The 57,671-nt window shown below is 73.8% G+C and carries 50 protein-coding genes (2 of these 50 running past the window's edge); 25 read left to right on the forward strand and 25 right to left on the reverse strand.

Annotated elements, in window-relative coordinates:
- A protein-coding gene (locus ACN27D_RS28740; RefSeq protein WP_421500495.1) for a sensor histidine kinase crosses the window boundary here: on the forward strand, positions 1-50 show its final stretch. Its footprint begins 640 nt before the window's first position; the window shows 50 of its 690 coding nt (coding positions 641-690); the start codon falls outside the window, past its left edge; the stop codon is at positions 48-50.
- Here the strand turns inward: ACN27D_RS28740 and ACN27D_RS28745 are convergent.
- On the reverse strand, positions 10-1,116 hold the full coding sequence (locus ACN27D_RS28745) for a carboxypeptidase-like regulatory domain-containing protein (protein ID WP_421500496.1): 1,107 nt from the start codon (positions 1,114-1,116) through the stop codon (positions 10-12). The genes ACN27D_RS28740 and ACN27D_RS28745 overlap by 41 nt on opposite strands.
- A gap of 217 nt (positions 1,117-1,333) precedes the next feature.
- Between ACN27D_RS28745 and ACN27D_RS28750 the strand changes: the two genes are divergently transcribed.
- The 5 genes from ACN27D_RS28750 to ACN27D_RS28770 all read left to right on the forward strand — a co-directional run bounded on the left by ACN27D_RS28750 (position 1,334) and on the right by ACN27D_RS28770 (position 7,407).
- The gene (locus ACN27D_RS28750) at positions 1,334-2,155 is read left to right on the forward strand and encodes a TIGR02452 family protein (protein ID WP_421500497.1); all 822 of its coding nucleotides are present in this window, start codon (positions 1,334-1,336) and stop codon (positions 2,153-2,155) included.
- On the forward strand, positions 2,148-2,588 hold the full coding sequence (locus ACN27D_RS28755; RefSeq protein WP_358173627.1) for an OsmC family protein: 441 nt from the start codon (positions 2,148-2,150) through the stop codon (positions 2,586-2,588). The genes ACN27D_RS28750 and ACN27D_RS28755 overlap by 8 nt, the downstream gene beginning before the upstream one ends.
- A gap of 129 nt (positions 2,589-2,717) precedes the next feature.
- Positions 2,718-4,169, forward strand: coding sequence for a family 43 glycosylhydrolase (locus tag ACN27D_RS28760; protein ID WP_421500498.1), 1,452 nt, complete (start codon positions 2,718-2,720; stop codon positions 4,167-4,169).
- A gap of 24 nt (positions 4,170-4,193) precedes the next feature.
- Positions 4,194-5,687, forward strand: coding sequence for a family 43 glycosylhydrolase (locus ACN27D_RS28765; protein WP_421500499.1), 1,494 nt, complete (start codon positions 4,194-4,196; stop codon positions 5,685-5,687).
- 55 nt (positions 5,688-5,742) lie between these two features.
- Entirely contained in the window at positions 5,743-7,407 is a 1,665-nt protein-coding gene (locus ACN27D_RS28770; protein WP_421500500.1) for an RICIN domain-containing protein, read from the forward strand.
- A gap of 44 nt (positions 7,408-7,451) precedes the next feature.
- Here ACN27D_RS28770 and ACN27D_RS28775 read toward each other — a convergent pair whose 3' ends face one another.
- Complete coding sequence (locus tag ACN27D_RS28775) at positions 7,452-8,117, reverse strand: TetR/AcrR family transcriptional regulator (protein WP_421500501.1); 666 nt, start codon at positions 8,115-8,117, stop codon at positions 7,452-7,454.
- A gap of 104 nt (positions 8,118-8,221) precedes the next feature.
- Between ACN27D_RS28775 and ACN27D_RS28780 the strand changes: the two genes are divergently transcribed.
- Together ACN27D_RS28780 and ACN27D_RS28785 are read left to right on the forward strand one after the other, a co-directional pair.
- Positions 8,222-9,166 carry an SDR family NAD(P)-dependent oxidoreductase gene (locus ACN27D_RS28780; protein ID WP_120570391.1) on the forward strand — a complete coding sequence of 315 codons (945 nt, stop codon included), beginning with the start codon at positions 8,222-8,224 and terminating at the stop codon, positions 9,164-9,166.
- Positions 9,167-9,227: 61 nt separating this feature from the next.
- Positions 9,228-11,465, forward strand: coding sequence for a hypothetical protein (locus ACN27D_RS28785; protein WP_421500502.1), 2,238 nt, complete (start codon positions 9,228-9,230; stop codon positions 11,463-11,465).
- A 53-nt stretch (positions 11,466-11,518) separates the two neighbouring features.
- On the opposite strand, the gene ACN27D_RS28790 is transcribed toward ACN27D_RS28785, so the two are convergent.
- Positions 11,519-13,858 carry a lysylphosphatidylglycerol synthase domain-containing protein gene (locus ACN27D_RS28790; RefSeq protein ID WP_421500503.1) on the reverse strand — a complete coding sequence of 780 codons (2,340 nt, stop codon included), beginning with the start codon at positions 13,856-13,858 and terminating at the stop codon, positions 11,519-11,521.
- 122 nt (positions 13,859-13,980) lie between these two features.
- Here ACN27D_RS28790 and ACN27D_RS28795 point away from each other — a divergent pair, with 122 nt between their 5' ends.
- Entirely contained in the window at positions 13,981-14,595 is a 615-nt protein-coding gene (locus ACN27D_RS28795; protein WP_421500504.1) for a DedA family protein, read from the forward strand.
- A gap of 9 nt (positions 14,596-14,604) precedes the next feature.
- Here the strand turns inward: ACN27D_RS28795 and ACN27D_RS28800 are convergent, their stop codons facing one another.
- Positions 14,605-15,186, reverse strand: coding sequence for a TetR/AcrR family transcriptional regulator (locus ACN27D_RS28800; RefSeq protein WP_357896074.1), 582 nt, complete (start codon positions 15,184-15,186; stop codon positions 14,605-14,607).
- A 51-nt stretch (positions 15,187-15,237) separates the two neighbouring features.
- Here ACN27D_RS28800 and ACN27D_RS28805 point away from each other — a divergent pair, with 51 nt between their 5' ends.
- The 5 genes from ACN27D_RS28805 (at position 15,238) to ACN27D_RS28825 (ending at position 21,099) form a co-directional block, all read left to right on the forward strand.
- Positions 15,238-16,293 carry a hypothetical protein gene (locus ACN27D_RS28805; RefSeq protein WP_421500505.1) on the forward strand — a complete coding sequence of 352 codons (1,056 nt, stop codon included), beginning with the start codon at positions 15,238-15,240 and terminating at the stop codon, positions 16,291-16,293.
- Positions 16,294-16,400: 107 nt separating this feature from the next.
- A complete protein-coding gene (locus ACN27D_RS28810; protein WP_421500506.1) occupies positions 16,401-18,356 on the forward strand; it encodes a GTP-binding protein in 1,956 nt (651 codons plus the stop codon).
- 114 nt (positions 18,357-18,470) lie between these two features.
- Complete coding sequence (locus ACN27D_RS28815; RefSeq protein WP_421500507.1) at positions 18,471-19,289, forward strand: endonuclease/exonuclease/phosphatase family protein; 819 nt, start codon at positions 18,471-18,473, stop codon at positions 19,287-19,289.
- Between the two features lie 96 nt (positions 19,290-19,385).
- Positions 19,386-19,919 (forward strand): SigE family RNA polymerase sigma factor, encoded by a 534-nt coding sequence (locus tag ACN27D_RS28820; RefSeq protein WP_421500508.1) that lies wholly within the window; start codon positions 19,386-19,388, stop codon positions 19,917-19,919.
- Positions 19,906-21,099: a hypothetical protein gene (locus ACN27D_RS28825; RefSeq protein ID WP_421500509.1), complete on the forward strand. Its 1,194-nt coding sequence runs from the start codon at positions 19,906-19,908 to the stop codon at positions 21,097-21,099. The genes ACN27D_RS28820 and ACN27D_RS28825 overlap by 14 nt, the downstream gene beginning before the upstream one ends.
- A gap of 60 nt (positions 21,100-21,159) precedes the next feature.
- Here the strand turns inward: ACN27D_RS28825 and ACN27D_RS28830 are convergent, their stop codons facing one another.
- The 4 genes from ACN27D_RS28830 to ACN27D_RS28845 all read right to left on the reverse strand — a co-directional run bounded on the left by ACN27D_RS28830 (position 21,160) and on the right by ACN27D_RS28845 (position 26,930).
- Positions 21,160-23,913 carry a beta-L-arabinofuranosidase domain-containing protein gene (locus ACN27D_RS28830; protein WP_421500510.1) on the reverse strand — a complete coding sequence of 918 codons (2,754 nt, stop codon included), beginning with the start codon at positions 23,911-23,913 and terminating at the stop codon, positions 21,160-21,162.
- 50 nt (positions 23,914-23,963) lie between these two features.
- Positions 23,964-25,340 (reverse strand): glycoside hydrolase family 43 protein, encoded by a 1,377-nt coding sequence (locus ACN27D_RS28835; RefSeq protein WP_421500511.1) that lies wholly within the window; start codon positions 25,338-25,340, stop codon positions 23,964-23,966.
- 100 nt (positions 25,341-25,440) lie between these two features.
- A complete protein-coding gene (locus ACN27D_RS28840; protein WP_421500512.1) occupies positions 25,441-26,604 on the reverse strand; it encodes a low temperature requirement protein A in 1,164 nt (387 codons plus the stop codon).
- A 113-nt stretch (positions 26,605-26,717) separates the two neighbouring features.
- On the reverse strand, positions 26,718-26,930 hold the full coding sequence (locus ACN27D_RS28845; RefSeq protein ID WP_120570380.1) for a hypothetical protein: 213 nt from the start codon (positions 26,928-26,930) through the stop codon (positions 26,718-26,720).
- Between the two features lie 167 nt (positions 26,931-27,097).
- Between ACN27D_RS28845 and ACN27D_RS28850 the strand changes: the two genes are divergently transcribed.
- Positions 27,098-28,324 (forward strand): sensor histidine kinase, encoded by a 1,227-nt coding sequence (locus ACN27D_RS28850; RefSeq protein ID WP_421500513.1) that lies wholly within the window; start codon positions 27,098-27,100, stop codon positions 28,322-28,324.
- The gene (locus ACN27D_RS28855) at positions 28,312-28,965 is read left to right on the forward strand and encodes a response regulator transcription factor (protein WP_252448745.1); all 654 of its coding nucleotides are present in this window, start codon (positions 28,312-28,314) and stop codon (positions 28,963-28,965) included. The genes ACN27D_RS28850 and ACN27D_RS28855 overlap by 13 nt, the downstream gene beginning before the upstream one ends.
- 58 nt (positions 28,966-29,023) lie before the next feature.
- Here the strand turns inward: ACN27D_RS28855 and ACN27D_RS28860 are convergent, their stop codons facing one another.
- The gene (locus tag ACN27D_RS28860) at positions 29,024-30,190 is read right to left on the reverse strand and encodes a serine hydrolase domain-containing protein (protein ID WP_421500514.1); all 1,167 of its coding nucleotides are present in this window, start codon (positions 30,188-30,190) and stop codon (positions 29,024-29,026) included.
- A gap of 235 nt (positions 30,191-30,425) precedes the next feature.
- On the opposite strand from ACN27D_RS28860, the gene ACN27D_RS28865 reads away from it, so the two are divergent.
- A complete protein-coding gene (locus ACN27D_RS28865) occupies positions 30,426-30,896 on the forward strand; it encodes a hemerythrin domain-containing protein (protein WP_120570376.1) in 471 nt (156 codons plus the stop codon).
- A 52-nt stretch (positions 30,897-30,948) separates the two neighbouring features.
- Here the strand turns inward: ACN27D_RS28865 and ACN27D_RS28870 are convergent, their stop codons facing one another.
- Positions 30,949-31,860 (reverse strand): hypothetical protein, encoded by a 912-nt coding sequence (locus ACN27D_RS28870; RefSeq protein ID WP_421500515.1) that lies wholly within the window; start codon positions 31,858-31,860, stop codon positions 30,949-30,951.
- Between the two features lie 344 nt (positions 31,861-32,204).
- On the opposite strand from ACN27D_RS28870, the gene ACN27D_RS28875 reads away from it, so the two are divergent.
- The gene (locus ACN27D_RS28875) at positions 32,205-33,842 is read left to right on the forward strand and encodes a cellulose-binding domain-containing protein (protein ID WP_421500516.1); all 1,638 of its coding nucleotides are present in this window, start codon (positions 32,205-32,207) and stop codon (positions 33,840-33,842) included.
- A gap of 165 nt (positions 33,843-34,007) precedes the next feature.
- On the forward strand, positions 34,008-35,516 hold the full coding sequence (locus ACN27D_RS28880) for a PLP-dependent aminotransferase family protein (protein ID WP_121682922.1): 1,509 nt from the start codon (positions 34,008-34,010) through the stop codon (positions 35,514-35,516).
- Here the strand turns inward: ACN27D_RS28880 and ACN27D_RS28885 are convergent.
- The 14 genes from ACN27D_RS28885 to ACN27D_RS28950 all read right to left on the reverse strand — a co-directional run bounded on the left by ACN27D_RS28885 (position 35,461) and on the right by ACN27D_RS28950 (position 49,211).
- Positions 35,461-36,924: a UbiD family decarboxylase gene (locus ACN27D_RS28885; RefSeq protein WP_358173583.1), complete on the reverse strand. Its 1,464-nt coding sequence runs from the start codon at positions 36,922-36,924 to the stop codon at positions 35,461-35,463. The genes ACN27D_RS28880 and ACN27D_RS28885 overlap by 56 nt on opposite strands.
- Positions 36,921-37,277, reverse strand: coding sequence for a chorismate mutase (locus ACN27D_RS28890; RefSeq protein ID WP_358173580.1), 357 nt, complete (start codon positions 37,275-37,277; stop codon positions 36,921-36,923). Before ACN27D_RS28890 ends, ACN27D_RS28885 begins: the two co-directional genes overlap by 4 nt.
- A complete protein-coding gene (locus tag ACN27D_RS28895; protein WP_013477221.1) occupies positions 37,274-37,621 on the reverse strand; it encodes a cupin domain-containing protein in 348 nt (115 codons plus the stop codon). The genes ACN27D_RS28890 and ACN27D_RS28895 overlap by 4 nt, the downstream gene beginning before the upstream one ends.
- Positions 37,611-38,315, reverse strand: a complete 705-nt coding sequence (locus ACN27D_RS28900) for a flavodoxin family protein (protein ID WP_244933378.1) — start codon at positions 38,313-38,315, stop codon at positions 37,611-37,613. The genes ACN27D_RS28895 and ACN27D_RS28900 overlap by 11 nt, the downstream gene beginning before the upstream one ends.
- Positions 38,316-38,372: 57 nt before the next feature.
- Entirely contained in the window at positions 38,373-39,677 is a 1,305-nt protein-coding gene (locus ACN27D_RS28905) for a TrpB-like pyridoxal phosphate-dependent enzyme (RefSeq protein WP_358173578.1), read from the reverse strand.
- Positions 39,678-39,705: 28 nt separating this feature from the next.
- Positions 39,706-40,929: an MFS transporter gene (locus ACN27D_RS28910; protein ID WP_421500517.1), complete on the reverse strand. Its 1,224-nt coding sequence runs from the start codon at positions 40,927-40,929 to the stop codon at positions 39,706-39,708.
- Complete coding sequence (locus ACN27D_RS28915) at positions 40,920-42,155, reverse strand: ATP-grasp domain-containing protein (RefSeq protein WP_357896046.1); 1,236 nt, start codon at positions 42,153-42,155, stop codon at positions 40,920-40,922. The genes ACN27D_RS28910 and ACN27D_RS28915 overlap by 10 nt, the downstream gene beginning before the upstream one ends.
- Positions 42,152-42,937: a B3/4 domain-containing protein gene (locus ACN27D_RS28920; RefSeq protein ID WP_421500518.1), complete on the reverse strand. Its 786-nt coding sequence runs from the start codon at positions 42,935-42,937 to the stop codon at positions 42,152-42,154. Before ACN27D_RS28920 ends, ACN27D_RS28915 begins: the two co-directional genes overlap by 4 nt.
- A gap of 133 nt (positions 42,938-43,070) precedes the next feature.
- On the reverse strand, positions 43,071-44,369 hold the full coding sequence (locus tag ACN27D_RS28925; RefSeq protein WP_421500519.1) for an amidohydrolase family protein: 1,299 nt from the start codon (positions 44,367-44,369) through the stop codon (positions 43,071-43,073).
- On the reverse strand, positions 44,366-45,058 hold the full coding sequence (locus ACN27D_RS28930; RefSeq protein ID WP_233585619.1) for a prephenate dehydratase: 693 nt from the start codon (positions 45,056-45,058) through the stop codon (positions 44,366-44,368). Before ACN27D_RS28930 ends, ACN27D_RS28925 begins: the two co-directional genes overlap by 4 nt.
- Positions 45,042-46,463, reverse strand: a complete 1,422-nt coding sequence (locus tag ACN27D_RS28935) for a phenylacetate--CoA ligase family protein (protein ID WP_121684129.1) — start codon at positions 46,461-46,463, stop codon at positions 45,042-45,044. Before ACN27D_RS28935 ends, ACN27D_RS28930 begins: the two co-directional genes overlap by 17 nt.
- A gap of 24 nt (positions 46,464-46,487) precedes the next feature.
- Positions 46,488-47,198: an SDR family NAD(P)-dependent oxidoreductase gene (locus tag ACN27D_RS28940; protein WP_421500520.1), complete on the reverse strand. Its 711-nt coding sequence runs from the start codon at positions 47,196-47,198 to the stop codon at positions 46,488-46,490.
- A gap of 16 nt (positions 47,199-47,214) precedes the next feature.
- Positions 47,215-47,805: an anthranilate synthase component II gene (locus ACN27D_RS28945; RefSeq protein WP_350817184.1), complete on the reverse strand. Its 591-nt coding sequence runs from the start codon at positions 47,803-47,805 to the stop codon at positions 47,215-47,217.
- Positions 47,802-49,211 carry an anthranilate synthase component I family protein gene (locus ACN27D_RS28950; RefSeq protein WP_421500521.1) on the reverse strand — a complete coding sequence of 470 codons (1,410 nt, stop codon included), beginning with the start codon at positions 49,209-49,211 and terminating at the stop codon, positions 47,802-47,804. The genes ACN27D_RS28945 and ACN27D_RS28950 overlap by 4 nt, the downstream gene beginning before the upstream one ends.
- Positions 49,212-49,224: 13 nt before the next feature.
- Between ACN27D_RS28950 and ACN27D_RS28955 the strand changes: the two genes are divergently transcribed.
- The 6 genes from ACN27D_RS28955 (at position 49,225) to ACN27D_RS28980 (ending at position 55,944) form a co-directional block, all read left to right on the forward strand.
- Positions 49,225-49,422: a hypothetical protein gene (locus tag ACN27D_RS28955; RefSeq protein ID WP_421500522.1), complete on the forward strand. Its 198-nt coding sequence runs from the start codon at positions 49,225-49,227 to the stop codon at positions 49,420-49,422.
- Between the two features lie 187 nt (positions 49,423-49,609).
- A complete protein-coding gene (locus tag ACN27D_RS28960) occupies positions 49,610-51,019 on the forward strand; it encodes a PLP-dependent aminotransferase family protein (protein WP_235437362.1) in 1,410 nt (469 codons plus the stop codon).
- A gap of 41 nt (positions 51,020-51,060) precedes the next feature.
- On the forward strand, positions 51,061-51,870 hold the full coding sequence (locus tag ACN27D_RS28965) for an ABC transporter ATP-binding protein (RefSeq protein WP_421501211.1): 810 nt from the start codon (positions 51,061-51,063) through the stop codon (positions 51,868-51,870).
- Positions 51,871-51,898: 28 nt separating this feature from the next.
- Positions 51,899-52,888: an iron-siderophore ABC transporter substrate-binding protein gene (locus tag ACN27D_RS28970; RefSeq protein WP_047891049.1), complete on the forward strand. Its 990-nt coding sequence runs from the start codon at positions 51,899-51,901 to the stop codon at positions 52,886-52,888.
- A 5-nt stretch (positions 52,889-52,893) separates the two neighbouring features.
- A complete protein-coding gene (locus ACN27D_RS28975) occupies positions 52,894-54,996 on the forward strand; it encodes an iron ABC transporter permease (RefSeq protein WP_047891050.1) in 2,103 nt (700 codons plus the stop codon).
- A 45-nt stretch (positions 54,997-55,041) separates the two neighbouring features.
- Positions 55,042-55,944 carry a siderophore-interacting protein gene (locus ACN27D_RS28980; RefSeq protein ID WP_120570362.1) on the forward strand — a complete coding sequence of 301 codons (903 nt, stop codon included), beginning with the start codon at positions 55,042-55,044 and terminating at the stop codon, positions 55,942-55,944.
- Between the two features lie 62 nt (positions 55,945-56,006).
- Here the strand turns inward: ACN27D_RS28980 and ACN27D_RS28985 are convergent, their stop codons facing one another.
- Positions 56,007-57,671: the 3' portion of an IucA/IucC family protein gene (locus tag ACN27D_RS28985; RefSeq protein WP_358173563.1), read on the reverse strand. 120 nt of this gene lie beyond the right edge of the window; 1,665 of the gene's 1,785 nt are visible here — the last part of the coding sequence; its start codon lies off the right edge, out of view; the stop codon is at positions 56,007-56,009.

Below are 57,671 nucleotides of genomic sequence, written 5' to 3' on the forward strand. Positions count from 1 at the left end.
CCTCGCGGATCAGGAACCTTCGGATGTGGCAGCTCGGCGCCGGTACGTGAGCGCCGGATCGTGGAACGCGTCCCCCGGCCCGCCGCCGGGAGGCCCGAGGTGCAGGATCGCGGTCGGCGCGTCGGCCAGGTTCCCGCCGGCCGGCAGCCGGGTCGCCGGGGGAGTCACCTCCGCCGCCGCGCCCGGTGCGCTCCTGCGCCGGACCAGCACCAGTGCGAGCGCGCCCAGGCCCGCGGCGACCAGCAGGCCGCCCAGGAGGAACATCGACGTACTGCCGCTCTCCTCGCCGGTGGCCCTGAGCGTGGGCGGCGCGGCCGCGGGAAGGTCGTCGCCGGCTGCCGCGGCGGGAGGGCTCGCCTCCTCGGCGGGCGACGGTGACGCCGTGGCCGGCGTGGCCACCGCGGCAAGGGTCAGCCGTACGGTGGCGACGTCACCGGCCCGGCCCCGCACGGTCGCGCGGGCGGTGCGGTAGCCGTCCATGGACGCGCGGACCGTGATGGACCCCTCCGCGATCGTCCGGCCGGCCTTGGAGGTGATCGAGAACTGGCCGCTGCGGTTACTGGTCGTCCGGTACTCGTGACCGGCGCTGTCCCGGATGGTCAGATCGGCGCCGCCGATCGCCTTCCCGTCGGCGTCGCGGACCCGGCCGGAGACCCCGCTCACCCCGGCCGCCGGTGAGGCCCCGCCGGTGGGCGAGGCACCCGCCCCGTGGACGTAGACCATCTTGTAGGCGTAGCTGTTCTGCCCGGCGAGCCGCACGCCGATCGAGATGTTGAGGCCGGTGGTCTCGCCCGGCCGGGCATCCGGGGCGACGAGTGTCGCGTCGAAGGTCCGGCTCTCGCCGGGCCCGAGGTTCGGCTCCGCCCGGCATCCGGCGGTGCACCGCAGGCCGCCGCCGACCACCACCACGGCCTTCTCGGCCCGGCGTCCGTTGTTGGTGACGCGGAACTGCACGCGTACCGTCTCGCGGGGTTTCACGTTCTCCGCCGACACGCTCAGGATGCTCACCGTCTCCGGCGCGGCCGTCGCCGGTGCCGCCGCCACCGCGAGCGTCCCCCCGGCCAGCACGGCCAGTACGGCCGCCCGGACCCGTCGCACACGTGAGCGCGTCGTCACTTCCCACCACCTTCGCCGAGAGCGGGCAACATCGGTCGATGGAGCCGCGGGCCACTATGCCCTGTGGCGGACGGGTTGCGCGACCCGCCCCCGAGAGCAGCGACGGCTGCCCGGCGTCGATCGACGTCGACGCTCGCGAGGCCGCCGCCGGTGGCTAATCGGTTGCTGCCACGGTGCGGACTGCCTAGATTGCCGATCATGCACGACATCGACGGGTATGCCCGATGAGCGGCCGTCTCCGCGAGATCGCCCGGCAGACGGTCGCGATCGCCGAAGCCGGACGCTATCGCACGACGCCGGTGACGACGTCGAGATCGGGGCGGCGGTACGCGCCGCGGTCGCCGGCACCCGCGAGCACCTGCCCGACGAAGTCCTCCACCTCGATGGCGCGCAGCCGGGTGCCGGCGCCGTGGAGGTGACGTACGAGTCGACGTTGCAGGCCGCCCACCGGCTCGGGTCCGGCGCGGCGTGCCTGGTGTTCGCGTCGGCGAAGAACCCGGGTGGCGGGTTCCTGGGCGGGGCGCAGGCGCAGGAGGAGAGCATCGCCCGCTCGTCGGCGCTCTACCCGTGCCTGCTCGCGGCGCCGGACTTCTACGCCTTCCACCGGGCGCAGCGGGACCTGCGGTACAGCGACCGGGTCGTTTACTCCCCCGGCGTGCCGGTGTTCCGCGACGACAAGGGCAACCTGCTCGACCGGCCGTACACCACCTCCTTCCTGACCGCGGCGGCGCCGAACCTGGGCGCGATCCTGCGCAACCAGCCGGACCGCGCCGCCGATGTGCCGGCGGTGCTGGCACGGCGCGCCCGGCGGGTGCTGGAGGTCGCGGCCGCGCACGGGCACCGGACCGTGGTGCTGGGCGCGTGGGGGTGCGGGATGTTCCGGAACGACCCGGCCACTGTGGCGGGCGCGTTCGCCGACGCGCTCCGGGTGGTCGACCGGTTCGACCTCGTGGTGTTCGCCGTTCGCGACGGGCTGCCGGGCACTCCGGTGTACCGCACGTTCGCGGAACGCTTTTCGGTAGGTTCGTCGCATGAGTGACGACACCTTCCGGTCGGTGGAGATCGAGCGCACCAGCGTGGGCAGATACGTCGCGCGCAACGCCCGTGGCGGCGAGCTTGCGATGGGTACGGGGGAGGACGCGACCTTCACGCCGGTGGAACTGCTGCTGGCGGCCCTCGGCGGCTGCACCGCTGTGGACGTCGACCACGTGACCAGCCGGCGCGCCGAACCGACCCGGTTCGCCGTCACGGTGAGCGGCGACAAGATCCGCGACCCGGAGACCGGCAACCGGATGGAGAACCTCACCGTCACGTTCGCGGTGACGTTCCCGGGCGGTGCGGACGGCGACCGGGCCCGCGAGGTGCTGCCACGTTCCCTGCGGCAGTCGCACGACCGGCTCTGCACCGTGTCCCGGACGGTGGAGCTGGGCACGCCCGTCTCCATCGTGGACGCGACGGCCGCCCCGGAGTGAATACCTTGACACCCGTCTATGTTAACGAGAACATTGCCGTAACTTGAAGGTAATGCCGTTGCCACGAGCGTCACGGGTGAGGCGAGCCGCCACGGCCGGCCGGTGACGACCAGGCGCAGGAGGTTCTCGGTGACAGGGACCGCTCGGAGGACGCGGACGGCGGCGGTCGTGGTGTCGGCGGCGCTGGTCCTCGCCGCGGGGGTGGTGGCCGGGACGCCCCCGGCGTCGGCGGCGACGGTCGACACGTCCGCGTCGTACGTGGTCGTGAACCGGCACAGCGGCAAGGCGATGGACCTGTACGACTGGTCGACGGCGGAGAACGCGCCGGTGAACCAGTGGACGCGCAACGACCTCGCGGTGCAGCAGTGGCAGTTCGTGGACGCCGGCGGCGGGTTCTACAAGGTGCGGTCCCGGCACAGCGGGAAGGTGCTGGAGTTGCCGGCCGGCGGCGACGGCACCCAGCTCGTGCAGAGCACCGACCGCTCGTCGGCCACCCAGCAGTTCCGGTTGCAGGACTCCGCGGGCGGGTTCGTGCGGTTCGTCAACCGGCAGTGGAACAAGGTCGTCGACGTGTGGCAGTGGTCGACCGCCGACGGCGGCCGGCTGGCCGGCTACGCCGATCTCGACGGCGCCAACCAGCAGTGGCAGCTGATCCGGCTGGGCGGCGGCACGCCCACCCCGGCGCCCACCACCCCGACACCGGCCTACCCGCAGCCCGGCCGGGTGTCCGGCGACGTCGGCGTCCACGACCCGACCGTGGTCAAGCGGCCCGACGGCACCTACCTCGTCGCGCACACCGGTGACAACGTCGCGCTGAAGACCTCCGCCGACCGGGTCACCTTCCGCAACGCGGGCGCCGTCTTCCCTGGTGGCGCGCCGTGGACCAGCACGTACACCGGCGGCGCGCGCAACCTGTGGGCACCGGACCTGTCGTACCGCAACGGGCGTTACCACCTGTACTACTCGGCGTCGACGTTCGGTTCCAACCGCTCGGCGATCTTCCTGGCCACCAGCACCACCGGCGACTCCGGGAGCTGGGTCCACGAGGGACTGGTGGTCGAGTCGCGGACCACCGACGACTTCAACGCCATCGACCCGAACCTCACCGTCGACGACCAGGGCCGCTGGTGGCTCAGCTTCGGCTCGTTCTGGTCCGGCATCAAGATGATCCCGATCGACCCGGCCACCGGGCGCCGGCTCGGCAGCACCATGCACAGCGTGGCCGCCTACGGCCCCGGCATCGAGGCGCCGGTCCTGGTCAAGCGCGGCTCCTGGTACTACCTGTACGTCTCGTTCGACCGCTGCTGCCAGGGCGCCGCCAGCACGTACCGGATCATGGTCGGTCGTTCGGCGAGCCCCACCGGGCCGTTCGTGGACCGCGTGGGCCGGGACATGCTCGCCGGGGGCGGCACGCAGATCCTGGCCTCGCACGGCAACGTCCACGGCCCCGGCCACCAGGCCGTCCTCGCGGACACCGACGGCGACGTCCTCTTCTACCACTACTACGCCGACGACGGTGCGTCGCTGCTCGGCGTCAACCGCATCGGCTACGACGCCGCTGCCTGGCCCTACGTGTACTGAACCCGGCCACCTGGGAGGGCGCACATGTCGCCTCGGCACTTCCTCCACCCGGCCCGCCGCCGTACCGGCGAACCGGCCCGCCGCTGTCTGCGGCCGATCCTGGCCGCGGCGCTCGCGCTGCTCACCACCTCGGCCGGCCTCGCCGTGCCCGGCCCCGCGCGGGCGGCGCCGGCGGCGAACTACACCAACCCGCTGGTGAACCAGCGGGCCGACCCGCACATCGTCCGGCACACCGACGGCTACTACTACATGACCGCGACGGTGCCGCAGTACGACCGGATCGTGCTCCGGCGCGCCACCACCCTGCAGGGGCTGGCCACCGCCACCGAGACGACGATCTGGCGGCGGCACACCAGCGGCGAGATGGGCGCCCACATCTGGGCTCCGGAGATCCACTTCATCAACGGCAGGTGGTACGTCTACTTCGCCGCCGGGCGGACCGACGACGTGTGGCGGATCCGGATGTACGTGCTGGACAACGCGAGCGCCAACCCGCTGACCGGCTCGTGGACCGAACGCGGCCGGATCACCACGCCGTGGGACACGTTCAGCCTGGACGCCTCGACGTTCGTGGTGAACGGGGTGCGGTATCTGACCTGGGCCCAGCAGGAGCCGGGCATCTCCACCAACTCCAACGTCTACCTCGCCCGGATGGGCGCCGAACCGTGGCAGATCACCGGCCCGGTGGCCCGGCTGGTCGTGCCGGCGTACGACTGGGAGACCCGCGGCTACCGGGTGGCCGAGGGACCGGCGGTGATCCAGCGCAACGGCCGGGTCTTCCTCACGTACTCGGCCAGCGCCACCGACGCGAACTACTGCCTCGGCATGCTCACCGCGTCGGCCGGCGCGAACCTGCTCGACCCCGCCTCCTGGAGCAAGAGCCCCACTCCGGTGTTCGCCAGCAACGCCGCCACCGGCCAGTACGGCCCCGGCCACAACTCCTTCACCGTCTCCGAGGACGGGCAGAGCGACATCCTGGTCTACCACGACCGCAACTACCGGGACATCAGCGGCGACCCGCTCGACGACCCGAACCGGCGGACCAGGATCCAGAAGCTGTACTGGAACACCGACGGCACGCCGAACCTCGGCATCCCCGTGCCCGACGGGGCCACCCCGGTCCGGTTGCGCTCGCACGATCTCACCGGGAGCTACATCCGGCACTACGACTACCGGGCCCGGGTCGAGCCGAACGTCACGAACCTCGCCGACTCGCAGTTCCGCATCGTCCCCGGTCTCGCCGGCGCCGGATCGGTCTCGCTGGAGTCGACGAACTTCCCCGGCTTCTACCTGCGTCACCGGGCCTTCGCCCTCTACGTCGAACGCGACGACGGCTCGGCCCTGTTCGACGGCGACGCGAGCTTCCAGCGCCGGCCGGGGCTGGCCGCCGCCGAGGGTCTCTCACTGGAGTCGCAGAACTACCCCGGCCGGTACGTCCGCCATCGGGACGGACTGCTCCAGCTCGAAACGGTGGGCACCGGCGCGGACCGGGGCGCCGCCACCTTCCACCTGGAGTAGGCGCCCGACAACCGCTGCGCCGGACTCGGCGTACCCCTTTCCCGGAGGTCGAACGATGCTCAACCCCGCAGTGACGGCACCGCCCGGCGCCCCACGGGTCCGGCGCCGCGCCGGCCTGGCACTGGCCCTGGTGGCGGCGCTGGCCGCCGTGGCCGGCGCCGCCGTGGTGGCCGCGCCCTCGGCGCAGGCGGCCACCATCGACACCGGCGCCTGGTACGTGCTCGTCAACCGCAACAGCGGCAAGGTTCTCGACGTCCGGGACACCTCGACCAGCGACGGCGCGGCGATCCAGCAGTGGTCCCGCAACGACGGCGAGTGGCAGCAGTTCCAGTTCGTCTCCTCCGGCAGCGGCTACTACCGCCTGAAGGCCCGCCACAGCGGCAAGGTGGTCGACCTGTGGGAGTGGAACGTCGCCGACGGCGCGGAGTACCGGCAGTGGCCCGACCTCGACGCCGCCAACCAGCAGTTCCAGGTGCGCGACTCGGACAGCGGCTACATCCGGCTGATCAACCGGCACGCCGGGAAGGCCCTGGAGGTCTGGGAACGGTCGACCGCCGACGGTGCCCGGGTCAGCCAGTACGCCGACCTCAACGGCACCAACCAGCAGTGGCAGATGGTCCGGGTGGGCACCGGCGGCACACCGACCACCCCGCCGCCGTCCACCGGGTGCGGCAGCGGCTCCTACCAGGCCGAGGCGGTGCTCAACGGCGGCACCTGGACGGTCCGCAACGGGTCGTCGACGGTGTACTCGGGCGGGGACATGCTCGCCGCGATGCAGGCCGCGGTGAACTCGCTCTCGGCAGGACGGACCGCCAAGCAGCGGGTGGTGGTGCGCGGCTCCGGCTCGATGAGCGCCGGGTCGCGGTTGTCGCTGCCGTCGTACACGACGCTCGCGGTCTGCGGCACGATCAACGTGACCGGCTCGGGATCGGGCGACTACGCGCCCGTCTACTCGCGCGGGACCACCGACGTCGAGGTGCAGAACCTGACCCTCACCGGGGCGCCGCTGTACGGGATCTTCATGCGCAACGTGAACAACCTGACGCTCGGGCAGATCGACATGCGGCTGTCCGGCGGCCTGGGGGTGCGGATCGACAACCACGGCGGTGACCGGGCGGTCAAGGTGCGCAACGTGCGCATCGACACCGTGTACGTGTCCGGCACGGGCGCGCACGGCGTGGAGACGTACGGCGTGGACGGCCTGACCATCGGCACCGTCACCGCGCGCAACACCGGCTACTCCGGTCTGCTGCTCAACGACACGATCAACGCCACAGTGGGCACCGTCGACGCGCAGGGCGCCGGCACCGGAACCGGGTACGCGGCGTTCCGGATGGCCAACCGCAACGGCCGGATCGGCAGCTCGTACCCGACGAACATCCGGGTCGGCACCGTGATCGCGTCCGGTGGCGGGCGAGGGATCTTCTGCGTCTCGGAGTCCGGCGGCGCGGTCGTCGACCGGGTGACCATCTCGAACACCGGCAACAACTCGATCCTCGTGGAGAACTGCTACAACGTCACGATCGCCGGGGTGTCCGGCACGGTGACCGGCGGCGGCGAGGTGCGGATCGCCTCGCGGACCGAGTTCCCGATCTCCTCCGGTATCCGCTTCCAGAACCTGACGGTCACCAACACGAACATCACCCAGAGCCCGTGCGGCGGGGCGAACAACACGATCAGCAACGTCACACGGGTCAACTCGACGCTGACCTGGTGCTGACGATCCGGCTGCCCCGCAGCGCCGGTGGCGCGCGGGGCAGCCGGTCAGGCCCGGGGCAGCACGCCCAGCAGGGTCGCGGTCAGGGCCATCGTCAGCGAGCCCGCCATCTCCAGGTGCAGGCGGGCCAGTTCGGGCTCGGCCCGGTAGGCCGCCGCCAGGCTCGGCGGCGGTGTGCTGTACGCCGACAGCGCGCCGGCCAGCACCATGGTCTGGAGGCTGAACAGCGTCGCGTTCTCGCCCAGCTCCGGCAGGTGCTTGCGCACCAGGCCGGTCATGGTCGCGAGGCGGTCCAGGGAGGCGCGCTTGTAGCGCGCCACGACCTCGACGGAGACGTTGTGCTCCAGGACGCTGCCCTGCGCGCCGAACAGGTCGCACATCACCGACCGCCGGGCGAGCGAGCGGCTGAGGATCCCGGCCACGGCGGTCGCCCGCTCGGTCATCGGCAGGTTCGCGTCGACGCCGTCGGCCAGCTCGTCGGCCAGCTCGGTCAGCCACTCCCGCAGGTAGCGGTCCAGCAGCTCCAGCAGCACCGCCTCGCGGGACTCGAAGTAGCGCAGCACGTTCGGCTTCGCCAGGCCGACCCGGCGGCTGAGCTCGTTCAGGGTGACAGCGGCCACCGGCATCTCGTCGAGCATCGCCGACGCCGCGTCGAGGATCGCCTGCCGGCGAACCTCTCGCTGCTCCTCGGTCCGCGCCCGCTGGAATGTCACGCCGCCAGCCTAACTTAAGTACCTCCGGTACGTTGACAACGTACCGGAAGTATCTTAGCGTCGCCGATACAAGATACTTCCGGTACTTTAGTTGGAGGCGTGGCATGGGCGAGACGTGGACGACGGCGAACATCCCGAACCAGCGCGGGCGGGTGGCGGTGGTGACCGGGGCCAACACCGGACTGGGGTACGAGACCGCGAAGGCGCTCGCCGAGCGCGGGGCCTCGGTCGTGCTCGCCGTACGCGACGTGGAGAAGGGCGCGCGGGCCGCGTCCGGCATGCCCGGCGACGTGACGGTGCAGGCGCTGGATCTGACCTCGCTCGACTCCGTCCGTACCGCCGCGGCGGCGCTGCGGTCCCGGTTCGACCGGATCGACCTGCTGATCAACAACGCGGGCGTGATGTACACCCCGAAGCGGACCACCCGCGACGGCTTCGAACTCCAGTTCGGCACCAACCACCTCGGCCACTTCGCACTCACCGGGCTGCTGCTGGACCTGATGCTGCCGGCACCCGGCTCACGCGTGGTGACGGTCAGCAGCACCGGCCACCGCATCCGCGCCGCGATCCACTTCGACGACCTGCACTTCGAGCGCTCGTACGGCCGAGCCGCCGCCTACGGTCAGTCCAAGCTGGCCAACCTGATGTTCACGTACGAGTTGCAGCGCCGGCTCGCCCCGTACGGCACCACCGTCGCGGTGGCCGCGCATCCGGGCATGTCCAGCACCGAACTCGCCCGCAACACCCCCGCGGCCCTGCGGCTTCCGCTCACCTGGCTCGCGCCGCTGATCACCCAGACGCCCCCGATGGGCGCGTTGCCCACGCTGCGGGCCGCCACCGACCCCGCCGTGCTCGGCGGCCAGTACTACGGCCCCGGCGGACGGTACGAGGTGAAGGGTCACCCCCGGCTCGTCACCTCCAGCCCGCAGTCGTACGAGGTGGCCGTCCAGCAGCGGCTGTGGGCCGTGTCCGAGGACCTCACCGGCGTGCGGTTCCCCGTCCGGCCCGGGCAGCGCCCGGTTTCGGCGGGACCCTCCGGCGTGAAGTAGCCCCGGCTCTCTGTTCCGCATTCGGCAGCGCGGGACGGGACGTCTTTGTGACGCTTCGATCGTGGAGATACCCGGCGGCGACAGAGGCGTCGAGCTGCGCATCCACGGGGTGTCCGGCGCGTCGGCGGAGACGATCGTCGACCATCCGATAGTGGTACGCGTGGCCGGCGACGGGCACGCCGGGTTCTACCGGGTCCGGGAAGGGCTCGGCTCGGCCGGCGGCGCGACCGCCGGAGTGGTGGTGGAGGCGTACCGCTGGGGGACCCTGACCGCCGGGGTGGCGGTGCGGACGGCGTCGATGCTGGTGCTGCTGCCGTTCATGCTGAGCAACCTGGCGGTGTGGATGCGTTCCACGCCGGTGGACCGCTGCGGCCTGCTCGGCGGGCTGTGCCGCCTGCTGGCCGGATCGCTGACCGTGGCGTTCACGCTGGCACTGGTCGGGGTCACCATGAACCTGACCGGCTGGCAGTGCGTCCCGTACGCCGAGTGCCGGGAGGGGAGACCGTATCTGTCGTGGCTGGTGGCGCTGCCGATCGGCCCGCGCCTGGCCGTGCTGGCACTGGTTCCGCTGCTGGCGCTGCGGGTGTTCTGGGCCGTCGGGAAGCGGTCGGCCGCCGCTTTCGAGGGCTTCGGATCGGCCCCGCCGCGCGGGCGGTTCCTGGAGTCGACCGGGAGTCTCGCCGCCCCCGGGGTCTGGCACGACGAGCAGATGACCTCGTGGCTGCGTCAGATCCACGTCGGTCTCGGTGCCGGCACCGTCGGCGTCAGCCTCGTCGTCGCGGTGTCGCACGGCCGGTGGAGCGCCGTCGCCGTCGGGCTGCTCGGCCTCGCCGCCGGGCTCGTGGTCCTCTGCGCCGTGCTGCTGACCGTGGCCGTCCCCGCTGGGTGGGCCGGGCCGTTGCGCCGCGTGGTCTGGAGCCTGGTCGTGGTGGCCACCGTGTCGAGCCTGGGGTACGCCGTGTCCCGGCGGGAGGTTCCCGTGCCGGCCGGGCAGATGCCGGGCTACGAGGGTGCCGTCGCCGGTCTGGTCGCGGCGCAGGGGCTGATGCTGGTCCTGATCGCCGCGGTGACGCTCGTGCGCCGGCGCGCCCGGCCGGCCGGCTCCCGCGCCCTGCTCCGTGGGCTCGGCACACCGCTGGTCGCGGCCATGTCGGTCACCGTCGCCTCCGCCTACACGGCCACGCTCGTGTTCCGGACGGCGGACCAGCTCGACCGGGGTCGCATCCCCGACCCGATCCGGAACAACCCACCCGCCCTGGGACCGCTGGAACCACCCGTCGCGTACTGGTGGGCGGCGCTGGCCGGGCTCGCCGCTCTGCTCGTCGTCAGCGCGGCGATCGCCGTCACCCTGCCGGTGGCCCGGCGCCGGCGGCGGGCGTACGCGCGACGCGTGGTCGAGCACGACTATCCCGACGCGCCCGCCGAGGCGACGCCACGCCTCGACGCGGTCCGCTCGACGATCGCCCGGTCCTTCGTGACCGACGAGCTCGGACCGACATTCGTGGCGTTCTTCGTGATCTCGTCGGTCGGGCTCGCCACCGTCGCGCTCGACCTGATCGGGATCGGCCCCACCCAGCTCGTCGCCCGCCTCGGCCGCCGGCACGACATGCTCGCCGTGCTGACCGCGTACGTGACAGACGTCGGCATCTGGGTCATCAGTCTGCTCGTCATCGGGCTGCTGATCCTGGGCTACCGGGCGTACCGGTCGCCGGAGACCCGCCGGCTCGTCGGCGTCCTGTGGGACCTGGGCACGTTCTGGCCGCGTACGGTGCACCCGTTCGCGCCGCCGTGCTACGCCGCCCGCGCCGTACCGGAGCTGGCCCGGCGGGTCACCGCGCTCGCCGCACAGGGCCCGGTGGTGATCTCGGGACACAGCCACGGCTCCGTCCTGGCCGCCGCCACAGTCCTGCAGCTGCCGGCGGAGGCCCTGCCCCACGTCGCGTTGCTGACCCACGGCAGCCCGCTGCACCGCATCTACGCCCGCCTCTACCCGGTGTATCTCGGTGAGCAGGCGCTGCGCGACCTCGGCGACCGGATCGGCTGGCGCTGGCGCAACCTGTGGCGCGACACCGATCCGATCGGCGGCCCGATCTTCGCCGACCCGGGTCTGCGGGCCCACCTGCCCCCGGCCGCCGGGGCGGTCGACGTCCGGCTGCGGGATCCGCGCAGCGTCGTCGTGGAGACGCCGGACACCGTGCCGCCGCCGGTCGAACGCCACTGGCACTACCACACCGAGCCGGAGTACCGGGAGGCCGTGCGGGAACTCGTCGACGACATCCGGGTCGGCACCCCCGGCTGAGGCCGCCCCGCGTACCGCCGCCGGCCACCGCGACGACCGGCGGCCGCCGCCGCTCACAGCAGCCGTCGGCGGGTCAGGAGCCGGAAGGCCAGATACCCCGGCGGTACCGGGAGCCAGAACGTCGCGAGGCGGTAGATCAGGGTGCCCGCGACGGCGGCGTCCAGTGGCACTCCGTAGAGCAGCAGCCCGGAGACGAGCGCGGCCTCGGTGGCGCCGAGCCCGCCGGGGGTGGGTGCGGCGGACGAGACACCCTCGCCGACGAGGCAGACCAGGATCACCGGGGGCAGGTGCGCGAGGGGGAGCGGGCCGGTGGCGAGGAGCGCGAGGTAGAGACAGAGGCCGTAGGTGAGGGTGAGCGCCGTGGACGCGACGACGAGCCACCGCAGGCCGTGCTGACGGGTCAGGGCGCGCAGGGCGGTGACGACCTGGCCGGCCGCGTCGCGTCCGCGCCGGCGCAGCCGTGGCGCGGCGAGGACGGCCGCCAGGACGAGCAGCACAGCCAGGGCGCCCAACAGCAGCGGTATCGCTCTGGTCGCGTCGTGGGCGAGGACGCGGGCGGGCCGGCGGGCGAACGGCAGCAGCACCGGCAGGAGCAGCACGACCGACACCGCACCGGCGGCGCGGGAGACGCCGACGGCAGTGGCCGCTTCGGCGGTGGCGAGTTGCTTCTGGTGCAGGTAACGCAGGCTGAGCGCGGCGCCGCCGAGGCTGCCGGGAGCCAGCCGGTTGGCGAACGACGCGGCCACCTGCACCAGGGTGGCCTCGCCCAGCGGGATCCGCTTGGCCGCGGCGAGCCGGAGCACGAGGCCGCTGAGCAGGTAGGTCAGGGCGGAGCCGAGCAGCGTCGCGGCGACCGCGAGCGGGTCGGCGTGCAGGATGAGACGCGCCGCGGTGCGTATCTCGCCGAGCTGCGGGAGCAGCAGGTGCACGATCAGCCCCAGGATCAGCAGCTCCAGGACGGTGCGGCGGTTGATCCGGACCACCTTCGCCGCCGGGCGGTCGCGGCCGGGGCAGCGGCGCACGATCTCCTGGCGGAGGCTGTCGAGCACGCCGGGACGGCCGCGCAGGGCGCTGCGGCCGGCGCGGGACAGCACCGCGGGCTGCAGGAACGGCACGCTGTCCGCGACCGCCGCGGCGCCCAGACGGTCGACCGCGGCGGCGACCACAGCGGCGGGCGCCACCCGCGCGGAGAGGGCGACCATCAGCTCGACGACGTCGCGGGCCTGCTGGTCGGCCGGCGCGTCGTCGGTGGCGAAGCCCAGGTCCACCAGGTAGGCGTGGTCCCGGCCGACGAGCACGTTCGCGGCACGCAGGTCGCGGTGTGCGATGCCGGCCCGGTGCAGGCGAGCCACCTGGTCCCACGCGTCGCGCACGGCGGCGAGCGGAACCGGTCCGACGACGGCGTGCAGCGGGGCGGCGTCGACGAACTCCTGCACCAGCACGGCGTCGCCGCCGGACATGGCGGCGGTCGTGACGACCGCCGGGATCCGCACGCCGGCGCGCTCGGCCAGCAGGGTCATACAGGTTTCGTGTTCGCTCTGCTGGCGGGCGCTCAGATACGGGGGCGCGTCGGCCACGTGCCGGTACCGCGCCCTGCGGTAGAGCTTGTAGGCCCAGTCCGCGTCGCGTTGCTCGCCGCCGGTCACCTTGACGAACAACTGCCGCCCACCGGTGGTGACCGCCCGCCACGGCTGCGACCCGCGGGCGTCGCCGTGGATCGGCGTCAGCCCGGCCGCGTCGATCCCGCGCCGCCGCAGCGCCGCCCGCAGGGCGGGCGCCGACCGCTGCGGCCCGACCTCGCCGACCACGAGCCGTGTCACGCAGACCGCGAGCCAGCCGACGAGAAACCCGCCGACCACGTCGACCGGCAGGTGCGCTCCGACGTGGATCCGGGCCACGGCCACCAGGGCGATCGCCGCCCAGGCCGCCCGGCGCCACCGGGTGCCCCCGGCCCGCGCCGCGACGAGCGCCAGGGCGGTGGCGACCGCGACGTGTCCGGAGGGGTATCCGTACCGCCCGGTGATCGTCTCGCGCAGGACCACGTCGGTGAGCAACGCCGACGGCCGCTGCCGGGCGACCACGGCCTTGGCGGCGACCGCGAGCCAGTACGCCAGGTTCCCGGCCAGCAGCAGGCTCCACGCCGTGCCGATCCGGCGGGCGAGGGCGGCTGCGGTGGCGGCGACGAACACCGCCGGGTAGGAGCCGAGCTGCATGACCAGAACCAGGACCGGAGTCAGCCCGGCGGGAAGGTGGTTGAGAAGGGAGAACAGGTCCCGTTCCCAGGGCGGCACCCGGGGGCTCCGCACGGCCGCGCTCAGCGCTGCCAGCAGACCGGTCGAGGCGGCCAGGCTGACCAGCAGGGCGGGCGACGGGCGATGCGTGCGCGCTACCACCGGTCCTCGGCCGCCCCTCAATCGGCGCAGATGCCTGCTGTCGACCCGAACCCTACGGATCGCCGACCCGCCGGATGGTCCTGTTCGCCACCGGCCAACCCGTCGGGGGCGACAATCAGCGGGTGGTGGACAAGGCGGTGGAGGCGCTCGCCGCGCTGCCGCCAGTCCTCGTCCTGACCCTGGTGATCGTCCTGCCGGCTCTGGAGTCCTCGACGCTGCTCGGGCTCGTCGTACCGGGTGAGGCGGCGATCCTGATCGGAGGGCTGGTGGCCCACGACGGCGGGCTGCCGCTGTGGGCGGTGGCCGCCGCCGGGACCGTCGGGGCGTGCCTCGGGGACCAGGCCGGGTACGCCCTGGGCCGCCGGTACGGCCCGGGAGTGCTCGCCCGCGCCCCGCGGGTGCTGCGCCGGCGCCTCGACCTCGCGCGGGCCCGGCGCCTGGTCGCCCGCCGCGGGGCGTGGGCGGTGGTGATCGGACGCTGGGTGGCGGTCCTGCGGGCCGTGGTCCCAGTACTCGCGGGCACCGCCGGGATGCGCTGGCCGGTGTTCCTCCGGGCCAACCTGGCCGGTGGGCTGGTGTGGGCGACAGCCGTGGCGGTGCTGGGCTATCTGGGCGCCGCCTCCTACCGGTATCTGGAGCGGGAACTGGGTATCGGGGAGTGGGTTCTGCTGACCTTGATCGCCGCCGCTGTGGCGTCGCGGGTCTGGTGGGTCCGGCGGAGGGCGGCCCGCCGGTGAACGGTGGCGTCAGCCGCGACCGCGCACCAGGGGCAGGAACACCTCGTCCACGATCTCGACCAGCACCTCGTCGGGGACGGAGGGGACGCCGCGCATGGCGTACTCGGCGCGCAGCAGCATCATCGGTACCGTCGCCACCCGGTGACGGACGGCCGCCGCCGGCGCCTCGCCCCGGGCCGCGGCCCGTTCCAGCATCCCGATCCAGGCGCGGTCCATGGTGTCGGCGCCGGACCGTTCGCGCATGAGCGTGAGCAGTTCCGGGTCGTCGGCGGCGGCGGCGAGCAGGCCGCGCAGGACGGCCCCGTGCGGGGACGACCACGTCTCGTTTGCCAGCCGGAGCATCTCGAGCGCGTCGCCCCGCAGCGTGCCCGTGTCCGGGTCCGGCATGGCCGCGTCGGACAGGTGGCGGTACGCCGCGACGCCCAGCGCCGCCCGGTGCGGCCACCGGCGGTAGATGGCGTTCTTGTTGGTCCCGGCGCGGGCGGCGACCCGGTCCATCGTCATCCCCGCGTATCCGGACTCGCGCAGTTCCTCCGCCGCGGCCCGCAGGATCGCCTGTTCCAGTTCCTCGCCCCGTCGCCTCCTGCTCATGCCTTGCAGGGTACGCGGCGTACCTTATAGGGTACGGCGCGTACCCTGAGAGTGGAGTTCTCGATGCGCGTCTTCGGCATGAACTACGACACCGGCTTCGTCAGCGCCGGATCCACCACCCACGAGCCGTTCGACCCCGACGTCGTGCGCAGCGACCTGCGTGTCATCCGCGACGAGCTGCGTTGCGACGCGGTCCGCGTCACCGGCGGCGTGCAGGACCGGCTGGAGCTGACCGCGCGGATGGCGGCCGAGGCGGGGCTCGAGGTGTGGTACTGCCCGTTCACCAACGGCCTGGACCGCGACGGTCTCATGGCGTTCCTGCTCGACGGCGCCGAGCGGGCCGAGCGGCTGCGGCGTGACGGCGCCCCGGTCGTCTACCTCACCGGTTCCGAGATCTCCCTGTTCACCGACGGCTTCCTGCCCGGCCGTGACCTGACCGAGCGCATGGCGGTGTTCACCGACCCGATGCGGATGCGGGAGGCGGTCCCGGCCGCGCGGGCCGCGGTGCGGGACTTCCTCGCGGAAGCGGTACCCGCGGTGCGGGAGCGCTTCGGCGGCCCCGTCGGGTACGCCTCTATCCCGCTCGAAGACGTCGACTGGACGGCCTTCGACATCGTCGCCAGCGACGCCGGCTACCGCGACGCGACCAACTCCGCGGTGTTCCCGCAGTCCCTGGCGGCGGCCGTGGGACAGGGCAAGCCGTACGCGGCGACCGAGTTCGGCTGCTGCACGTTCCGCGGCGCGGCCGACGTCGCGGGCGCGACGGAGCCGGTGGCCTACGACGAGCACGGCCGTGCGGCGAAGCTCACCGCGGAACTGGAGCGCGACGAGGACGGCCAGGCACGCTACCTCGTCGACCTGCTGCGCGACTACGAGGCCGGCGGGGCGGAGGCGGCGTTCGTGTACACGTTCGCGAACCGGCACCTGCCGACCACCGGCGACCCCGGGCACGACTACGACCTGGCGTCACGGGGGATCGTGCGCGTGCTGCCGGACGGCTCGTGGACGCCCAAGGCCGCCTTCCACGCCCTGGCCGAATACGGCCGCGCCCGTGCGCTGAGCCGGACCGAATTCGGTGGTGGCGATCGCGGCGGGCGGGCAAGGTAGGACTGCACACCGGCGGCGAGCGCCGCCACGACGACGATCACCAGGAGAGACGATGCGAGCAGCTTCCACGCTTCGGACCCTTGCCCGTCCTACCGTGGAGCTCCGCCTTGGCCCTGTTGAACCTCGGAATCGTCGCGCATGTTGACGCCGGAAAGACCAGCCTGACCGAACGCCTGCTCTACGAGGCGGGCGCCGTGTCCGAGCCGGGCAGCGTCGACGCCGGCACCACCCGGACCGACTCGATGGACCTGGAACGCCGCCGCGGCATCACCATCCGCGCGGCCGTCACGTCGATCACCATCGGCGACCTGAGCATCAACCTGCTCGACACCCCCGGCCACCCCGACTTCATCGCGGAGGTCGAGCGGTCCCTGGCCGTCCTCGACGCCGCCGTGCTCGTGGTGTCCAGCGTGGAGGGCGTCCAGCCGCAGACCGTCGCGATCTGGCGGGCGCTGCGCCGCATCGGCGTGCCGACCGTGTTCTTCTTCAACAAGGTCGACCGTGGCGGCGCCGACGTGGACCGGGTGACGGCCCAGGTGCGGCACCGGCTCGGAGCGCGGCCGGTGCTTCTCGGCACGGTCACCGGCCAGGGCCGCCGCGAGGCCCGGGTGCAGGCCGTGGACCTCGACGCCGAACCCGTGGTGGCGGAGGTGGCCGAGGTCGACGACGCGGTGGCGGCGCGCTGGCTGACCGATCGGCCGGTGCGCGTCCGCGACGTCCGGCGGGCGCTCCGCCGCGCGGTCGGCCGCGCCGAGCTGGTCCCCGCGGTGTGTGGTTCGGCGATCACCGGCGCCGGGGTACGCCAGTTGTGCGACGTCCTGGCCGACCTGCTGCCGCACGGCGAGACGCGGGACGGCCCGCCGGCGGGCACCGTCTTCGCCGTCGACCGGGACGGGCGCGGCCGGCGCGTCTGGCTGCGGCTGTGGTCCGGGCGGCTGCGGGTGCGGGACCGGGTGCGGCTCACCGGCGGCCGTCCGGAACCGGTGACCGAGATCGCCGTCATCGAGCCCGAGGGCATGCTGGTGCGCGGGTCGGTCTGCGCCGGGCAGATCGCGGCGGTACGCGGGGTGTCGGCCCGGATCGGCCAGCACATCGGCGACCCGCCGCGGCGGCACGCCTACCGGTTCCCGCCGCCGACCCGGCAGGCGGTCGTCGAGCCGGTCGACCCGGCGCAGCGCCTGGCGATGTTCGCCGGCCTGGCCGAGCTGGCCGACGAGGACCCGCTCGTGCACCTGCGCCTCGACGAGCAGCAGGCCGAGGCGGTGATCCGCCTGCACGGCGAGGTCCAGAAGGAGGTCCTCGCAGCCCTGATGGAGGACCGGTACGGCGTCCGGGTGCGGTTCTCCGGCACGCTCACCGCCTGCATCGAACGGGTCGCCGGCACCGGCGGCGCCGAGGAGCGGGTACGGGAGCGCGGCAACCCGTACCTGGCCGGGCTGGGGTTGCGCATCGAGGCCGCCCCGGCCGGGCACGGCATCGAGTTCCGTCCCGGGATCGAGCCGGGCCGGCTGCCGCCGGCGTTCGTCGCCGCCACCGAGGAGGGCGTGCGGGCGGCGCTGCGCCAGGGCCGGCACGGGTGGCCGGTCACCGACTGCACCGTCACCATGACGGCGTCCCGGTACTGGCCCCGGCAGAGCCGGCCGCACCAGAAGTTCGACAAGTCGATCTCGACGGTGGCGGCGGACTTCCGCAACCTCGCCCCGGTCGTGGTCGCCGCCGCGCTGCGGCAGGCCGGTACGCGGGTGTGCCAGCCGATCGAGCGGTTCGACGTCAACCTCCCCCGGCACACGGTGGAGACGGTGCTGGCGCTGCTCGGCCGGCTCGGAGCGGTCGTCCACGACACCGCCGTCGCGGGCGGATACCTGGAGGTGAGCGGCACCCTGCCGTCCGCCCGGGTGCCGCGGGTCGTCGCCGCCCTGCCCGACCTCACCGGCGGCGAGGCGGTCCTGACCACCACCTTCGACCACTACGCGCCGGTCAGCGGCGAGGAACCGCCGAGGCTGCCCCGGCGCGGGCCCGACCCGGACGACCGGGAGGCGTGGTTCCGGGCCGTACCGAGGTAGGCGGCGACGGGAGCGCTGCGGCGATAGGATCACCGGCGCCCGCCGCCGCCCGTACCCGTTGGAGCCCCGCTGTCAGCGCAGCCGGCCACCCGCCCCGCCCGGCGTGTCCGCCGGGTGCTGGCCGCGGTGTGCCTGCTCGTCGTGGCCGGGCTGCCCGCCGGGTCGTCGGGCGCCGGCGCCACCGGCACGGGAACGCTGCGGGTGCTCCAGATGAACCTGTGCAACAGCGGCCGGGCCGGCTGCTACACCGGCCGGGCCGTCCGCCAGGCCGCCGACGTGATCGCCGCCGAGACGCCCGACGTGGTCACGCTCAACGAGATCTGCCGCGACGACGTGGTGACGCTGGAGCGGACGCTGCGGGCCGCCCGTGCCGGCGGGACGGTGATGTCCGCGTTCCAGGCCGCCGGTGACCGCCCCTCCCGCGGTCCCACCCGGTGCAACAACGGCGAGCCGTACGGGATCGGGCTGCTGACCCGCCTCGACGACCGTGACGCCCGGCCCTCGGTGCACCGGGGGACCTACCCGGCGCAGGACCTCGCCGACCCGGAGGAACGGGTCTGGCTGTGCGTCCGGGCCGCCGGACTCCACGCCTGCACCACGCACCTGGCGAACACCAGCGCCCAGGTCGCGCTGGCCCAGTGCGGACATCTGCTCGGCGCGGTGGTGCCGGACGTCCGGGGCGACGCCGGGAGCGCGCCGGCCGTCGTCGGGGGTGACCTCAACCTCCGTGCCGGTGGCACGCCGGACGTGCGCTCCTGCGTGCCGGCCGGCTACCGGCGGATCGACGACGGCGCCCGGCAGCAGATCGTGACGTCGAGCGGCGTGACGATCTGCTGCCGCCGCGCGGTGGACATGCGCGGCACGACCGACCATCCGGCGCTGCTGGCGACCATGATCCGCTCGTGGTCCGTGCCGCCACCGGGACGGTACTGACCGGGGTCTCCGTAAGCGCGGTGGAATTGGTCCGCCGCCCGTGCAACGTCCCGGGCGGGTCCGGCCGTTCTACCTCCGTCACGAGGAGGCAGTCGATTGAAAGCCGAAGACGAGCAAGCGTTCCGCGAGTTCGTGACGTCACAGATGGCGTCCCTGCGCAAGCTGGCGTACATGACCTGCGGCGACTGGCACGCCGCGGAGGACGCCGTGGCCAACGCGCTGGTCAAGCTCTATCCGCGCTGGCGGAAGCTGGAACGGCCCGATCTCTACGTCAAGACCATGGTGTACCGGGCCGCGATCGACGAGACGCGCCGGCCCTGGCGGCGCGAACGGTCGGCCGGCGACGCCATGCCGGACGTCACGGTGCGGGACACGGCGGCGACGACCGACGAGCGGATGCGCCTGCGGGCGGCGCTCGAGACCGTGCCGGCGCGGCAGCGGGCCGCCGTGGTGCTGCGGCACTACCTGGACCTGAGCCTGGAGGACACGGCCGCCGTGCTCGGCTGCACGGTGGGCACGGCCAAGAGCCAGGTCTCCCGCGGGCTGGCGAAGCTGCGCGAGTCACTCGGCGGCGAACACCTCAATCTCACCGGCATGCCGATAGGGGAGTGGACCAATGCAGTTGCGTGAACTGGTGGACGCCGTGACCGGCGACGAGCCGCCGATGGGCCGTACCGTCGACGACATCGTCGCGGCTGGGCGGCGCGCCGAACGGCGCCGCCGGACCCGGTTCGCCACAGCCGGCGCGGCGGGCCTCGTCGCGGTGGCGGTCGCCGCCGCGATCACGGTGCCGACCCTGGACGCGAGGCGCACCTCCTCGGCGCTGTCCGGGGCGCCGCGTCCGGGCGTCAGCCCCTGGCCGGACGCCTCGCCGTTCACCTTCACCTTCACCGGATACGACGCCGGCACGCTGCACGTGCAGGACCCGATCGTCGTGTCGACCGCGTACCAGATCGCTCCCGTCTACTCCGACCGGCACACCTCGAACGACAGGCCCGTCGGCCCGGACGAGGCCGAGGCGATCGAGCAGGAGAAGACGGCCGCCGGGGCGAAGCCGAGCCTGTGGGCGTACCTGACCGTCTACCGGCCCGGCGCCTTCGATCCGGCCGCGGTCAAGGACGGCCGGAGCGTCCGGGTGGCCGGGCGCAGGGCGGTGCAGGCGACGCTGCCGTTCGGCTTCGAACCACGCAACCCGGTGGATCCGGGCAACAAGCTGTTCGCCTGGGAGTACGCCCACAACGCCTGGGCGGCCGTCACGTCGATCTCCCGCGACGCGGCGACGCCGAGTTTCGAAGACCTGGGCGGCCTGGTCGCGGGCCTCAAGCCGGCCGGGCCGACGCCGGCTCCGCTGCCGTTCACGGTGGGCTACCTGCCGCGGGGTTACGTGCCGCTCCAGGTGGGCACGCACGCCATGCCCGGCCTGAGCGGCATCGCCACCGCCCGCGCCGGTGACTACGGCGGCGCGACGTACACCAGGCCGCCCCTGCGCACCTCGGGCCTGACCGCGCCGTTCGACTCGGTCGAGGGCGGGATCAGGGACGGGTTCCACATCTTCGTCACGCCGAGCACCAGCTCCAACCAGTCACCGGAGCCCGGCGCGACGAGGTGCTATCCGGGTGCGGCCCGCAGAGGCGGGTTCTGCAACGTCTGGAGCGCCGACGGCAGTGTCGTGGTCCAGGTCAGCTCCGAGGGCGTCGGCGGCCAGCTGCCCCAGGCCGAGCTGCTGCGGATCGCCGAGGGGATCACCGTCGCCGACGACGTGCGGGACGAGTCGACTTGGACGCCCGCCGGGGACGCCCTGACACCCTGACCCGAGAACGCCCCGGTGACGGTGGGAGCGGCCGGACCGCTCCCACCGTCACCGCCTGATCTACAGGAACCGCCAGCGCTGGTGCGCGGCCCCGGTGTCGTCGGCGAGGACCGCCTGCGCGCCCTGGGCGCCGGAGCCGCCGCTGAGCCCGAGCACCCGGCCCCCGTTCGCGCACTGGATCCGGAACCAGCCGCCTCCGCCGTGCCGTAGCCGCCACCTGTGGTCGGCGGTGCCGTTGTCGGCCCACTGGACGATCCGGGCGCCGGCCGCTGTCGACCCGCCCTCGACGCCCAGCACCTTGCCGCTGTTGCCGTTGCGCAGCCGCAGGTAGCCACCGGTGTCCACGAGCGCGGTCCAGAGGTGGTCGGCGGTGCCGGTGTCGCCCCACTGGATGACCAGGCCACCGTCGGCGGTGGACATGTTCTGCACGCCGAGCACCAGCCCGCTGCCGAGGTTCTGGATCCGCCGCGCCCCGTTGGGCAGGAACCGCCACTGGTTGTCCAGGCTCCCGTTGTCCGGGTCCTGCACGGCGAACGCGCCCTGGGCTGTCGAGCCGCCGGAGATGCCGAGCAGCTTGCCGGTGTGCACGTTGCGCAGCTTGTGGCTGCCGTCGCCGACGTCGACGACGGTCCACAGGTGGTCGGCGGTGCCGTTGTCCGCCCACTGCAGGATCCGGGCGCCGTCGGCGGTGGACATGTTCTCCACCCCCAGCACCTTGCCGCTGTTGACGTTGCGCAGCCGCAGCGCCGACCCGTCGACGACGAGCTGCCAGTCGTGGTCGGCGGTGCCGGTGTCGCCCCACTGGAGCGCGAGCCCGCCGTCGGCGGTGGACATGTTCTGGATGCCGAGCACGAGGCCGCTCGCCGCGTTGGCGAGCCGGAAGCTCGCCTCCCCGCCGCCGGCGCCCGCGCCGACCCGCCAGTAGACCGTGTAGTTGTGCCCGTGGGCGTCGTAGAACGGGCCGAGGTTGACAGTGGCGCCGTCCGCCCGGGCGGTGAACGCGAGACTGCCGGTGCCGGTACGGGTGACCGAGGCGGGATCCAGCGCCGGCAGGCCGCTCAACGTGGTGTTGCCGTAGTTGCCGGAGAGCACCACCGGCCCGTACGTGACGGCCTGCACCGCGGCGTCGTCGTTGGCGGCCACCGTGGCGACCCGCATCGGCAGCCGGACCGTGACCGTGTCGCCGGAGGTCCAGGCGCGGGTCAGCACGGCGTAGCTGCCCGGCGTGGTGGCGATGCCCGCCGCGACGCCGTTGACGCTGACGGACGCCCCGCTGGTCCACGCCGGGATCCGGATCCGCATGGTCCACGAGCCGCCCACCGAACCGGTGACGGTGAGCGTCGTGGTGTCGCCGACCGGGTACGAGGTGGCCTGCGTGACGGTGATGCCGCGCTGACTCCAGGTGAGCACCGAGGGGACGAACAGGTTGACCGTCAGCGTGGTGTCGTTGTGGAAGTAGATCGCGTCCGCGAGCGTCGTGTTGGTCTCCAGCCCGGTGCCCTGGCAGCACCAGAAGGAGTTGTAGTCGGTGCTCCAGGTGCCGCCGCCCCACGCCGGGCCGACACCGCGCCGCCCGCCCGGGTTGAGCGGGGTGAAGTACGTGACGTGGCCGTGCGCGTCGGCCGGGTTCTGCTGGCCGATCATGTGGTTGAGCAGCGCGCGTTCGTAGAAGTCGGCGTACGCGACCCGGTCCGGGTCGAGCTGCCACAGCTCCCGGGTCAGCTTGAGCATGTTGTACGTGTTGCACGCCTCGCAGGTGTCGTTGCGCAGGTAGCCGGCGATCGCGTTCGGGGCGCGGAAGTGCTCGGCCTGGCTGTTGCCGCCGATGGCGTACGTGTGGGCGCCGACCGTGATGGCCCACGCGTTCACGGCGATGTCCCGGTAGCGGGTGGCGCCGGTGGCCTTGTACTCCCGGGCCGCGCCGATCCACTTGGGCACCTGCGTGTTGGCGTGCAGCCCGTTGAGCTGGTCGGAGTTCGCGGCGAGCGGGTTGAACACGGCGGCGTGGTCGAACCGCTGCGCGACGGTGAGCCACCGTCCGTCACCGGTCTGCTGGTAGAGGTCGGTGAGCACCGCGTTCATGCCGCCGAACTCGGTGCCGAGCATGGCCTGCATCTGGGCCGAGGTGAGCCGGCCGGTGCGCTGGTCGACCCAGCCGGCCAGCGCCAGCAGCACGTCCCGGGCCTGGGTGCTGCCGATCAGCCGCCACACGTCCAGCAGCCCGGCGAGCGTCTTGTGGATGCAGTAGTAGGGGACGTTGCCGTTGCTCAGCGTCCGGGCCTCCAGCGCGGTGAAGTCGGACTCGGGGAAGCCGGACAGGTATCCGGCGCTGAATCCGGCCGCGCCGTTGTTGGCCTGGCAGCGGGCCAGCTCGGTGACCATGGTGAGCGCCTTGTCCCGGCAGGTGGTGTCGCCGAGCACCGCCCACGCCTGTGCCCAGGCGGTCAGGAAGTGCCCCTGCATGTGGGTGCGGAACGGGAAGTTCGGCGCGTCCCAGCCGCCGTTGGCGGCGGCGCCGCCGGTGGACAGGCGGTGGTTGGCCCGGAAGTTGTAGAGCAGCCGGTTCACGTCGACGAAGCGCAGGTAGGCGACCGTACGGTTCTGGTTGTCCTGCCAGCGGCCGGCGGTCAGCCGTACCTGGCCCGGGTCGAACGCGTACGCGGACACGCCGATGTCGGGGCGGGCCGGTGGCAGCGCGGCGTGTGCCGTGCCGCCTGCGGCGACGGACCCGGCGGCGGCGCCGGCGGTGGCCGCGACGGCTGTGGCGGCGGTGGTGCGCAGGACGAAGCGGCGGTTCACCAGGGGAGCGGGCATGTCGGCCTCCGTGGCGGGGGACGGTGGGGGACGGTGGTGGTGGGGAACGGTTACGCGGTGACCCGGAACGTGGCGTCCTGGCGGTCGATCGCGGGGGAGCCGGCGCCGAGCGGGTCGATGCGCAGCCGGTAGTCGTAGTGCCGCAGGTGGCGGGTGGGGAAGTTGTGCGAGCGGAACGACGACCAGGTGCCGTCCGCCAGGCCGGCGGTGCGGTGGAACGTGGCGTCGGCGCGGAACGTGGCGGTGCCGTCGTTCGGGTCGAGCCGGACCGCGTAGTCGTAGTGCCGCAGGTAGTTGCCGGGATAGTTGACCGACTCGAACGAGACGCCGGCGGAGTCGGCCAGGCCGGGGACCATGCGCCACATCTGGTCCTGGTAGGGGTCGAACGGGTACGCGTCGACGCGGGCGATCCGGTCGGTGTGCCGGACGTAGCGGTCGGGGAGGTTCGACGACTTGAGCCGGACCCAGTTCGGCGTGCCCCAGCGGTTGACCATGCCGGCGTACTCGGCGTCGCTGATGCCGATCATCGAGCCGTGCTTGGAGTTCAGCGGCGGGGTGTAGTCGCGCTGGTTCAGCGGCGTCCACGAGTTGCCCGAGATGGTGGTCGTGGACCAGGCGTAGTAGTCGTTGTTGACCGGGCTGAACGAGTCGCCCCACAGCCGCCAGCCGCCCTCGTTGGTGCGCAGCAGCAGCGGTGCCTCGATCGCGTTTCCCTGCCGCAGGCCGCTGGTGTACGTGGTGAAGCTGTTCGGCGCGCCGGTGGCGGACCGGGCGCCGTACAGGTAGCCGTCGTCGAGGTTCTTGTAGTAGAGGTACGTGGTGCCGCCGTCGACGACCACGTCGCCGTCGAGCACGCCGAAGCCCGGGCTGAAGTAGACCTGCGGGGCGCTGACGGTGCGGAAGTCGCTCGTGTAGTTGACGAACAGCACGTCCCGGCCGTTGTTGGCGGAGTAGACGATCGCGTACTGGCCGCGGGCGGCGTCCCAGAACGCGGTCGGCGCCCACGTGTGGGTGTCGAGCGTGTGCATCCGGATGCGCCGGTAGCCGGTGAACGCGGTGAGGTCGGTGGAGTCCCACACGTGCAGGTACTGGCTGGTCAGCCCCCAGTTGGTGCCCTTGAGGTCGGTGGCCAGCACCACGAACGTCCCGTCGGTCCTGCGCAGCACGAACGGGTCGCGCAGGCCGAGCTGCCCGGCGGTCGGGGTGACCACGGGATTGTTCTGGTTCAGCGGGGTCCAGTTCAGGCCGTCCCGGCTGACGGCCAGGTGCAGGCCGTAGTCGGCGCCGACGCCGTTCGGCGTCTCGGTGAAGTACGCCATCGCGTAGGCGGTGTTCGGCGCGGCGAGTGCGCCGCGGGGCAGGCTGAGCGCGCCGGATGCGGCGGCGGACAGGGCGCCGACTGTGAACGCGCGTCGGGTCAGGGGCACGAGGGGGCCTTTCTCTGCGGGGGAGATGTCGGCCGAGTTAACGCTAACAACGCCCTCTAGCCTGGCGTTTGCATAGCTGACTGTCAATCGATTCGCAGCGTTAACGCGGCCGGCCCGTCCGCCGGAGGGCGGCGGTCTCCACGACCACGATGGCGATCAGCAGCGCGGCCATCAGCGCGGAGCCGGCCAGCAGCGGCAGCCGGTGGGCCAGCAGTCCCAGCGCCACCAGCGCCACCAGCCCGGCCGGCCGGTGCCAGGACACCCGGTGATGGACGGCCGCCGCGAGCAGGATCCAGCCGATCAGGAACAGCGCCGGGCCGCTGAGCGTCACCAGGAAAGCGGCCGGGTCGCGGGACAGCGGCTCGGCGATCATCACCTTCGCGCCGACGGCGGCGGCCACCACGCCCGCCACCATCACCAGGTGCAGGTAGCCGGCCAGCAGGCCCAGCCGGCTCCCGGTCGGCCCCAGCGCGTCGATCGCCGTACCGAGCCGCATGCCGCCCGGCACCAGGTAGAGCGCGCCGATGCTGACCGCGTTGACGAACACCAGCGCGAACGCCAGCGTCCGGTAGCTGTCGAAGCCGGTGGCGCTGTAGACGATCCCGGCGGACAGGATCAGCTCACCCAGCGCGATGATGTAGATCTGCTGGTAGCGCTCGGCCAGGTGCTCGCCGACGATCTGGAGGTCGCTCCAGGTCGCGCGGCCCAGCCCGGGCGTCGGCCAGCGCAGCCGGGCCAGCGCGAGATCCAGCACGACCGCCGCGGTCCAGAGCGCCACCTGCGCCGGACCGGCGAGCGCGCCGGCCACCCAGAGCACCCCGGAGACCGCGAACCAGATCGCCACCCGCAGGCTCCGCAGCCGCAGCGGATGCCCGCGCAGCGCCGGCAGCAGGAGGGCGGGCCGGCCGAGGTGGATCGCCACGTACGCGCCGGCGAACACGAGCGCGTGCCCGGTGTACGCGGTGGGTGCCGAGGCCGCCATCAGCAGGCCGCCGAACATCACCCAGATCAGCAGCGCGACGATCACCGGGGAGCGCGGGTCGAACCAGTCCGTCGACCACGCGGTCACGAACCACACCCACCAGATCGGCGCCAGCAGCAGGGCGGTCCGGAACGCCCCGCCGAGGCTGAGGTCGTGCTCCAGAGTCAGGGACAGCCGGTTCAGCGCGAGAAGGAACGCCAGGTCGAAGAAGAGCTCCAGGAACGACGCCCGGCGGGAGGCCTCACGTGGCCGCAGCAGATGTCCTCGCAGCCCACTCGCCATCCGGTCCCCTCGGTACGCGCCGTCGCCGACACCAGTCGTACCAGCCGGTGCGGCGCTCGCGCGGGCGAACGCGGCAGGGCGGGCCGATCGTCGTCACGGCCCGCCCGCGGCGGTCAGCGGTTGCGGTAGTGGTTCATCGCCAGGGTCACCCCGCACGCCAGCGCCAGCGCGCCGAAGGCGGAACCGGCCCACGGGTTGTCCAGGACGGCCGACAGCGTCACGTTGGCGGCCACGCTCACGATCAGCACCAGCCACAGCAGCGGGCGCATCCGGGTGACCGGCGTCGGGGCTGCGGCGGTCTCGGCGGTACGGTCCAGGTCGTTCACGGCTGCCTCCTCGGGTGATCTCTTCTGCCACCACGCTAGGCGCGCGGCCGGCCGGGAACGATCCCGCCAGCACGACGGCCGGGGTACAGCAGGCTGTACTTTCCGCGTCCGGCAGTGACAGGCGGCGAGGGCGGTGACCTATGGTGGCGGCCGGGGGTGGGCCGGGGATGGAGTACGTGCGCAGGCGGTTCCGCGCCGCGGTGGACGCGCTGGAGCACCTCGTCGGCGGGCTCGGCACCGCCGTGCTGGCGCTCGGCGCGCTGCTCGGTCTGGTCGTCGTGGCCGCGGCCTGCGTCGGTGGGGTCGGGCTGCTGCTCGTACCCGGGATGCTGCGGGCGGTGCGGTCGGTGGCCGACCGCGAGCGTGCCCGGCTGTCCCGGTGGGGGTCGCCGATCCCGTCGCCCGGTCCGGCGCCGGAGGCCCTGCGCCCGGCCCTGCGCGATCCGGTCGTGCGGCGGGAACTGCGCTGGATCGCCGCCCACGGAACGCTCGGCTTCGGCGCCGGGCTGATCGCGCTCGCGCTGCCGATCTACGCCGTGCAGGACATGACGTTCCCGCTGTGGTACCGGCTGGTGCCACCGGACGCGGGCGAGCCCGGGATCGGGTGGTGGCGCATCGACGGGCTCGGCGACGCGCTCGCGGTCGGCGTCCTCGGAGTCGGGTGGCTGGTCCTCGCGGTCGCGTCCGGCCCGGCGCTGGCGCGGCTCCAGGCCGGGCCGGGCCGCCGGCTGCTGCCCCCGCCGCCCGGTGTCGACCTGTCGCTGCGGGTCGCCGAACTCACCGCCACCCGGGCCGCCGCGCTCGACGCCCACGCGGTCGAACTGCGCCGGATCGAACGCTCGCTGCACGACGGCACGCAGAACCGGCTGGTCGCGGTGAACGTGCTGCTCGGCGCCGCGCGGCGGGCGGTACGCCGTGACCCGGCCCGCGCCGACGAGATCCTGGAACGCGCGCAGGACGCGGCCGAGCAGGCGCTCGGCGAGCTGCGTACGGTGGTGCGCGGCATCCTGCCGCCGGTGCTCGGCGACCGGGGGCTGGCCGGGGCACTCGACGGACTCGCCGCGGCGTGCGCTGTGCCGTGCCGCCTGTCGGTGGACGTCGACGTGCGCTGCGCGGCGTCGGTCGAGGCCACCGCGTACTTCGTGGTGGCCGAGGCGCTGACGAACGTGGTCCGGCACAGCGGCGCGAGCGCGGTGGAGGTCGCCGTGCGCCGGGAGGGGGACCGGCTGCTCGTGACCGTCACCGACGACGGGCGCGGGGACGCCGACGAGACGCGCGGCTCCGGGCTGACCGGCATCCGCCGCCGGGTCGGGGCCTACGACGGGCGGATGACGCTGACGAGTCCACCGGGAGGACCGACGAGGATGCACGTGGAGCTGCCATGCGGATCGTGATCGCCGAGGACGACGCGCTGCTGCGCGAAGGGCTGGCGCTGCTGCTGCGCGCCGAGGACCTGGACGTGGTCGCCACCGCCGGCACACCGGGGGAGTTCCTGACCGCTGTGGACGACCACCGCCCCGACGTGGCGATCGTCGACGTGCGGATGCCGCCCACGCACACCGACGAGGGCATCGTCGCCGCGGTCGAGGCCCGCCGCCGCCGGCCGGGCCTCGCGGTGCTGGTCCTGTCCGCGTACGTCGAGCAGGCGTTCGCCACCGAGCTGTTCTCGGTCGGCGCGTCAGGGCTCGGCTACCTGCTCAAGGAGCGGGTGGGCCGGGTCGAGGAGTTCCTCGCCGCGCTGCACCGCGTCGCGGCCGGCGGCAGCGTGATCGACCCCGAGGTGGTCGGGCAGCTGCTCGCCCGCAACCGGCGGCCGGACACCGCGCTGGCCGAGCTGTCGCCGCGTGAGCACGAGGTGCTGGCGCTGATGGCCGAAGGGCTGGGCAACAGCGCGATCGCGGAACGCATGTTCGTCACCGAGGGCGCGGTGCACAAGCACATCCGCAACATCTTCGCGAAGCTGGGCCTGCCGCCGGACGACCGCGCCGACCGCCGGGTCACCGCCGTGCTGCGCTATCTCGACGGCCGGCGGTAGGCCACGCGCGCAGGCGCGCCGCCTCGCGGGGAGGCGGCGCGCCTGCGGTGACCCGGGATCAGCGGCCGGTGCCGCACAGGACCGCGTCGACGGTGCTGCTGACCGCATCCAACATCTCCAGACCGGTCGGCAGCGCGGTCACCGCGACCACGGCGCTGCGCCCGTCCGTGGTGGACAGGTTGCGCGTCTCGAAGCCCTGGATGTCGCCGCCGTGCCCCCAGGCGTGACCGCCGCAGGGCAGCTCGTGCCGGGCGATGCCCAGGCCGTACTCCCAGACGCCGGTGGGCTCGAAATCGGGCGCCGGCACGGTACGCGTCATGGCCGCCTGCTGGGCCGGCTCGAGCAGCCTGCCCGCCAGCAGCGCCTCGAAGAACGTCCGCAGGTCCGACGGGGTCGAGACGAGCTGGCCGGCGGCCCAGCCCAGCGACGGGTCCATCCGGGTCACGTCGACCCACGGCGCGCCCGGCTCCACCGCCACGTATCCGCGCGGCAGCCGGCCGGGCAGGTCCTGCTCGCCGGTCTGCGGCCAGTACGTGTCGCGCAGCCGCAGCGGCTCGATGATCCGCCGGGTGATCTCCTCGCCGACCGGGCGCTGGGTGACCCGCTCGACGATCAGCCCGGCCAGGACGAAGTTGGTGTTGCTGTACTCCCACTTCTCGCCCGGCGGGAAGTGCCGCGACTGGGTGAGCGCCTCGTCCACCAGCCGGCGCGGGTCGAAGTAGTCGCTGCGCCGGTCCACCAGGTCCTGCGCCTTGCTGAACACCACGTCGTCGTAGTCGGGCAGGCCGCTGGTCTGCTGCAGCAACTGGCGTACGGTGATCCGCCGCCCGTCGTTGCCGTTGCCGCGCACCATGCCGGGCAGGTAGCGCTCGACGGTGGCGTCCAGGTCGATGCGGCCCTCGCCGACGAGCTGGAGGACGACCACGGCGGTGAACGTCTTGGTGTTGCTGCCGACGCGCACCCGGGCGTCGCGGGGGATCGCGGCGCCGGTGCGCAGGTCACCGACCCCGGCGGTGTAGTCGCGCACCCGGCCGTCGCGGCGTACGGAGGCCAGCGCCCCGGGGAAGCCGTGCTCGGCGACCAGGCCGTCCAGTCGCTGCTGGACGGCGTCGCCGGCGGGACGCCGGGCGTCGGTGGTCGTGGCGGACGCGGCGGGCACACCCAGCGCGGCGACGGTCAGCAGGGCCGTGGCGCCGACGGCGACCGGGAAGGTACGGCGGATCATGGGAACTCCTCGACGGAGGTGAACGGGTACGGCCTCAAGCCTCGGAGAATCGGGCGCCACGCTCCATACCGCCTGCTGCCCGAAGCGGGGTAGCGCTGGCACTACTTGATGGCGCCGGTGCCGCCGGTTAGGCTCCGCGCAGCGTCGCGTGCCGGTGGCAGACCGTGTCAGGCATGGAGGCGCCGGATCGAAGGGAGTACGACGATGACACTCGTCGTCCCTTCGCCCTCGCCACATGGCTGAGGGCGGACAGACCAGGCTGGTGGCCTGGAGCCGCGAGATGCGCGCCGTCCACGAGCGGCTGCGCGAGGCGCTGGAGCTGACCCGGCGGGCGCTCGCCGACGGTGAGCCGGCCCGCCCGGCGACGCGTGACCTGCTGTTGTACTGCCACGGGTTCTGCGCGGCGCTGACCGCGCATCACGAGGGCGAGGACCGCAGCCTCTTCCCGGCGATCGCGGCGCGGCATCCCGAACTGCGCGCCACGCTGGACCGGCTGCGGCAGGACCACTCGATGATCGGGTACCTGCTGACCGGGCTGGGCGCGGCCGTGGCCCGCGACGCCCCGCCCGGCGAACTGGCCCGGCACCTGGAGGGCGTGGCGGCGATCATGGAGTCGCACTTCCGGTACGAGGAACGGCAGCTTCTGGCGGTGCTGGAGACGCTCTCGCTGGACGACGACCCGGGCGACGTGTTCGGGCCGCTGTGACAGCGGTCGCGGCCCGGCGGGATGCGCACCGCCGGGCCGCGACCGGGCCGGATCAGTTCAGGCCGCAGGTGGCGAGCGCGTCCAGGTCGGGCCGCTGCGCGCCGACCCGGTTGAACGCGATCTCGATGCGGTCGAGCGCCGCGACGCGCTTGCTGCGCAGCGGGCCGAGGATCGCGTTGTCGATGAACGCCGGCCCGCCCTCGGGGCGTACCGCGAGCCGGGCGAGGCGGGCGTCGGCCTCGGCGATCTGCTTGTCCAGCGTGGCCAGTTCGGCCTGCACCTGGGCAGCGGCCGCCGCCGGGACGGCGGGCAGGTCGACCCGGGGGCAGTCGACGGTCCGGGCCGCGCCACCCGCGTTGCCGTCCTGCCCGCCGGCGTTGCCGTTGCCGCCCTGACCGTTGCCGTTCTGACCGTTGCCGTTCTGACCGTTGCCGTTCTGACCGTTGCCGTTCTGGCCGGCCCCGTTCTGGCCGGCCCCGTTCCGGCCGTCGCCGCCCTGGGTGGCGCCGCCGTTGACGGCGCTCGGCACGCCCGGGGCGTTGAGCGAGCAGGCGGCGAGCGCGTCCAGGTCCGGGCGCTGCGCGCCGATCCGGTTGAAGGCGATCTCGATCCGGTCGAGCACGGCGATCCGCTTGTTGCGCAGCGGGCCGAGGATCGCGTTGTCGACGAAGTTCGGGCCGCCCTCGGGGCGTACCGCCTGCCGGGCCAGCCGCTCGTTCTGCCGGGCGATCTCCTGGTCCAGGTTGGCCAGTTCCCGTTCCACCTGGGCCGCGGCCGCCGCGGGTACGGCGGGCAGCTTGTCGCGTACGGTCGGGCAGTTCACGGTCTGCGCGGCGGCGGTGGTGGCCGGGCGGCCGTTCTCGCCCGCCGACGCCAGTTGCAGCCCACCGGCGAACAACAGCGCCGCGAGGGCGCCCACCCCGCCGAGTTTCAGGACCGCGGTCTTGCGCGTACCCCTGGCCATGCACCTCTCCTCTGGTTGACCGGGAGACCGGCGCGGCGGCTGCCGCCCCGTCTCCGCGGTGCGAAGTGACGACTGGAGGAATCTGCTCGTGCCCGCTCCGGCATCGCGGTTCCGGCCGATGTTCCGGTCGGCAGTGGATACGGGCGGCGCGTCGACATCGTTCAGTGCGTACCGAGGTTTGACCGCATCGACGCCCATCGCTAGGCTGCGCTGAAAGCGCTTACTGTGCGGGAGACGTGAGCGTTCGGCATGGCACTGGCGTCCGGGTATCAAGGCCCACCCCCGACACCGACCGGGCATCGGTGCCGACGTGGGCACGGCACCACCACCCGCAGGAGACCAGCATGATCAACCGACACCGCCGTACGGTGTTGTGGACGTCCGCCGCGGCGACGGCCGCGCTCGCCGCGTCCGGCCTGGCCGTCGGCGCGACCGCCGCCCAGGCGGCCGCCGGCTGCCGCGTCGACTACGCCGTCACCGCGCAGTGGGGCGGCGGCTTCACCGCCAACGTCAACCTGACGAACCTCGGCGACCCGCTCACCGGCTGGGCCGTCACCTGGACCTTCGGCGCCGGGCAGACCGTCACCCAGGCCTGGGGCGCCGAGATCACCGCCAGCGGCGCCTCGGTGCGGGCCGCCAACGTCAGCTACAACGGCAGCCTGGGCACCAACGCCAGCACGTCGTTCGGCTTCAACGGCACCTGGAACAACAGCAGCAACCCGGTACCCTCCGCGTTCGCGGTCAACGGCGTCACCTGCACCGGCGGCGTCACCCCCACCACCGGCACGCCGCCCACCAGCGCCCCGCCGCCGAGCACGCCTCCGCCCAGCAGCCCGCCACCGAGCAGCCCGCCCCCGAGCACGCCTCCGCCCAGCACGCCTCCGCCGACCGGCGGTGCGATCTACGCCGCTCCGAACGGCACCGCCGGGGCCGCCGGCACCCAGGCCAGCCCCACCACGATCGCCGCGGCGATCACCCGGGTCGGCGCGGGCGGCACGATCTACCTGCGCGGCGGCACGTACAACCTGTCCCAGACGGTCACCGTCGCCGCCGGCAACAACGGCACGTCGAGCGCCCGCAAGAACCTGTACGCCTACCCGGGCGAGACGCCGATCCTGAACTTCTCGGCGATGAGCGAGGACCCGGCCAACCGGGGACTGGCGCTCAACGCCTCGTACTGGCACGTGCGCGGGCTCGTGGTGGAGCGGGCCGGTGACAACGGCATCTTCGTCGGCGGCAGCAACAACATCATCGAGCGCACGGTGACCCGCTTCAACCGCGACACCGGGCTGCAACTGTCCCGGATCGCCTCCAGCACGCCGCGCGACCAGTGGCCCGCGAACAACCTGATGGTCAGCGTGGAATCGCACGACAACGCCGACTCCGACGGCGAGGACGCCGACGGCTTCGCGGCCAAGCTCACCGTCGGCGGCGGCAACGTCTTCCGGTACGCGGTGTCGCACCACAACATCGACGACGGGTGGGACCTCTACACGAAGTCCGACACCGGCGCGATCGGCGCGGTGACCATCGAGGACTCGCTCGCGTACAGCAACGGCACGCTGAGCAACGGCACGCAGAACGGCAACGGCGACCGCAACGGCTTCAAGCTCGGCGGCGAGGACATCGCGGTCAACCACACCGTCCGGCGCACCATCGCGTACCGCAACGGCAAGCACGGCTTCACGTACAACCGCAACCCGGGCACCATGACGATCTCGAACAACCTGAGCATCGACAACACCGAACGCAACTTCTCGTTCGACGCCGGCACCTCGGTCTTCCGGAGCAACACGTCCTGCCGCTTCGCCGGCAGCGGTTCCAACGACAAGACGGTCGGCAACGTGGACGGCTCGAACCAGTTCTGGTCCGGCACCAACGGCTCCCGCTGCGCCACGTACTCCGGCGCCCTCGCCTGGTCCTTCACCACCACCGACGGCCGCCTGACGGTAACCCTGGGAGGCCGCCCCGTCTCCCTCTAACCCCCCGCACTCTCCCCCCTAACCCCCCGCCCTCACCCGGTCGATCATGAAGTTGGCGGCCGAATCGGAGATCGACATCGCCGTCAACTTCATGATCGACGGGGTGTGAGGGTGGGGTGGGACTAGGATCGCGGGCAGGGGCGGCTAGGTGGGGGAGCGTCGCGGGTGGGGTCGTCGCAGCTGCTCGTGGTGCTCGACCGGGACAGCCCGGTGCCGTTGCAGCAGCAGCTCTGCGACCAGATAAGCGGCTCCGTCCGCGCCGGCCGGCTGCGCCCCGGCGACCCGGTTCCGCCCAGCCGGGAACTGGCCCACCAGCTCGGCGTCTCCCGCACCGTGGTCACCCGCGCGTACGAGCTGCTGCGCGCCAACGGCGTCCTCACCTCCCGGCGCGGCTCCGGCACCCGGGTAAGCGACGCCCTGCCCGACCTGCCGCACCGCGACCCGCCGGCCCGCACCCCGCTGCGCCCGGAACCGCCGCTGCCGACCGACGCCGGCAGCCCGCTGTGGCGGCCGTGGGAACCGGCGCCCATGCACCGGCCGGACGGGGCGTACGACTTCCGGCACGGCACCCCGGCGCTGGCGAGCTTCCCGGTGGCGCGCTGGCGGCAGTCGCTCGCCACGGCGGTGAGCCGCGCCGACGCGGTGGCGCTGGGCTACGGACCGGCCGAGGGCTCCCCGGCGCTGCGCGCCCAGATCGCCGCGCTGCTGCGGCGCAGCCGGGCGCTCGACGTCGCACGCGAGCACACCATCGTCACCAGCGGCGCCACCCAGGCCATGGACATCCTGGTCCGGCTGCTCGTCGGCCCGGACGACGTGGTGGTGATCGAGGACCCCAGCCACACCGTGCTGCGGCAGATCTTCGGCTACTCCCGGGCCGCCGTGGTGCCGGTACCGGTCGACGAGGAGGGGCTGCGGGTCGGCGAGATCGAGGACCGGGTACGCGGCCACGGCCTGGACCCGGCCCGGGTCCGGCTGGTGTACGTCACGCCGTCGCACCAGTTCCCGACCGGGTTCGTCATGTCCGAGCGGCGGCGGCGGGCGCTGCTGCGCTGGGCGCGCGAGCACGCCGTCACGGTGCTGGAGGACGACTACCACAACGAGTTCACCTTCGCCGCCGAGCGGCTGCCGTCGCTGGCGGCCGACCCGCAGGGCGCGGACGTGGCGTACGTGGGCAGCTTCAGCAAGACGCTGTTCCCGTCGCTGCGCATAGGCTACGCGGTGCTGCCCCCGCACCTGGTCCGGCCGTTCCTCGGCATCAAGTGGATCACCGACCGGCTGACCCCGACGCTGACCCAGGAGGCGCTCGCCGAGTTCATCGACTCCGGCGCGTACGCCCGGCACATCGGCCGGATGGACCGCCTCTACCGGCAGCGGCGGGCCCGGCTGCTGGAGGCGCTCTACGAGCACTTCGGCGCCGGGGTACGCGTGTCCGGCGCCGCCGCCGGGCTGCACGTGCTGGTCACGCTCGGCGGCGCGTCCGGCGCCGGCGAGGCGGCGATCGTGCGCGCCGCCGCCGCGCGCGGCGTCCGGGTCTATCCCGCCTCCGGCTACTACGTCACCCACCCGCCGCCGGAGCCGACGTTCCTGATCGGGTACGCGGCGCTGCCCACCGCCCGGATCAGCGAGGGAGTGGCGCTGCTGGCCGGCGCGGCACGGGAAGCGACGGCTCGGTGAACCGGGGCCGGCGGAACCGGTCCCGCTGGGCGTACGGCACCGTGCAGTCGAACACCGCCTTCGCGGTGCGCCCGTCGGCGGACAGCGACCGGGAGTAGCCGGTGTGCTGGCTCGGGTCCAGCGGGAAGCCCTCCCGGTCGGCCAGGACCCGCAGATCCTGGTCCGCCTGGAACCGGGTCACCATGGCCCACCACAGGTCCTGGTCGGACTCCGCGTCGACGTCCTCGTCCACGCAGAGCACCAGCTTGGCCATCCGGAAGCCGTCCAGCACCGCCTCCGCCGCGTCCCGTACCGCGTCGTCGTCGGCCGGGCCGCGCTTGGCCGGCCACTGGAGCACCACCATGAGCTGGCCGCCGCCGGCGGTGTGGCAGTGCGCGGCCAGCGCCGGCGTGCCCCGGCGGCGCAGCAGGTCCAGCACCGCGGCCTCCATCCCGAAGCCGAGCAGCACCGACTGCTCGTGCCCGGGGCCGGAGACGGCCTGGAGGATCGGGCTCTCCCGCGCGGTGATCGCGGTGACCCGGATCAGCGGCAGCGACGGGTGCGCGCGGCCCTGGTAGCCGAGGAACTCCGGGGTGGCGACCGCGCCGTGCCGGCTCTCCGGCGCGTGCTCGGCCAGCAGTTCGCCCTCGATGACGTACTCGGCGTGCGCGACGAACTCGGCGTCCACAGTGGCGCAGGGCAGCAGCTCGACCGGGCGGCCGGCGAGCGCCCCGGCCACCGCCAGCTCGTCGACGTCCGGCGGCACCAGCGAGGTGGGGCAGCAGGAGGACAGCAGCACCGCCGGGCCGAGCCCGAGGTGGATCGCCACCGGCAGCGCCGCGCCCCGGCGCAACGCGGCCTGGTGGGCCAGTTCCAGGTCGCGACCGGGGACCATCCAGATGGTCAGCGTGTCCGGGCCCTGGACGCACATCCGGTGCACGGACAGGTTGCGTATCCCGGTGTCCGGGTCGGTGGCGAGCACCGCCCCGAGCGTCAGGTAGGGGCCGGCGTCCTCGTCGGTGAGCACCGGCACCGGCAGCGCGGTGAGGTCCAGCGGCAGCCGGTGCCGGGGCCAGCGCGCCGGGGCGGCGGCGGGCACCGGCGGCCGGGGCGCGGCCACCGCGTCGAGCAGCCGGTGCGGCAGCTCGGCCGGGGTTACTCCGAGCAGTCCGGCGGCGCGGCGCCGGGTGCCGTAGAGGCCCATCAGCACGGCCCGGGTGGGGCCGTGCGCGGGGCGTACCCGGTCGAACAGCACCGCCGGGCCGGGGCCGGTGGGCGGCGCGGCGGGCGCGCCGGCCCAGCGGGCGTAGTGCGCCGAGACGCCGTAGCGGGCGGGCAGTTCCTCGGCGACGCGGACCAGTTCGCCGGGCAGCGGGTCGAGCGTGGCGAGCGCGTGCCGCAGGTCGACCGGCGCCCGGCCGCCGGTCATCGCCGCTCCGGCGCCGCCTGGGCGGCCGGCGCCGCCCCGGCGGCACGGCGGTCCGCCAGCATGTCCATCTGCATCCGGGTCAGCTCCTCGATCAGCGTGCGGTACGTGGCCACCGCGGCCTCCGGCGGCATGCCGTGCCGGCCGGCCAGCTCGGCGACCCGGTCGAGCACCTGCCGGACCCGGTCCGGTGACCGCACGGCCGCCTCGTCGGACTTGTGCGCGGTCAGTTCCCGGACCACCCGGGTACGGACCGCCAGCAACTCGACGATGCGCTGGTCGAGCCGGTCCACGGCGGCCCGCAGCTCGGTGATGCGGGCCGCGCCGTCGGTCCCGGCGCCGGGCGCGTCGCTCACGGCTGGTCGACCCGGTCGACCACGAACACGACGGTGGGCTCGTCCGCGCTGCCCTGCGAGCGGTGCTCCTCGTCGTCCGGGATGACGAAGCCCATGCCCGGGCGGCAGGGCACCGAGCGGTCCCGGAAGTGGATGGTGAACTCGCCCCGCAGCACGTAGCCGGTGTGCCCGCGCAGGCACCAGTGGTGCTCGTCGAACCCGGCGGGCAGCTCCAGCAGGCGCAGCCGCTGCCCCCCGACGTACGCGATCTTGACCCGGCCCTCGGCGCCGGGCTTGTCCCACTTCTCCCACTCGGTGGCGGGGAAGTCGATGCCGACCGGGACGGTCGCCTGCTCAGTGGACATTCTCGGTGTCTCCTCTGGTGGGAAGGGATTCGGCGCGGCGGGGCCGCGGCACGCGTTCGTTGCGGTCCCGGCAGGGCAGCACCGGGCCGCCGGTGACCCGCTGGTGGCGCTTGAGCAGCTGCACCATGTCGACCATCCGGTGCACCATGCGCTCCAGCGCGTCGACGCCCTCGGGGTCGGTCAGGCCGGGCGTGCCGGTGGTGTTGCGCAGCAGGACCGGGAAGCCGCTGCCCACCAGGATCATGCGGTTGAGCAGCAGGTTGTTGACGATCTGGTTGTGCACCGACGAGTCGCTGTAGCGGCGGCCGGTGACGATGATGCCGCCCACCTTGTCGGCCAGCGGGCGGGTGAAGCGCAGATAGCCGACCCCGGCCCGCTCGATGAAGATCTGCATCAGGTGGGCCAGGCCGAACCCGTGCACCGGCGCGGCGTAGATCAGCCCGTCGGCGCTGACCATCTGCTCCACCAGGGCGGGGACGTCGTCGTCCACTGTGCACGGCAGCGTACGGCTGTTGCAGTCGCCGCACGGGCTGCACGGCGAGATCCGGTGCTCGCGCAGCCGGATGGTGCGCAGGACGGCCCCGCGCTCGGCGATCAGGCGTCCGGCGTGCGCGACCGCGAGGTCGGTGTTGCCGCCCGCCCGTTCGGAACCGTTGATGGCCAGGATGGTGGCTGCTTCGCTGGGCAATCGCACCCCCGAGAGCTCGTCGGCCGGGACGCGGCGCCGCACCGCGCCGCGTCCCGCCCGGTGTCAGTCCGTCAGCTTTCCGGCGAAGTAGTCGATGTACGCCTGCATGTCGAAGTGGCCGTGCCCGGACAGGGAGAACAGGATCGCCTTCTCCTCGCCGGTCTCCCGGCAGCGCAGCGCCTCGTCCACGGCGACCCGCACCGCGTGGCTGGACTCCGGCGCGGGCACGATCCCCTCGCTGCGGGCGAACCGCACGCCCGCCTCGAAGCAGGCGGTCTGCGGCACGGCCCGCGCCTCGATCAGGTCCACCTCGCGCAGCGCGCTCACGATCGGCGCCATGCCGTGGTAGCGCAGCCCACCGGCGTGGATCGCGGGCGGCCGGAAGTCGTGGCCGAGCGTGTGCATCTTGGCCAGCGGGGTGAGCCCGGCGGTGTCGCCGAAGTCGTAGTCGTAGCTGCCCCGGGTCAGCGACGGGCAGGACGCCGGTTCGGCGGCCAGGAACCGCACGGTGGGACCGCCGTCGAACTGGCGGCGCAGGAACGGCAGGGCCAGGCCGGCGAAGTTCGAGCCACCACCGGCCGCGCCGACCACCACGTCCGGGTAGTCGCCGGCCAGCCCCATCTGCGCCAGCGCCTCCTGCCCGATGATCGTCTGGTGCATCAGCACCAGGTTCAGCACCGAGCCGAGCGCGTACCGGGCGGCGCCGCCGCTGTGCAGCGCGGCCTCCACCGCCTCGGAGATGGCCAGGCCGAGGCTGCCGGTGGAGTCCGGGTCGGTGGCGAGCACCGCCCGGCCGGCCTCGGTACGGTCGCTGGGACTGGCGGTGACCGAGGCGCCGAACGTCTCCATCAGGCCGCGCCGGTACGGCTTCTGGTCGTAGCTGACCCGCACCATGAAGACCTCGCACTCGAGGTCGAAGTAGGCGCACGCCATCGACAGCGAGCTGCCCCACTGGCCGGCGCCGGTCTCGGTGGTCAGCCGCCGTACGCCGTCGAGCTTGCTGTAGTACGCCTGCGGGACGGCGGTGTTCGGCTTGTGGCTGCCGGCCGGGCTGACCCCCTCGTACTTGAAGTAGATCCGCGCCGGGGTGTCCAGGTCGCGTTCCAGCCGCCGGGCCCGGACCAGCGGGCTGGGCCGCCACTGCCGGTAGATGTCGAGCACCGGGCCGGGGATGTCCACGTCCCGTTCGGTGGAGAACTCCTGCGCGATCAGCTCGGACGCGAACAGCGGCGCCAGGTCGGCCGGTGTGATCGGTTCCCGGGTGCCGGGGTGCAGCATCGGCGGCAGCCCCTTGGGCAGGTCGGGAACCACGTTGTACCAGGTCGTCGGGATGTCACTCTCGGGCAGGACGAACTTCGTGGCGGTCATGGGCCTCTTCCGGTGAGGGGTCGGGCGGTCAGGGACGGGCGGGGGCCGGCGCGGCGGGCTCCGGCACCGGCCGGGCCTCGGGCCGGATCCGCAGCGCGGCGAACGCGAGGACGCCGGCCAGCGGGGTCAGCAGCAGCAGGAGCAGCACGGGCCGGTGGCCGTGCGCCTGCCAGACGAAGCCCAGCCCCATCGGCACCACCAGCCGGGCGGAGCTGAGCACGAAACCGTTGAGCGCCATGAAGGCGCTGACCCGGCGTGGTTCGACGTGGTCGGCGATGTAGGTGGGCACCACCACCGAGGCGATGATCTCGCCGAGCGTCCAGACGACTGTGGACAGCAGCACGGCGGGCAGCGAGAACGCGAACACCAGCACCGCCATCCCGGCCGACCAGAGCAGGCCGGCGACGACGAGCAGCGTGCGCGTCGGGTACGCCTTGATCCGCTTCTCGATCAGCATGCCGGCGCCCACCACGACGATGCTGTTGATCGTGTAGACCGCGCCGACCACCGCCACCGACGAGTTCAGCACCCCGGTGACCGCCAGCGGCAGCGTGTACTCCAGCCCGATCAGCGGCGCCACGTAGCAGAACGAGAGCACCACCAGCACCGCGACGTCCAGGTCGCGCCGCAGCGCCGCCCGGCGCAGCCCGGCCTTCGCCGGTGTCCCGGCCGCGTCGCGGCGGGTGTCGGCGGGCACGCTGAGCCGGATGGTGAGCGCCGCGAGCAGCCCGAGCAGGATGTTCCCGGCGAACATCAGCCCGTACGAGTACGCGGCGGCCAGGCCGCCCAGCAGCGGCCCGACGCCCATGCCGAGGTTGTTGGCGATGTAGCTGACCGTGTACGCGAACGGCCGCTGCTCGGGTTCGGCGAGGTCGGCGATCAGCGTGTTGGCTGCGGGCGCGAACATGCCCATGCCGACGAGCGCGACGAACAGCAGCGCCGCGTACGTCCACGGCGGCCCGTCCAGCACCGCCAGCCCCAGGTAGCCGGCCGCGTTGAGCAGCAGGCTGGACACCAGCGCGGCCCGCCGGCCGGCGCGGGCGCAGACCGGGCCGCTGAGCAGGCTCCCGGCGAGCAGGCCGGTGCTGCCGACCGAGATCAGCACGCCCGCCTCGCCGGTGCTCAACCCCCGGCTGCGCACCAGGTAGACAGCGAGCAGCGGGAAGACGAACATGCCCGCGCGGTTGATGAACGAGGCGAGCACCAGCATCCGCAGCGGGCGGGGCAGCGCCTGGAACCGGCTCAGCCACATGACGCCTCCCCGGCCGGTTCGGTACGCACCTGGAAGGCGTCCCGGATGGTCTTGAACCGGGCGCGTACGTCGTCGAAGTCCCGGCCCTCGCAGACGTACCAGCCGAGCACGTCGTTGGAGGCGGTCGGCGGGGCGAGCACGTCGCCGACGCCCTTCCACACGTCGGCGTCGAGGACCGAGTCCAGCGCCCGCAGCTCGTCGGCGGTGGTGATCGCGGTGATCCGGCCGTACCGGTCGGAGCAGAGGTATTCGGTACCGGTCTCCGCGCCCAGCGCGGCGGCGGGCCGGTGCCCGGGGTCCAGTTCCAGCCGGCACCACTCGCCGGCCAGGTTGATGCCGCGCCCGGCCTCGATGGCCGGGACGATCGACCCGCCGCCGGCCCGGGCCGCCGCCTCGCCGAAGACCACCTCGCCGTCGTCGCGGAGGAAGAACTCCACGTGCGCGACGCCGGTACGCATGCCGAAGCCGCGCAGGAGCCCCGCGTTGGCGGACAGGATGCGCTGCTCCGCGGGGGTCAGGTCGTGCTTGCGGGAGATCGTGCCGCCGGGCTCGTCGCGGAACTCCAGCACCGAGTACGTGTAGCGGGAGAGCTGCTCGAAGACCACCTCGCCGTCGCGCAGCAGCGAGTCGACGTGGTACTCCGCGCCGCGGACGTACTCCTCGACCCGGTAGTCGTGGCGCGCGTCGGCCACCAGCGGCCACACCCGGGCCAGGTCGTCGGCCGAGTCCACCCGGTGGGTGTCGCCGCACGCCCAGCCGGCGTACGGCTTGACCACGACCGGCCAGCCCACCTCGGCGGCGAACTCGGCGACCGCGCCGACGGTGTCCGGGCGGCAGGAGCGGGCCACCGGCACGCCCAGCTCCACGGCGCGGCGGTGCATCACGTTCTTGTCCCGGAAGGCGAGCGCCTGCTCCGGGTCCAGGCCGGGGATGCCGTGGTCGCGCCGGCACCGCGCCGCGGTCAGCACGTCGCCCTCGAACAGCGGGAAGATCCGCTCGACCGGGCGGTCGGCGACGATCGCCGCGACCGCCGCCCGGACCGCGTCCGGGTCGTCCAGGTCGGCCCGGTGGCAGGACAGGCCGGTGGTCTCCGGCGCCGGCTGGCCGGTGGGCAGCAGCACCAGGCTGTCCACGCCGAGGTCGGTGGCGGCGGCGACCACGCTGCGGAACTGGGCGGCGTAGCGGCCGGCCGCGGGCCGGTAGACGATCAGGATCGCGCGGTTCACGAGCGGCCTCCCGGGGTGCCGGCGGGGCTGAGCGGGGCCTCGACGGCGAACACGGCGTCGCGGGTGTCCCGGTCCAGCACCGCCCGGTGCCGGGGCGCGGCGGTCAGCTCGCCGAGCACGGCGTCGAGGCGGTCCAGCGCCGCCTCCACCTGCGCCCGGCCGCCCGGGTGGGCCGCCTCGACGGTGAGCAGCAGCCGCCGCCGGCCCAGGTCGGTGCGGACCAGGTGGCCCTGGCGCCAGTTCCAGCGCCGGGAGTGGGCCCGCCCGTGGTCGTCGGCGTAGACGATCTCGCCCGGTTCGGGCCGCTCCGGCGCGTCGGGCGCGCCCAGCGGCAGGTACGTCTCGGTGCCGTCGGCCGGCCGGACGGCGACCGCCGCGATGTCGTCCACCGCGCACGAGGCCACCGGCAGCGCCGAGTCCAGCGAGACGGCGTTGCAGAGGTCCACGAGCGCGTTGATCCGGGGCAGCCGGTCGCCCCGGGCCACCCGCCGGGCGATCGACTCGGCGGCGCACGGGAACCGGTTCGGGTTCACCGCCACCGCCCGGTACGCCGCGCGCCACCCGGCGATGCCCGGCAGCTCGGACACCCTGGCCTTGTCCAGGCCGGCCCGGTGCAGCGCGTCCTCGGCGGCGGTCAGCCGCCGCGCCACGGCCGGGTGGGCCGGCCCGACCTCGATCGCCGGCACGGCGAGCAGGCCGAGGACGTAGTCCGGCACGCTCGCCGTCACCCGGTCGTCGATCCGGACGGACAGCCGGTCGGCGCCGTCGCTGAGCTGGGTCATCGTCATCCCCGTCGGTTCGGTTCACACGGTCGCCCCGACCGTACGAAGCGGCGCCGCCACCGGTTGTGGCCAATCCCCGCCGATCCGGTGAGGCCAATCCGGGACTGTGGGCCGCTTTGCCGTGCCGGCCGCATCAGGCCACCCCGGCCGGCCGGCGGTCCCGGTAGGCGGCGGCGTCCCCGGCGACCACCCGCCCGCCCAGCAGGACCATCTCGATCGCCTCCGGCCGCCCCAGCACTGTGATGTCCCGCGCCGGGTCGCCGTCGGTGACCACCAGGTCGGCCAGCCGGCCCGGCTGCACCGTCCCGGCCTCGTCGCCGCGCCCGGCCAGCCGCGCGCCGTTGGCGGTGGCCCAGGTCAGCACCGTCGGCGCGGGGATGCCGGCCATGCTCACGTACGTCTCCAGCTCCTCGGCGTACCGGCCGTGCGGGGTCCAGGCGAAGCCGAAGTCGTCACCGGCCACGATCGGGATGCCCATCTCCACCATCAGCGGCAGGATCCGCAGCGTGTTCTCCACCTCGGCCCGGAACTCCAGCGTCTCCAGGTATTCCGGGGTCTTGCCGTGCGCGGTGCCGGTGGTGAGCAGCCGGTGCGGCTGGTGCAGGCTCGGCACCACGAAGATGCCGCGCTCGGCGATCGCCTCCAGCGCCGCGTCGTCGGCGTACGTGGCGTGGTCGATCACGTCCACCCCGGCGGCGATCGCGTTGCGGATGCCGCCCAGCCCGCGCGAGTGCGCCCGGATCCGTACCCCCCGCTCGTGTGCGGCGCGGGCCGCGACGACCAGCTCCTCGGCGGTGAACAGCAGCTCGTGCGAGCGGCCGTTGGGGAACGTGTCGTCGCCGGTGGAGAACACCTTGATGATCTCGGCGCCCTGGGCGACCTCGGTGTCGACGTACTCGACCAGCTCCTCCGGGGTGTCGGCCAGCCGCATCAGGTCGGTGGGGATGCGCTGCCTGACCGCCGGATTACGCCGCTGGGGCGGCCCGGAGACCATCAGGTCCCGGCTGCACGGCGTGATCCGCGGTCCGGGCAGCCGCCCGGCGTCGATCGCCCGGCGCAGCGCCATGTCGATGCCGGCCACCGAGCCGGCGCCGACGAACGCGGTGTAGCCCAGCCGGAGCATCTCCGCCGCGTTCGCCGCCGCGCCCAGCGTCACCTCCGGGATCGAGTGCTTGAACAGCGTCTCCCGGCCGTCGAGCACGTTCAGGTAGGCGATGTGGGTGTGGCCGAGCGTCATGCCCGGCATCACGGTCCGCCCGTCCAGGTCCAGCACGTCGACGTCCGGGTCGTGCAGCGGCGCCTGCGCCTCGGGCAGCACCGCGACGATCCGCTCCCCGTCGAGCAGCACGCTGTGGTGCGGCCGGGACGCCACCCCCAGCCCTTCCTGGACGGTGGCGCGGTGCAGCAACGTTCGTCGGGACACGACTGTCACTCCGGTTCTCCTCGAAGGTGCGGGCGGCGGTGGCCGAAGAGCAGCCAGACGATCTCCGCGCCGGGGCGGCGGACCACCCAGCGCAGCGCGTGCCGGCGTACCCCCGGCGCGTTCGTCACCGCGAGGTCGGCCGCCCCGGCGGCGAGCAGCTCGGCGGCGTGCTGGGTGGACTCGGCGTCGAGCCACCGCATCGGACGGTCGCGCAGCGCGGGCGGGGCGAGGTCGGCGAAGATCCGCCGGACCTCCCACAGCGCGGCGACGGTGACCTCCCCGTCGCCGGGCGGCGCGTCCCGCTTTCGCGCCGCGATGCCGTACTCCGGGGTGGCCTGCGCGAAGTAGGCGTCCAGACGCAGGTCGCGGTGCCAGTGGAAGCGGGTGGCGCCCTGGTACGCGCTCGGCACCAGCGCCTGGTCCACGCGGCGTTCCACGAGCGCGCCGAGCACCTCGTCGAACGTGTCGCACAGCTCGATGCGCAGGCCGTGCCGCTCGGCCAGGAACGCGGCGGTCAGGTGGCTGGACGTGCCGGCCGGGCCGAGCGTAGCCACCGCCGTGCCGGGGTGGCCCGCCCACCGGTCCACCACCGTCCGCCACCGTCGCCCGTACGCCCCGGCGAGCGGCCCGGGCAGCGCGGGCACCGGCTCGGCGGCTGTCGTGTCGGGTGTCGCCGTGGTGTCAGGTGTCGTAGCCACGCCTGCCCGCCATCCGCCGGGCCACCCGGGTCTCGTGGTCGTCGGCGACCCGCCGGTCCACGATCCGTGCGGCCTTCCAGCTCACGAACGCCCCGGTGCTGACGATCGGGTCCAGCCCGTCGCTCAGCTCGACCTCCACCGGCACGCCGAGCGCGGCGGCGGCCCGCCGGCGCACCCCGTCGGCCACCGCGGCCGGGTCGTCCACCAGGTCCTTGAGCAGCTCCAGCCGGACGGTGAGCCGGTCGCCGCCGGCCGGGTCGTTGTCGATCACCACCTGGTAGCCGGCCGAGCCGGTGACGCCGGTGAGCACCGCGCTCTCGATCTGCCCGGCGGTACGCCGCTGCCCGCCCAGGTCGATGCGGTCGAGCGTCCGCCCGACGATCTGCACCAGGTCGCCGGGCATCTCGCAGTCGCAGTCCGACGCGCCGACCACCACGGCGTCGCCGGTGCGGTAGCGGATCAGCGGCTTCACGCCGTCGACCAGCATGGTCACGGTCAGCTCGCCGGTGCCGCGCGGGCCGTGCGACGCGCCGGTCTCCGGGTCGACCACCTCGATCAGGTAGTTGGTCTGGGACAGGTGCATCCGCTTGTTGCGGCAGGCGGTGGCGATCACGAACGCCTCCTGAGAGCCGTACAGGATGTTGTAGACGTCGGCGCCCCAGACCGACTCCAGGTTGTGCGCGAGCGCGGGCGTGCACATCTCGCCGGTGACGAACAGCAGCTTGACCGCGAAGTCCTCGCGCAGCCGGTAGCCGTGGTGCTCGGCGGCCTTGGCCAGCATCAGCGCCACGCCCGGCGTGCAGCAGATCACCTCCAGTTCCAGGTCCCGCATGAGCTGGAGGGCCTTGGCGAACCCGATCACCGGCGAGTACGGCCAGATCTTGGCGTTCATCGCGCCGGTGTTGCGGGCCACGTCGCCGAGCGTGTCGCCGAACGAGTGCACCTCGGTCGGGCCCATCAGCCCGACCCGGGGCGCGTGTTCGCCGAAGTGGTGGCGGAAGATCGACGCCCAGGACTCGGTGACGTGGGCGTTGCTGGCCACCACCTCGCGGCCGTCGCGGGGGCACGGCGTGGCGGGCCCGGTCGTGCCGGTGGTCTCGTAGAAGAAGACGGCCTCGGCCAGCGGGCGGCTGAGCACGTCGAGCATCTCCTCGCGCAGGTGCGCCTTCGTGGTGAAGGGCAGCCGGTCGAGCGTGGCCGGGGTGATCGTGGTCAGGTCGATCCCGGCGAGGTGCCGGGCGTAGAACGGCGAGCCGGTGCCGACCTGGTCGAGCACCCGGCGCAGTTGCCGGTCCCGCCAGTCACCGAGCTGCTCGTCGGTGAGCGTGCGGTCGTAGAACGCGCGGTGCAGGCGCAGGTAGTCGGCGGCGAAGCCGGCCGCCGGGCCGGTGGTGGGAAGCCACATGGATTGGGGTCCTCTCGGTGTGCGTCAGTGCAGGCCGCCGTCGACGTCCAGCACGGAGGCGGTGACGTAGCTGCTGTCCGGGCCGGCCAGCCAGGCGACGGCGGCGGCGATCTCGTCCGGGGCGCCGAAGCGGCCGGCCGGGATGCGGGCCCGGTAGTCGTCCCGGCGGGCCGCCGGGATCCGGGCGGCCATCGGCGTCTCGACCAGCCCGGGGGCCACCGCGTTGACCCGGATGCGGTGCGCGGCCAGCGCCCGGCCGAGGCTGCGGGTGAGCGCGACGACAGCGCCCTTCGAAGCGCCGTACGCGGCGTCCGGGCTGCCGATCCGGCCGCTGATCGAGGCGACGTTGACCACGGTGCCCGGACGCCCGGCGGCCACCAGCGCCCGGGCGTACGCGAGCGTGCCGAAGAACGTCGCGCCGAGGTTGGTGTCCAGCACCTCGGCGTACGTGCGCGGGTCGTAGTCGAGGAAGTCCCGGGCCGGATAGACGCCGGCGTTGTTGACCAGCACGGCGGGCAGGCCGTACCGCTCGTGCACGTCGTCCAGCAGCCGCTGCGCCTGCTCCGGCACGGCCAGGTCGGCGACGAGCGCCGCGTACGCCGACGGGTCGGCGGCCGGCTCGCGGTCGACGCTGAGCACCCGGTGCCCGGCCCGGGTCAGGGCCGCGGTGACGGCCCGGCCGATGCCGCCCGCGCCGCCGGTGACCACGGCGAGCGGGGGAGGGGAGTCGGACATGATCGGTCTCCGCCGCTCAGCCGGCGACCGGCAGCGCCGCCGGTACGCCGCGCAGGAAGTTGTCGAACAACCGCAGCCCGTCCTGGGTGGTCACGCTCTCCGGATGGAACTGCACCCCCTCGACGGCGAGCGTGCGGTGGCGCAGGCCCATCACGTAGCCGTCGTCGCCGGAGCGGGCGGCCACCTCCAGCGGGGGCGGCACCGGGTCGTCGACGATCAGCGAGTGGTACCGGGTGACGGTCAGCGGCGCCGCCGCCCCGGCGTAGACGCCCCGGCCGTCGTGCGTGACCTCGCTGGTCTTGCCGTGCATCAGGTGCCGCGCCACCGCGATCGTGCCGCCGTACGCCAGGCCGATCGCCTGGTGGCCGAGGCAGACGCCGAGCAGCGGCACCCGGCCGGCGAAGGCGTGGACCAGCTCGACGTGGCCGGAGTCGCCGGGGTGGCCGGGACCGGGTCCGAGCACCACCGCGTCCGGGCGCAGCGCGGCGAGCTGCCGGGGGCTGCGCACGCGCGACCGGACCACGACCGTCCGGGCGCCGAGCGTGCGCAGGTACTGGTCGATGATGTGGGTGAAGCTGTCGTACGCGTCGACGAGCAGGACCTTCACGGCAGCAGCTCCTCGCCGGTCAGGGCCCAGTAGGCGGCGCTCATCTTGGCCAGCGTCTCCCGCCACTCGGCGGCTGGTGTGGAGTCGGCGACCACGCCGGCGGACGCCTGGGTGTGGTAGCGGTGGCCGTCGTGCACGACGGTGCGGATGCAGAGCGCGAGCACCGCGAACCCGCGGACGTCGACCAGGCCGATCGCGCCCGCGTAGATGCCCCGGGGTGCCGCCTCCAGCCCGTCGATGATCTCCATCGACCGCAGCTTCGGCGCGCCGGTCATGGTGCCGGCCGGGAACGCGGCGCGGACCGCCGCCCACACGTCGGCGCCGTCGTCGAGGCGGCCGGAGACGGTGGAGACCAGATGGTGCACGTACGCGAACGGCTCGACGTCGAGCATCGCGTCCACCGACAGCGTGCCCGGCTCGCAGACCCGGCCGATGTCGTTGCGGCACAGGTCGACGAGCATGACGTGCTCGGCGCGCTCCTTGTCGCTGGCCCGCAGCTCGGCCACCCGGCGGCGGTCGGTCAGCGGGTCGGCCGAGCGGGCGGCGGTGCCGGCGATCGGGCGCATCGACAGCCGGTCGCCGCTCAGGCGCAGGAACAGCTCCGGGCTGGCGCCGATCACGGTGCGCCCGGCCCAGGGCGCCAGGTACATGTACGGCGACGGGCTGCGGTGCCGCAGGCGCCGGTAGACGTCCAGCGGGGTGAGGGCGGTCTCCACCTCGATGCGGTGGCCGATCTGCACCTGGTAGCTGTCGCCGACCCGGATGTGCCGCAGGCAGCGCCGCACGCGTTCGGCGAACGTCTCCTCGTCGACGGTGTCGCGTACCCGGGTCGGCGTGGGCGCGGGTGGCGGCGGCTGGTCGCCGGGCGCGCCGGTGAGCAGCCGCGTCACCGGCGGCGCCGGCTGCGGCGGGAGGTGCGGGCCGGTGGCGTGCAACTGGTGCGCGGTGCCGGCCCGCAGGTCCCACCAGACGGTGTGCCGGAACAGCGTCAGCGCGAACCGGGGAAGGTCGTCGTCGGCCCGGCCGAGGGTCAGCTCGTCCATGTCACGGGCGGCCTCGTAGGCCAGGGTGGTGAGGAAGCCGAAGGCGAACCGGTCGGCCGGCACGGGCGTCTCGACGGTGAGGGCGCGCTGCACGGCGCGGACCACCGACCAGAGCTGCGCCGGGCCGGGGACGTGCCAGGCGGACGTGGTGCCCTGCCGCCGGGCCGGTGCGCCGAGGACGCCGGTGACCACCGCGCCCAGCGCGTCGCCCAGCGGCCCGGCGGCGGCCAGCTCGCACCCGTCGGCCAGGAACCGCAGCTCGGCGAGACGGCCCCAGCCCACCGCCGCGGCCTGCCGGTCGGCGGCCGGTCCGTCCAGGCTTTCGAAGAGGTACGCGTCGTGTGCGGCATGGCTTTGTGTCAATGCGGTGTACAACGTGAGCGGATCGATCGACGGCAGTGTGATTGAGGTCACGGAAATCGGAATTCGGCCGGTCGGCGTCGTGCGTCCCGGCGTCTCCGAACGGTGGTCTGCGGTTTCCGCGCCCACCGTGGTCGACAATGAGGACACTGTGGAACCCCCCTTTGAGCAGCCCGGATGTCCCGACGCGGACCGGCTGGACCGCGTTCGGTGACAGATCGGACTTCCCCCGTTGAAAAGGACGCGCGGCACCCCCCGGTTGCGGCCGGGAATCGGTTGCGGTCCCGGGAAACACTTTCACCAAGTGCGGTTCCCGCTGTCCATACCACTTCGGAGACCGGGGAGAGGACCAATCGGTGTGGCATCTGAATCTGTCAATTGACGGCGATGCGCGTGAAACGTTGTCGGCGCAGCTCCGCAACGCTCTGCGCGGGCGGATCACCGACGGCACGCTGCGCCCCGGGACGCGCGTGCCGTCGACCCGTCAGCTCGCGACGGACCTCGGCGTGTCCCGCACCGTGGTCGTCGAGGCGTACGAGCAGCTCTGCGCCGAGGGCTACCTCACCTCGCAGCGCGGCTCCGGCACCTCGGTGGCGGACTCCGCGCACGCCGGCGTCGCCTCCGCGCTCACCGCCGACGAGGCACCCGCGCCCGAGGTGTGGGACCTGCGCGCCGGCGGCACCGACGTGTCCACGTTCCCGCGCCAGGACTGGATCCGTTGCGTCAGCTCGGTGCTCCGCTCGGCCGGGCCGCAGGAACTGGGCTACGCCCCGCCGTCCGGCCTGCCGGCGGTCCGCCGCACGCTCGCCGGCTACCTGGGCCGGGTCCGGGGCGTCCGCGTCCGCCCCGAGCACCTGATGATCACCTCCGGCTTCGCCCAGGGGCTGGCGCTGCTCTGCCGGGTGCTGCGCGACCAGGGACACGAGGCGATCGGCGTGGAGGATCCCGGGCACCCGGGGGAGTGGGCGTTCATCGCCGACGCCGGGCTGCGGCCGGTCGGTGTGCCGGTGGACCGGGAGGGCATCCGCGTCGGCGAGCTGGCCGCGACCGGCGTACGGGCCGTGCTCACCACCCCGGCCAGCCAGTTCCCCACCGGTGCGCCGCTGAGCCGGCGGCGCCGGGAGCAGCTCGTCGACTGGGCGCGTGCGGTGGACGGGTACGTCGTCGAGGACGACTTCGACGCCGCGTTCGTGGCGCCGGCGCAGCGGATGCCCGCGTTGCAGAGCGTCGCGCCGGACCGGGTGGTGTACGCCGGCAGTGCCAGCAAGGTCCTCGCCCCGGCGCTGCGGCTCGGCTGGCTGGCCGCGCCGACCGGGCTGGCCGCCTCGATCGAGCGGGTCCGGGCCGGCTGGGACATCGGCTGTTCCGGGCTGGACCAGCTCGCCTTCGCCCGGCTCGTGGACACCGGCGCGTTCGACCGGCACCTGCGCCGGTTGCGGGCCGAGTTCCAGCGCCGCGGCCAGGCGGTACGCCAGCACGTCGCACGCCATCTGCCCGGCGTGGCGCCGCTCGACGCCAGTGGTGGCCTCCAGACGTACCTGGTACTGCCCCGCTGGTGCGCCGAGGAGTCCATGGTGGCGGCCGCGCGGCGCCGGTCCGTGCTGGTGCGCGGCGGCCGGTTCTACGCCCTGCGCGCCGACGACCGGCCCCCGGCGCTGGTCATCGGGTACGCCGGGGTGCGCGGCGCCGAGCTGGGGCGGGGACTGGCCGGGGTCGCCGCGGCCTACCGCGACGTGACCGCGCGCCACGCGCCGGGTGTCAATGTGCGGCGGGCCGCGGAATCCGACCGAAGGACCGGCTTGACAGCGTGATCAGCGCTTAGGTTAGCCTAACCTCCGTGACGAGCAGAACGGTGCGAGCCGACGGCTTGAGCGGCAGCGACCTGCGGCTGGGCTACCACGGCACGACGGTGGTGCACGACGCCGCCATCACGCTTCAGCCCGCGGCGGTGACCGCGTTGGTCGGCCCGAACGGCAGCGGCAAGTCGACGCTGCTGCGCGGGCTGGCCCGCCTGCACCCGCTGGAGCACGGCGAGATCGTGCTGGCCGACGGCACGCCGGCCCGGGCGCTGTCCGCCCGGGACTTCGCCCGCCGGGTCACGCTGCTCGCGCAGAGCCGCCCCACCCCCAGCGGGGTGACGGTGCGCGACGTGGTCGGGTACGGCCGGCACCCGTACCGCCAGCGGTGGCGCGCGAACGACCTCGACGGACCGGCCGCGATCGACCGGGCCATGCGGGTGACGGGCGTCGACGCCATGGCCGGCCGGCCGGTCGACGAGCTGTCCGGCGGCGAGCTGCAACGGGTCTGGCTGGCCACCTGCCTGGCCCAGGACACCGCGATCCTGCTGCTGGACGAGCCGACCACGTTCCTGGACCTGCGCTACCAGGTGGAGATCCTCGACCTGATGCGCGAACTCGCCGACACCGCCGGCGTCGCCGTCGGTGTGGTGCTGCACGACCTGAACCAGGCCGCGGCCGTCGCCGACCAGGTCGTGCTCCTGCACGAAGGCCGGGTCCGCGGCGCCGGCACGCCGCACGAGGTGTTCACCGAGGCGGCGCTCACCGAGGCGTACGGCATTCGCGTCGAGGTGACTGTCGACCCGGTCACCAACCTGCTCTCCACTCGTCCCGTCGGCCGGCACACGACCCGCGTCTCCGCCTGACCGACTCCTGCCCACAGAAGAGAAACCGATGTTGCGTACCCGCCTGACCCTGCTCGCCGCCGCCGCGGCCAGCGCGCTGCTGATCGCCGGCTGCGGCACCACCGAGGAGCCCGCCGCCGCACCGTCCCCCTCCGACGCCGCGTCCACCGGCCCGGTCACCGTCACCGACAGCCGGGGCAAGACCATCACCCTCAAGAGCCCCGCCACCAAGGTCGTCGGCCTGGAGTGGGGCGAGGTCGAGATGCTCGTCGGCCTCGGCGTGATGCCGGTCGGCGTGGCCGACCCGAAGGGGTACGCCACCTGGGTGACCGCCGCCCCGCTCGACGCGGGCGTCAAGGACGTCGGCACCCGGGGTGAGCCGAGCGTCGACTCCATCGTCGCGCTCCAGCCGGACCTCGTGGTGATGGAGGCCGAGCGCGGCTCCGCCGTCGTCACCCAGCTGGAGAAGTACGTCCCGGTGCTGGTCACCAAGGGCAGCGACGCGTCCGACAACATCGGCCGGATGCGCGCGGACCTGAAGATGATCGCCACCGCGACCGGCCGGACCGCCCAGGCGGACAAGCTGCTCGCCGACTTCGACGCCGCGCTCGCCGACGGCAAGAAGAAGATCGCCGACGCCGGGGCGGCCGGCAAGCAGTTCGCCATCGCCGACGGCTGGAAGGAGGGCAGCACCGTCTCGATCCGGATGTTCGGCCAGGGCGCGTTCGTCTCCCAGCTCGGCATCCAGCTCGGCCTCAAGAACGCCTGGACCGGCAAGACCGACGAGATGTGGGGCCTGGGCCAGACCGACGTCGAGGGCATGAACGTCCTCAAGAGCCAGGACCTGCACTTCTTCTACAACGCCTCGGACGGCAACGACGTGTTCGCCGACGGCCTCGCCGGCAACGCGATCTGGCGCTCCCTGCCGTTCGTCCAGCAGAACAAGCTGCACAAGATGCCCAACGGCATCTGGACGTTCGGCGGCACGCTGTCCGCCAAGCAGTACATCGACGAGCTGGTGAAGGTCTACACGGCTTGAGCGCGATGACCGCCCCCGCCCCGCCGGGGCCGGCCACCCGGCCGGCCCCGGTCGGGCCGCCGCCCGTCCGGCGCAGCCGGGTCGCCGGCGCGTTCACCCTCGCCGCCGTGGTGCTCGTCGCGATTACCGCGGTGCACCTCACCCAGGGCACGTCGTCGGTGGGGGCGCTGGACCTGCTCCGGCTGCTGACCGGCGGCGACGACGAGGCCGCCCGGATCCTCGTCGCCTCCCGCCTGCCCCGGCTGCTCACCGGCCTGGCCGTCGGCGTCGCGCTCGGTTTCGCCGGCGCGGCGTTGCAGTCGACCACCCGCAACCCGCTCGCCTCGCCGGACACGCTCGCCGTCAACGCCGGCGCGCACCTGGCGATCGTCGCCACCGCCGCGTTCGGGATCGCGCTGCCGGCGCTGCCCTCGGGCGGCCTGGCGTTCTGCGGCGGCCTCGCCGCCGCCTCCCTGGTCATGCTGCTCTCGGCCGGCGGGCAGGCCGCCACCACCCGGCTCATCCTCGCCGGCTCGGCCACCGCGATGGCGCTCGCCTCGCTGACCATGCTGCTCCTGCTGCTGTTCGAGCAGTCCACCATCGGCCTGTTCGCCTGGGGCAACGGCTCGCTCGTGCAGGGCGACCTCGCCGCGTTCACCCAGCTCGCCCCCGTGATCGGGGTCGCCGCGCTGCTGCTCGTGACGCTCGGGCACCGGCTGGACCTGCTCGCCCTCGGCGACGACACCGCCACCGTGCTCGGGCTCAACGTGCGCCGGACCCGGCTCATCGTGGTGCTGCTCGCAGTGCTGCTCTCCGCCGCCGCGGTCACCCTGGCCGGGCCGATCGGCTTCGTCGGCCTCGGCGCGCCGGTGATCGTCCGGCTGCTCGGCCGGTGGGTGCCCGAGGTGCACCGGCACCGCATCCTGATGCCGCTGGCCGGCATCGTCGGCGTCGTCATCGTGCTCGGCTCCGACGTGCTGCTACGCGCCGTGCTCGGCGGGCAGGCCGGTGTCGACGTGCCCACCGGCGTGGTGACCACGCTCTTCGGCGCGGTGCTGCTGATCTGGCTGGCCCGCCGCCACCGCGACGCCGGGCCGACCCGGCAGGCGCCCGGCGGCCACGCCGCCGTCCGCTCCCGCGGCTTCGTCGCCGCCGTCGTCGCGGCCTGCGCGGTCGTCGTCACCGCCGCGCTGGTGCTCGGCATGCTCGCCGGTGACACGTGGGTGCTGCTCGGCGACATCGTCAACTGGGTGCAGGGCCGCACCGGGCCGGCGTACACCTTCGTGCTGGACGCCCGCTGGCCGCGGGTCACCGCGGCGCTGCTGGCCGGGGCCGCGCTGGCCCTGGCCGGCACCACGGTGCAGGCGGTGTGCCGCAACCCGCTCGCCGAACCGGGCATCCTCGGCATCACCGGCGGCGCCGGCATCGGCGCGGTGTCGCTGCTGACGTTCGCGCCGATGGCCGGCGTGCTCGCCCTGTCCGGCGCCGCCGGTCTGGGCGCGGTCGCCGCGTTCGCGTTGGTCTACGGCCTGGCGCGGCGGCGCGGCCTCAACTCCGACCGGCTGGTGCTGATCGGGTTCGCGGTCTGGCAGGGCGGGACGGCGGTCATCACGTTCATCGTGGTCTCGTCCGACCCGTGGAACACCGGCAAGGCGCTGACCTGGCTGTCCGGCTCCACCTACGGGCGTACCGCACCGCAGGTGCTGCCGGTGCTGATCGCGTTGCTGATCGCGCTGCCGGTGGTGGCCGCCGTACGCCGCGAGCTGGACCTGCTCGCGCTCGACGACGACACGCCCCGGGTGCTCGGCGTCCGGCTGGAACGCGCCCGGCTGATCGCGCTCGGCCTGGCGGCGCTGCTCACCGCCACCGCCGTGTCGGCAGTCGGTGTGATCGGCTTCGTCGGCCTGGTCGCGCCGCACGCGGCCCGCGCCCTCGTGGGCGGGCGGCACACCCGCGTCCTGCCGGTCGCGGTGCTGCTCGGCGCCACCCTGGTCAGCCTCGCCGACACGCTCGGCCGCAGCGTGATCGCCCCCGCCCAGGTCCCCGCCGGTCTGGTCACCGCCCTGATCGGCACCCCGTACTTCGTCTGGCTGCTGTGGCGTTCCCGCGCCGCGGCGGCCGCCCGTTAGCCCGTTCACCGACGTACCGCCCACCGGCCGTGAGAGGAATGACGCATGACCAGCACCCTGGCCGTCGCGCCCTGGCGAGTCTTCACCGTTGAGGTCCGCGCGCTGCGGCGGCTCGGCCCGTCCTTCCTGCGGGTGACGCTCACCGGCCCGGATCTGGACCGGTTCGCCGACAACGGGTACGACCAGCGGATCAAGCTGGCCCTGCCGCCGGTCGACGGGGCGCCGGGGGAGCTGCCCGACGGGCCGGACTGGTTCCCGCGGTGGCGGGAGCTGCCGGACGGGCTGCGCAGCCCGATCCGCACCTACACGGTGCGCGCGGTCCGGCCGGAGGCGTACGAGGTGGACGTGGACATGGCGCTGCACGGCGACGGCGGCCCGGCCACCCGGTGGGCACGGCGGGCCCGCCTCGGCGACCGGATCGCCGTCGTCGGCCCGGACGCCGGGTGGGACGGCCCGCACGGCGGGGTCGAGTTCCAGCCGCCGGCCGGCGCCACGCTGCTGCTCGCCGGCGACGAGACCGCCGCGCCGGCGATCTGCGCGATCCTGGAGCGGCTGCCCGCCGACGCGCGCGGGCACGCGCTGGTGGAGGTGCCGGAGACCGGCGACGAACTGCCCTGCGCGGCGCCGGCCGGCGTCACGGTGACCTGGCTGCCCCGCGACGGCGCCCCGCACGGCAGCCGGCTCACCCCGGCCGTGACGAGCCTGGCCGGCCGGCTGGTGCCCGTACCGGCCGGGCCGGGCGCGCCGCCGCTGGCCGAGGTGGACGTGGACCGGGACATCCTCTGGGAGGTGCCGGAGCGGCCCGACGGCGCGGCGCTCTACGCCTGGCTGGCCGGGGAGGCGGCGGTGATCCGCGGCCTGCGCCGGCACCTGGTCACCGAGCGGGGCATGGACCGGTGCGCGGTGGCGTTCATGGGCTACTGGCGGGCCGGTCGCGCGGAGAACTGATCGTCCCCACCGCCGTCGAAGCGGGCCGGCGCACGGCGCCGGCCCGCTTCTTCGTCGTCCCGTCAGTCGCGCGGCGCGTACGGGGCGAGCGGGTTGACCAGCGTGCCGGCGAACTGCAACGCGGCCGACGGGTCGGACAGGTCCACCATCTGCTGGTTGTTGCGCAGCTGGAGCCGGTTGAGGCAGGACAGCGTGAACTCCGGCGCGAACAGGTCGTGCCGGCGCATCCGGTCGGCCAGGTGCGGCACCGTGGCGGCGTAGCCGGCGGCGCACTCGGCCACCGTGCGCCAGAACCCGTCCTGGTCGAGCACGCCCTGGGTGTGCAGGGCGGCGCTCAGGTGCCGAAGGAAGCAGTCGAACACGTCGGTGAAGATGGACAGGATCTTCTCGTCCTCCGGAATGGCGGCCCGGATCCGCCGCACCCGCTCGGGCAGGTCCGCGTCCGGGTCCATCACCACGATCTCCTCGGCGATGTCCTTGAACACGACCCGCTCCACCACGCCGCCGTCCAGCACCAGGATGACGTTCTCGCCGTGCGGCATGAACGCCAGGTCGTGGGCGTACAGGCTGTGCAGCAGCGGCACCAGGTAGGCGTCCAGGTAGCGGCGCAGCCAGTCGGCCGGGGCCAGCCCCGACTCGTCGATCAGCGCCGCGGCCAGCGAGCGCCCGTCCCGGTCCAGGTGCAGCAGCGAGGCCATGGTGGCCAGCCGCCGCCCGGGTTCCAGCCCGGGCACCGGGCTCTCCCGCCACAGCGCCGCCAGCATCTTGCGGTACGGGGAGTACCTGTCGGTCGCCGCCTCGTACTGGCGGTGCCGGTAACCGATCGCGGCCCGCTCCCGGATGATCGACAGGCCGGTGCGCTTGAGCACCGGGTCGCCCTCGATCAGCCCGGCCAGCCAGTCGTTGATGGCCGGCGTCGCCTCCATGTACGCGGCGGACAGCCCGCGCATGAAGCCCATGTTCAGCACCGACAGCGCGGTCTTCACGTAGTGCTTGGCCGGGTCGGTGACGTTGAAGAAGGTGCGGATGGACTGCTGCGCGAGGTACTCGTCCGGCCCCTCGCCGAGGCAGACCAGCCGGCGCGCGGCCACCTCACCGGCGAACGTGACGGCGAGCTTGTTCCACCACTGCCACGGGTGCACCGGGACGAGCAGGTAGTCGGCCGGGTCCAGGCCCAGCCCGGTGAGCGTGGCGGTGAACCCGGCCAGCGTCTCCTCGCCCAGCTCGGCCCGGACCAGCGTGTCGTAGTCCAGGTCGTCGGCGCAGGTGAACGTGGTGTGGTCGCGGTGCGCGGCGAGCCAGAGCAGCCGTACCGGCGCGGCGGCCTCCGGGGCGTACGCGTGGTACTCGTGCACGCCGAAGCCGATGCGGCCGTTGTTGGCCACGAAGCAGGGATGCCCCTCGGTCATGCCGGTCTCGATCGCCTGGAAGTCGGCGGCGGCCAGCTCGGCGGCGCTCAGTGCGGGCTTGGCCAGCTTGTACGCGGTCCCGGCCAGCGTGGAGGTGATCTCCTCCAGGTAGACCGGCAGGATCGCGTCGGTGAGGCCGAGCGCGCCGCGCAGCTCCACGCAAAGGTCGACGGCGTCGGGCGGCAGTTCCGCGCCGTCGCGGCGGCGCACGATGCTGTCCGCGTCGACCTGCCAGTGGTCGAGCGCCAGCCGCTGCGCGGCGAACCGGTACTCGACGGCGCCGTCGTCGCTGCGCACCAGCCACTGTCCCGGGCCGGC

Source organism: Micromonospora sp. WMMD1274 (assembly GCF_049179035.1).
Taxonomy (GTDB): Bacteria; Actinomycetota; Actinomycetes; order Mycobacteriales; family Micromonosporaceae; genus Micromonospora; species Micromonospora tulbaghiae.

Bases quoted from the DNA above. Each gene is read 5' to 3' on its own strand.
- ACN27D_RS28750 (WP_421500497.1), top strand. From the start codon at position 1,334: ATGCCCGATGAGCGGCCGTCTCCGCGAGATCGCCCGGCAGACGGTCGC.
- ACN27D_RS28755 (WP_358173627.1), top strand. From the start codon at position 2,148: ATGAGTGACGACACCTTCCGGTCGGTGGAGATCGAGCGCACCAGCGTG.
- ACN27D_RS28765 (WP_421500499.1), top strand. From the start codon at position 4,194: ATGTCGCCTCGGCACTTCCTCCACCCGGCCCGCCGCCGTACCGGCGAA.
- ACN27D_RS28770 (WP_421500500.1), top strand. From the start codon at position 5,743: ATGCTCAACCCCGCAGTGACGGCACCGCCCGGCGCCCCACGGGTCCGG.
- ACN27D_RS28780 (WP_120570391.1), top strand. From the start codon at position 8,222: ATGGGCGAGACGTGGACGACGGCGAACATCCCGAACCAGCGCGGGCGG.
- ACN27D_RS28800 (WP_357896074.1), bottom strand. From the start codon at position 15,186: ATGAGCAGGAGGCGACGGGGCGAGGAACTGGAACAGGCGATCCTGCGG.
- ACN27D_RS28825 (WP_421500509.1), top strand. From the start codon at position 19,906: ATGCAGTTGCGTGAACTGGTGGACGCCGTGACCGGCGACGAGCCGCCG.
- ACN27D_RS28830 (WP_421500510.1), bottom strand. From the start codon at position 23,913: ATGCCCGCTCCCCTGGTGAACCGCCGCTTCGTCCTGCGCACCACCGCC.
- ACN27D_RS28840 (WP_421500512.1), bottom strand. From the start codon at position 26,604: ATGGCGAGTGGGCTGCGAGGACATCTGCTGCGGCCACGTGAGGCCTCC.
- ACN27D_RS28850 (WP_421500513.1), top strand. From the start codon at position 27,098: ATGGAGTACGTGCGCAGGCGGTTCCGCGCCGCGGTGGACGCGCTGGAG.
- ACN27D_RS28855 (WP_252448745.1), top strand. From the start codon at position 28,312: ATGCGGATCGTGATCGCCGAGGACGACGCGCTGCTGCGCGAAGGGCTG.
- ACN27D_RS28860 (WP_421500514.1), bottom strand. From the start codon at position 30,190: ATGATCCGCCGTACCTTCCCGGTCGCCGTCGGCGCCACGGCCCTGCTG.
- ACN27D_RS28865 (WP_120570376.1), top strand. From the start codon at position 30,426: ATGGCTGAGGGCGGACAGACCAGGCTGGTGGCCTGGAGCCGCGAGATG.
- ACN27D_RS28870 (WP_421500515.1), bottom strand. From the start codon at position 31,860: ATGGCCAGGGGTACGCGCAAGACCGCGGTCCTGAAACTCGGCGGGGTG.
- ACN27D_RS28875 (WP_421500516.1), top strand. From the start codon at position 32,205: ATGATCAACCGACACCGCCGTACGGTGTTGTGGACGTCCGCCGCGGCG.
- ACN27D_RS28885 (WP_358173583.1), bottom strand. From the start codon at position 36,924: ATGACCGGCGGCCGGGCGCCGGTCGACCTGCGGCACGCGCTCGCCACG.
- ACN27D_RS28895 (WP_013477221.1), bottom strand. From the start codon at position 37,621: ATGTCCACTGAGCAGGCGACCGTCCCGGTCGGCATCGACTTCCCCGCC.
- ACN27D_RS28905 (WP_358173578.1), bottom strand. From the start codon at position 39,677: ATGACCGCCACGAAGTTCGTCCTGCCCGAGAGTGACATCCCGACGACC.
- ACN27D_RS28910 (WP_421500517.1), bottom strand. From the start codon at position 40,929: ATGTGGCTGAGCCGGTTCCAGGCGCTGCCCCGCCCGCTGCGGATGCTG.
- ACN27D_RS28920 (WP_421500518.1), bottom strand. From the start codon at position 42,937: ATGACCCAGCTCAGCGACGGCGCCGACCGGCTGTCCGTCCGGATCGAC.
- ACN27D_RS28935 (WP_121684129.1), bottom strand. From the start codon at position 46,463: ATGTGGCTTCCCACCACCGGCCCGGCGGCCGGCTTCGCCGCCGACTAC.
- ACN27D_RS28940 (WP_421500520.1), bottom strand. From the start codon at position 47,198: ATGTCCGACTCCCCTCCCCCGCTCGCCGTGGTCACCGGCGGCGCGGGC.
- ACN27D_RS28970 (WP_047891049.1), top strand. From the start codon at position 51,899: ATGTTGCGTACCCGCCTGACCCTGCTCGCCGCCGCCGCGGCCAGCGCG.
- ACN27D_RS28975 (WP_047891050.1), top strand. From the start codon at position 52,894: ATGACCGCCCCCGCCCCGCCGGGGCCGGCCACCCGGCCGGCCCCGGTC.
- ACN27D_RS28980 (WP_120570362.1), top strand. From the start codon at position 55,042: ATGACCAGCACCCTGGCCGTCGCGCCCTGGCGAGTCTTCACCGTTGAG.